General features: G+C 72.4%; 35 protein-coding genes. 22 read left to right on the top strand and 13 right to left on the bottom strand.

Annotated features, from left to right (window positions below):
• The first annotated feature begins 200 nt into the window (after positions 1-200).
• Positions 201-803 (top strand): PadR family transcriptional regulator, encoded by a 603-nt coding sequence (locus tag ABZ822_RS31200; RefSeq protein ID WP_360861574.1) that lies wholly within the window; start codon positions 201-203, stop codon positions 801-803.
• Positions 804-1,013: 210 nt separating this feature from the next.
• Positions 1,014-3,332 (top strand): glycoside hydrolase family 3 N-terminal domain-containing protein, encoded by a 2,319-nt coding sequence (locus tag ABZ822_RS31195; protein ID WP_360861572.1) that lies wholly within the window; start codon positions 1,014-1,016, stop codon positions 3,330-3,332.
• A gap of 179 nt (positions 3,333-3,511) precedes the next feature.
• On the opposite strand, the gene ABZ822_RS31190 is transcribed toward ABZ822_RS31195, so the two are convergent.
• The gene (locus ABZ822_RS31190) at positions 3,512-3,940 is read right to left on the bottom strand and encodes an SRPBCC family protein (protein ID WP_360861570.1); all 429 of its coding nucleotides are present in this window, start codon (positions 3,938-3,940) and stop codon (positions 3,512-3,514) included.
• A 242-nt stretch (positions 3,941-4,182) separates the two neighbouring features.
• Between ABZ822_RS31190 and ABZ822_RS31185 the strand changes: the two genes are divergently transcribed.
• The 3 genes from ABZ822_RS31185 to ABZ822_RS31175 all read left to right on the top strand — a co-directional run bounded on the left by ABZ822_RS31185 (position 4,183) and on the right by ABZ822_RS31175 (position 7,143).
• On the top strand, positions 4,183-4,878 hold the full coding sequence (locus tag ABZ822_RS31185) for a Clp protease N-terminal domain-containing protein (RefSeq protein WP_360861568.1): 696 nt from the start codon (positions 4,183-4,185) through the stop codon (positions 4,876-4,878).
• Positions 4,879-4,946: 68 nt separating this feature from the next.
• Positions 4,947-5,972 carry an EamA family transporter gene (locus tag ABZ822_RS31180; protein ID WP_360861566.1) on the top strand — a complete coding sequence of 342 codons (1,026 nt, stop codon included), beginning with the start codon at positions 4,947-4,949 and terminating at the stop codon, positions 5,970-5,972.
• A 166-nt stretch (positions 5,973-6,138) separates the two neighbouring features.
• A complete protein-coding gene (locus ABZ822_RS31175) occupies positions 6,139-7,143 on the top strand; it encodes an EamA family transporter (protein ID WP_360861564.1) in 1,005 nt (334 codons plus the stop codon).
• Positions 7,144-7,297: 154 nt separating this feature from the next.
• Here the strand turns inward: ABZ822_RS31175 and ABZ822_RS31170 are convergent, their stop codons facing one another.
• Positions 7,298-7,984: a pyridoxamine 5'-phosphate oxidase family protein gene (locus ABZ822_RS31170; protein WP_360861562.1), complete on the bottom strand. Its 687-nt coding sequence runs from the start codon at positions 7,982-7,984 to the stop codon at positions 7,298-7,300.
• 35 nt (positions 7,985-8,019) lie between these two features.
• On the opposite strand from ABZ822_RS31170, the gene ABZ822_RS31165 reads away from it, so the two are divergent.
• The gene (locus ABZ822_RS31165; RefSeq protein WP_360861559.1) at positions 8,020-9,351 is read left to right on the top strand and encodes an aminotransferase class I/II-fold pyridoxal phosphate-dependent enzyme; all 1,332 of its coding nucleotides are present in this window, start codon (positions 8,020-8,022) and stop codon (positions 9,349-9,351) included.
• A gap of 10 nt (positions 9,352-9,361) precedes the next feature.
• Here the strand turns inward: ABZ822_RS31165 and ABZ822_RS31160 are convergent, their stop codons facing one another.
• The gene (locus ABZ822_RS31160; protein WP_360861557.1) at positions 9,362-10,627 is read right to left on the bottom strand and encodes a DMT family transporter; all 1,266 of its coding nucleotides are present in this window, start codon (positions 10,625-10,627) and stop codon (positions 9,362-9,364) included.
• Between the two features lie 73 nt (positions 10,628-10,700).
• Between ABZ822_RS31160 and ABZ822_RS31155 the strand changes: the two genes are divergently transcribed.
• Both ABZ822_RS31155 and ABZ822_RS31150 read left to right on the top strand, forming a co-directional pair.
• The gene (locus ABZ822_RS31155; RefSeq protein WP_360861555.1) at positions 10,701-11,606 is read left to right on the top strand and encodes a LysR family transcriptional regulator; all 906 of its coding nucleotides are present in this window, start codon (positions 10,701-10,703) and stop codon (positions 11,604-11,606) included.
• 77 nt (positions 11,607-11,683) lie between these two features.
• Entirely contained in the window at positions 11,684-12,097 is a 414-nt protein-coding gene (locus tag ABZ822_RS31150; RefSeq protein ID WP_360861553.1) for a cytidine deaminase, read from the top strand.
• 246 nt (positions 12,098-12,343) lie between these two features.
• Here the strand turns inward: ABZ822_RS31150 and ABZ822_RS31145 are convergent, their stop codons facing one another.
• Complete coding sequence (locus ABZ822_RS31145; protein ID WP_360861551.1) at positions 12,344-12,835, bottom strand: pyridoxamine 5'-phosphate oxidase family protein; 492 nt, start codon at positions 12,833-12,835, stop codon at positions 12,344-12,346.
• Positions 12,836-12,992: 157 nt separating this feature from the next.
• On the opposite strand from ABZ822_RS31145, the gene ABZ822_RS31140 reads away from it, so the two are divergent.
• Positions 12,993-13,637: a cysteine hydrolase gene (locus tag ABZ822_RS31140; protein WP_360861547.1), complete on the top strand. Its 645-nt coding sequence runs from the start codon at positions 12,993-12,995 to the stop codon at positions 13,635-13,637.
• A gap of 33 nt (positions 13,638-13,670) precedes the next feature.
• Here ABZ822_RS31140 and ABZ822_RS31135 read toward each other — a convergent pair whose 3' ends face one another.
• Both ABZ822_RS31135 and ABZ822_RS31130 read right to left on the bottom strand, forming a co-directional pair.
• Complete coding sequence (locus ABZ822_RS31135) at positions 13,671-14,135, bottom strand: Rieske (2Fe-2S) protein (protein ID WP_360861545.1); 465 nt, start codon at positions 14,133-14,135, stop codon at positions 13,671-13,673.
• Positions 14,136-14,222: 87 nt separating this feature from the next.
• Positions 14,223-16,334, bottom strand: coding sequence for a prolyl oligopeptidase family serine peptidase (locus ABZ822_RS31130; RefSeq protein WP_360861543.1), 2,112 nt, complete (start codon positions 16,332-16,334; stop codon positions 14,223-14,225).
• A gap of 992 nt (positions 16,335-17,326) precedes the next feature.
• Here ABZ822_RS31130 and ABZ822_RS31125 point away from each other — a divergent pair.
• The 5 genes from ABZ822_RS31125 to ABZ822_RS31105 all read left to right on the top strand — a co-directional run bounded on the left by ABZ822_RS31125 (position 17,327) and on the right by ABZ822_RS31105 (position 23,437).
• On the top strand, positions 17,327-18,529 hold the full coding sequence (locus ABZ822_RS31125) for a helix-turn-helix domain-containing protein (RefSeq protein ID WP_360861541.1): 1,203 nt from the start codon (positions 17,327-17,329) through the stop codon (positions 18,527-18,529).
• Between the two features lie 798 nt (positions 18,530-19,327).
• Complete coding sequence (mtnA, locus tag ABZ822_RS31120) at positions 19,328-21,124, top strand: S-methyl-5-thioribose-1-phosphate isomerase (RefSeq protein WP_360861539.1); 1,797 nt, start codon at positions 19,328-19,330, stop codon at positions 21,122-21,124.
• A complete protein-coding gene (locus tag ABZ822_RS31115; protein ID WP_360861537.1) occupies positions 21,121-21,699 on the top strand; it encodes a cupin domain-containing protein in 579 nt (192 codons plus the stop codon). The genes mtnA and ABZ822_RS31115 overlap by 4 nt, the downstream gene beginning before the upstream one ends.
• On the top strand, positions 21,696-22,508 hold the full coding sequence (gene mtnC / locus ABZ822_RS31110) for an acireductone synthase (RefSeq protein ID WP_360861535.1): 813 nt from the start codon (positions 21,696-21,698) through the stop codon (positions 22,506-22,508). The genes ABZ822_RS31115 and mtnC overlap by 4 nt, the downstream gene beginning before the upstream one ends.
• Positions 22,505-23,437 (top strand): S-methyl-5'-thioadenosine phosphorylase, encoded by a 933-nt coding sequence (locus ABZ822_RS31105; protein WP_360861533.1) that lies wholly within the window; start codon positions 22,505-22,507, stop codon positions 23,435-23,437. The genes mtnC and ABZ822_RS31105 overlap by 4 nt, the downstream gene beginning before the upstream one ends.
• Positions 23,438-23,660: 223 nt before the next feature.
• Here ABZ822_RS31105 and ABZ822_RS31100 read toward each other — a convergent pair whose 3' ends face one another.
• The 7 genes from ABZ822_RS31100 to ABZ822_RS31070 all read right to left on the bottom strand — a co-directional run bounded on the left by ABZ822_RS31100 (position 23,661) and on the right by ABZ822_RS31070 (position 34,078).
• Positions 23,661-24,827: a flavin reductase family protein gene (locus tag ABZ822_RS31100; protein WP_360861531.1), complete on the bottom strand. Its 1,167-nt coding sequence runs from the start codon at positions 24,825-24,827 to the stop codon at positions 23,661-23,663.
• 146 nt (positions 24,828-24,973) lie between these two features.
• Complete coding sequence (locus tag ABZ822_RS31095; RefSeq protein ID WP_360861529.1) at positions 24,974-26,092, bottom strand: acyl-CoA dehydrogenase family protein; 1,119 nt, start codon at positions 26,090-26,092, stop codon at positions 24,974-24,976.
• A gap of 81 nt (positions 26,093-26,173) precedes the next feature.
• Complete coding sequence (locus ABZ822_RS31090; protein WP_360861614.1) at positions 26,174-27,022, bottom strand: alpha/beta hydrolase; 849 nt, start codon at positions 27,020-27,022, stop codon at positions 26,174-26,176.
• A 31-nt stretch (positions 27,023-27,053) separates the two neighbouring features.
• Positions 27,054-28,205 (bottom strand): DUF3419 family protein, encoded by a 1,152-nt coding sequence (locus tag ABZ822_RS31085; protein WP_360861527.1) that lies wholly within the window; start codon positions 28,203-28,205, stop codon positions 27,054-27,056.
• 98 nt (positions 28,206-28,303) lie between these two features.
• A complete protein-coding gene (locus ABZ822_RS31080) occupies positions 28,304-30,922 on the bottom strand; it encodes an aminotransferase class III-fold pyridoxal phosphate-dependent enzyme (protein ID WP_360861525.1) in 2,619 nt (872 codons plus the stop codon).
• Between the two features lie 67 nt (positions 30,923-30,989).
• A complete protein-coding gene (locus tag ABZ822_RS31075; RefSeq protein ID WP_360861523.1) occupies positions 30,990-32,033 on the bottom strand; it encodes a 3-oxoacyl-[acyl-carrier-protein] synthase III C-terminal domain-containing protein in 1,044 nt (347 codons plus the stop codon).
• The gene (locus ABZ822_RS31070; RefSeq protein ID WP_360861520.1) at positions 32,030-34,078 is read right to left on the bottom strand and encodes an AMP-binding protein; all 2,049 of its coding nucleotides are present in this window, start codon (positions 34,076-34,078) and stop codon (positions 32,030-32,032) included. Before ABZ822_RS31070 ends, ABZ822_RS31075 begins: the two co-directional genes overlap by 4 nt.
• 655 nt (positions 34,079-34,733) lie before the next feature.
• Here ABZ822_RS31070 and ABZ822_RS31065 point away from each other — a divergent pair.
• The 8 genes from ABZ822_RS31065 to ABZ822_RS31030 all read left to right on the top strand — a co-directional run bounded on the left by ABZ822_RS31065 (position 34,734) and on the right by ABZ822_RS31030 (position 42,327).
• A complete protein-coding gene (locus tag ABZ822_RS31065) occupies positions 34,734-35,783 on the top strand; it encodes a beta-ketoacyl-ACP synthase III (protein ID WP_360861518.1) in 1,050 nt (349 codons plus the stop codon).
• A 113-nt stretch (positions 35,784-35,896) separates the two neighbouring features.
• On the top strand, positions 35,897-36,139 hold the full coding sequence (locus tag ABZ822_RS31060) for a phosphopantetheine-binding protein (protein ID WP_360861516.1): 243 nt from the start codon (positions 35,897-35,899) through the stop codon (positions 36,137-36,139).
• Positions 36,136-37,359, top strand: a complete 1,224-nt coding sequence (locus tag ABZ822_RS31055; protein WP_360861514.1) for a beta-ketoacyl-ACP synthase II — start codon at positions 36,136-36,138, stop codon at positions 37,357-37,359. Before ABZ822_RS31060 ends, ABZ822_RS31055 begins: the two co-directional genes overlap by 4 nt.
• Positions 37,360-37,593: 234 nt before the next feature.
• Positions 37,594-39,066, top strand: coding sequence for an FAD/NAD(P)-binding protein (locus tag ABZ822_RS31050; protein ID WP_360861512.1), 1,473 nt, complete (start codon positions 37,594-37,596; stop codon positions 39,064-39,066).
• Positions 39,067-39,354: 288 nt separating this feature from the next.
• Positions 39,355-40,179 carry a HipA family kinase gene (locus ABZ822_RS31045; RefSeq protein ID WP_360861510.1) on the top strand — a complete coding sequence of 275 codons (825 nt, stop codon included), beginning with the start codon at positions 39,355-39,357 and terminating at the stop codon, positions 40,177-40,179.
• Positions 40,176-40,571: a DUF3037 domain-containing protein gene (locus ABZ822_RS31040; RefSeq protein ID WP_360861508.1), complete on the top strand. Its 396-nt coding sequence runs from the start codon at positions 40,176-40,178 to the stop codon at positions 40,569-40,571. Before ABZ822_RS31045 ends, ABZ822_RS31040 begins: the two co-directional genes overlap by 4 nt.
• A gap of 218 nt (positions 40,572-40,789) precedes the next feature.
• Complete coding sequence (gene fabG, locus ABZ822_RS31035; protein ID WP_360861506.1) at positions 40,790-41,551, top strand: 3-oxoacyl-ACP reductase FabG; 762 nt, start codon at positions 40,790-40,792, stop codon at positions 41,549-41,551.
• Between the two features lie 17 nt (positions 41,552-41,568).
• A complete protein-coding gene (locus ABZ822_RS31030; RefSeq protein WP_360861504.1) occupies positions 41,569-42,327 on the top strand; it encodes an SDR family oxidoreductase in 759 nt (252 codons plus the stop codon).
• The last annotated feature ends 109 nt before the right edge of the window (positions 42,328-42,436 follow it).

The raw sequence follows: 42,436 nt of genomic DNA, 5'->3' as shown, positions 1-42,436 counted from the left end.
CGTCAGCCGTCAGCCGTCAGCCGTCAGCCGTCAGCCGTCAGCCGTCAGCCGTCAGCCGTCAGCCGTCAGCCGTCAGCCGTCAGCCGTCAGCCGTCAGCCGTCACAGGACGGGCGCCGAGGACATCGGGCACTTGTCGACCGTACAGTTCCGATATATCGTTGAGGCATCGCGACAGATCAACGATGGAAGGAGCGTCATCATGCGTTCCCACGGACACGGACACGGATCACATGGACCCTGCGGCCCCGGGTTCGCGGGCCGAGGTGACTTCGATGCGCGGCGCGGGGCCTTCGGGCCGTTCGGCCCGCCCTTCGGGGGGCCGCCGCCCTGGGGTGGCCGAGGGCGCGGCGGGCCGCGCGGAAGGGCCCGGCGCGGCGATGTGCGCGCGTCGATCCTGGCGTTGCTCAAGGACCGCCCGATGCACGGCTACGAGATGATCCAGGAGATCGCCGAGCGCAGTGGCGGAGCGTGGAAGCCGAGCCCCGGCTCGGTCTACCCGACCCTCCAGCTCCTGGAGGACGAAGGGCTGATCAGCAGCGCGAGCGACGGCGGCAAGAAGCTGTTCGAGCTCACCGACACGGGTCGTACCGAGGCGGACGCCGGGCCCGAGGCCCCCTGGGAGGACGCCGGACGTGGCGTCGACTGGGAGGCCATGAACGAGATCCGGAAGGCCGGCGGCGGGCTCGTCGAGGCGTTCCGTCAGGTGTGGGCCACCGGCACGCCCGAGCAGCGGGACAAGGCTCTCGTGGTCGTCAACAAGGCCCGGAAGGAGCTGTATCTGATCCTCGCCGACGAGGACTGATAGGGGCGATGTATCGCCAAGTCCGAGCGTCATAAGGCGAGTTGACGAGGCGTCCGGACGGCAGGCGGCGGCTCCGTGCGCAGTGCGCGGGGTCGCCGTTTCGTGTGTGCGGCAGTTAATTCAGGGTGTAAGAAAAGTCCGGCGCCTCTCTTGACGGGTTGTCATGGACGGGGAAAGACTCCGCTCGCCGACCACGAAACGGAGTCCTCCATGACGCTGTTGGCCCGCCACCTCCCCGGGCGCGTACGGCCGAGCGCCACCCGCCGGACCCGCCGCCGCAGCGCGGCCGCACTGGTGACCGTCACCGCCTGTGTGGCCACCCTTGCCTCCGCGCACGCCGACGCGAGCACACCCACGTACCGCGACGCCCGCGCGCCCGTCCAGCAGCGCGTAGCGGATCTCCTCGGCCGGATGACGCTCAAGGAGAAGGCCGGGCAGATGGACCAGATCGCCGTGGCCCGGATGCAGGGCGACTGCGAATGGAGCGGGGGTGCGCTCGACGAGACCTGCATGAAGACCGTGCTCGACGACCACGCCACCGGTTCCGTCCTCTCAGGTGGCGGTATGGGCCCCGAGAAGAACACCCCCGCCGACTGGGCGCGCATGGTCAACTCCGTGCAGAAGTACGCCGTCGAGAACTCCCGGCTCCACATCCCCGTGCTCTACGGGGTCGACGCCGTGCACGGCCACAACAACGTCCTCGGCGCCACCGTCTTCCCGCACCAGATCGGGCTCGGTGCCACCTGGGACCCCGGCACCGTACGGGACTCGGGCGCGGCGACCGCCCGTGCCGTCGCCGCCACCGGCATAGACTGGAACTTCTCGCCCGTGGCCGACCTCGCCCGCGACCAGCGCTGGGGCCGCTCCTACGAGACCTACGGCGAGGACCCGCTGCTCGCCGGCACCCTGGCCGCGGCCGCCACCCGCGGCATCGAGCATGCCGGTGGCGCGAAGCGCGTCGCCGCGACCGTGAAGCACTTCGCCGGGTACTCCGAGCCGTCGAACGGGCACGACCGCGTGCCCGCCGATGTGTCGATGCGCTACCTCCAGGACACGCTGCTCGCGCCCTACCGCCGGGCGATCGAATCCGGCGCGGACAGCGTCATGGTCAACTCCGGTGCCGTCAACGGCGTTCCGGCCACCTCCTCGCGCTATCTGCTCACCGAGGTCCTGCGCGAACAGTGGGGCTTCAAGGGGGTCGCCGTCACCGACTGGGAGGACATCCGGGCGCTTCAGACCAAGTACAAGGTCGCCGCCGACTACCCGGAGGCCATCGCCCTCGCCGTCAACGCGGGCATCGACATGGCCATGGAGCCCTACCACGCCAAGGAGTTCACCGAGGGGCTGCTCACCGCCGTCCGCCGCGGTCTGGTGAAGGAGAAGCGGATCGACGAGGCCGTGGCCCGGATCCTGCGGCTCAAGTTCGAACTCGGGCTGTTCGAGGACCCGTACGTCGACCCGGACCGGGCCGATGACGCCGTGCTCGGCGCCGACCGTGCCCTGGCCCGCAAGGCGGCCACCGATTCGCAGGTCCTTCTGCGCAACGAGGACGCGACGCTGCCTGTCCCGCGCGACGCCCGGAAGATCGTGGTGGCCGGGTCGTACGCCGACGACATCGACAACCAGGCGGGGGGCTGGACGATCGGCTGGCAGAGGGTGCCCGAAGGAGTCGAACTCCCCGGCACCACCGTGCTCGAGGGCATCCGGGCGGCCGCCCCGAAGGGCACCGACGTCGTCCACGCCACCACTGAGGACGAGGCGGCCGAACAGGCGGCCACCGCCGATCTCAACGTCGTCGTGGTCGGGGAGAAGGCCGCGGCCGAGGGCGAGGCGGACACACCGCGCCCCGAACTCTCCGCGGACCAGCAGGCGTTGGTGAAGCGGATCGAGGCGAGCGGCAAGCCCGTCGTGGTCGTGGTGATCGCCGGACGCCCGCTCGCGCTCGGCGACGCGGCGGGCACCGACGGGCTGCTGATGGCGTGGCTTCCCGGCACCGAGGGAGGCCATGCCGTGGCCGACGTGCTCTTCGGCCGGGCCGACCCCAGCGGGAGGCTCCCGGTGTCCTGGCCGAAGAAGACCGGCAACGAGCCGATGTACTACCAGCAGTTGCCCGGGACCAACGCCGGGACCGAGTCCGCCTACGACGCGGCCTACGCGTTCGGCGACGGCCTCTCGTACACCCGCTACAGCTTCGACGGCGTCCGCCCGGCCCGGTCGTCCGTCGCTCCCGGAGATCCGGTGCGGCTGAAGGTGACCGTGTCCAACACGGGGCGGCGCAGCGGTGAGCTGGTGGTGCCGGTGTACGTGTCGCGTCCGGTGAGCGAGGTGCTGGCGCCCGCGCGGAAGCTGGCCGCCTTCACCAAGGTGCGCCTCGCGGCAGGGCAGTCGAGGACGGTCGAGTTGACGGTCCCCGCGCGGGTGCTTGCGGTCACGCCCGGCGACATCGACGGGGCGGGCACACCGCGCGTCGAGCGCGGGGCGTACGAGTTCACCGCCGGTGGGAAGACCGCGAAGGTGTCGGTGCGCTGACGGATCGAAGCGCCTCGGCCGGGCCGGACGTCCACGGCGCGTCGGGCGCGATGACTCTCGGGGACCGAGGGCCCCGTGAGAGGGGGACGGTCGAGGGGCGGCCCGTGGGCCGCCCCTCGACCGTGCCAGGTCCGCGTTGCATCGGGGCGGTCGTACCACCGCACCGCTGCCCAGGTGCGCTAGGCGACCAGGCCGCTGAGCTTGCGCAGCGACTCGTTCAGCGCCGCCGTCGCCGAGTCCTTGAGCTTGCCCGCCATCAGGGACACGGCCGCGCCGGTGAACTCGCCCTCGATCCTGACCCGCGTCCCGTCCCCGTCCGGCGTCAGCGCGTACCGCGTCCCGACGTTCACGCCCATCGGCCCCTGGCCCTTGATGTGGAGGACACGGGCCGGCTCGATGGCCGCCACCGTCCAGGTGACCTCGGCCGGGAAGCCCATCAGCCGCATGTTCTCCTCGAACGTGGAGCCCTGCGCCAGGGAGGAGGGGGCACCCTTGGGGAAGCCCGTGTGCGTGGCGTTCCACTGTCCGTACGACGTGAAGTCCGTGAGCTGTTCCCAGACCTTCTCCGGCGGTGCCTCGATCCGTGTCTCGGCGCTGACCTCGGCCATACGACCACCCCTTCTCCGTCCGCTGCGTCGGGCGCTCGCGGACCGTAGCCCCGGGCGCTCGAACATTCAAGACTGACGGACCGTCAGCTGTGTGTGGCCGTGGCCCCAGGGGTCCGGGTGCCCTGAGAGCGCGCTCATCCGCAGGGAGGAGGGGCCGCGCCGCCATGCCCACCCTGCGCGGTAGGGACGGATGCTCCCTTTCGCGGATGTGCCGGACGTCCGGGACTGGTGGGATGAGGAGCGTGCACGACCGTTCGCCTCTGCCCGCCGACCGCGGGCGACCCGCTTCCGAACTCGACGCCTGGCCCGGCGCGGCCCTGGCGCCGGTGGTCAGCGGTGCACGCCGGCGCGCGATCCGGGACGCGGACGGCCAGGTCGACACGGCGCACCTGCTGCACACCCTCCTCGACGTGGACGCGGAGGTCAGGGCGGTCGTCGGCGGCGGGGCCGATGTGGCCCGGCTCCTCAGCTATCTCGTGCAGCGCAGCATCGGCTACGGCCTGCGCTGGCGGGGCTCGGTGGAGGGCTCCCCAGGCGTGCGCGCCGTCCGCGGCGGTTTCGGCATGCCCGGCTGGTCACCGGCAGCGGCGACCGCGATGGAGCGCGCGGACCGGCGGGCGCGCGGCCGGGGAGCGGCGGCCGCCGAAGGGTTCGACCTGCTGGCCGCGCTGACCGCCGACCCCGAGAGCCGCGCGGCGGAGGTGCTGCGCCGCGCGGGCGTCGACCGTGAACGGCTGGCGGCGCGGCTCGACGACGCGCTCCCGGGCGCCCGCGGCGCCGAGCTCGGCGGCGATTCCGAGTCCTCCGGTGGGCGTGCGCCCCGGGCGGAGGTCGTGCGCCCCCGCGCCGCACCGGACCGCCCGATTCCGGACGCCGAGGGCTTCCCGGACGCGGAAGGCTTCCCGGGCACGGAGGGCTTCCCGGACGCGGAGGGCTGAAGAAGGCCGAAGGGGATGTCAGGGGCATCGGAGGTGACGCTCCTGTCGTTCGATGTCATCATGGCCGGATGCACGCGTCTCAGGGGAGGAGCGTCGGCCTCGGCCTCGCCTTGGTCTCGGCGTTCGCATTCGGTGGATCGGGGGTCGCGGCCAAGCCGCTGATCGAGGCGGGCCTCGACCCCCTGCACGTGGTCTGGCTGCGCGCCGCGGGCGCGGCCCTCGTCATGCTCCCCGTCGCCTGGCGCCATCGCGCCCTGGTGCGCCAACGCCCCGCCCTGCTGGCCGGGTTCGGGCTGCTCGCCGTGGCCGGCGTCCAGGCCTGCTACTTCGCGGCGATCTCCCGCATCCCGGTCGGGGTCGCCCTGCTCGTCGAGTACCTGGGCCCGGCGCTGCTGCTGGGATGGGTGCGCTTCGTCCAGCGCCGCCCGGTGAGCCGTGCGGCGGCCGTCGGGGTCGTGCTCGCGGTGGGCGGGCTGGCCTGTGTCGTCGAGGTGTGGTCGGGCCTCGGGTTCGACGCGCTGGGCCTGCTGCTGGCCTTCGGCGCGGCCTGCTGCCAGGTGTCGTACTTCCTCCTCTCCGACCACGGCAGCGGCGGCGAGAACCCGGCCGACCCGATCGGGGTCATCGCGTACGGCCTGCTCATCGGTACGGGGGTGCTCACCGTCGTCGCCCGGCCCTGGACCATGGACTGGGCGCTGCTCGCCGGTCGGGCCGACATGGGCGGCACGGTGGTCCCGGCGTCCCTGCTCCTCGCCTGGGTCGTCCTCGTCGCGACCGTCGTCGCCTACTTCACCGGGGTGCTGTCGGTCCGGAGGCTGTCGCCCCAAGTGGCCGGAGTCGTCGCCTGCCTGGAGGCCGTCGTCGCGACTGTCCTGGCCTGGGTGATGCTCGGCGAGCACCTCTCCGCGCCCCAGGTCGTCGGAGGCGCGGCCGTTCTGGCCGGGGCGTTCATCGCCCAGACCTCGACGCCCAAGGCGGTCTCCGGCGCTCCGGTCGCCGGGTCGGCACCGGACCCGGGCCTGACCGCTGATCAAGGGGAAAGCGGGTCCGATCAGCGAGAAAGCGAGTTGCCCGCCGTGAACCGTGCGACGTAGGGTCCGGATCATGCATTCGACTGCGCTCGTTCTTCCGCCTCCCGCCGCCTGACGGCGGGCGGCTGCTCCACGGAGGTTGTTCGGCCCGGGCCGTGCCCGGGTCTGTCGCTGCTGCCCGCAGACGGAGCGTTCGCGACCCAACCTTTCTTCCGCGGAGAACTCTCACGTGTCGAATGTGTCCTCATCTGCTGTCGGCCTGCCCGTGGGGCGTGGCCTGTGCTATCTCGTCGTCGCCGGTGTCGCCTGGGGCACCGCGGGCGCGGCGGCGGCCATGCTCTACCGCTCCAGCGACCTCGGCCCTGTCGCTTTGTCGTTCTGGCGCTATGTCGGCGGACTCGCCCTGCTGCTGACCGCGCACGCCGCGCGCGGTGTACGGGTCCGGCGCCGGCCGGCCGCCGCCATGACGGCCGCTGCCGCGGTCGCCGTTCCTGAGTCGGCGCGGAGGCGGATCCTGCGGGTCGTCGGTACGGGCGTGGGCCTGACCGTCTTCCAGACCGCCTACTTCGCCGCGGTGCAGGCCACCGGGCTCGCGGTGGCCACCGTCGTGACGCTCGGCGCGGGGCCCGTCCTCATCGCCCTGTGCGCCCGGCTCTTCATGGGTGAACACCTCGGCGGCGGCGGGGTCCTGGCCGTCTCCGGAGCGCTCGGCGGGCTCGCGGTGCTGGTGCTCGGGAGCGGCGGCGGCGCCGTGAAGCCGCTCGGCGTCGTCCTGGCGCTGGTCTCGGCGGCGGGCTACGCGGCGATCACCCTGCTCACCCGCTGGCTCGGGCGCACCGGGGCGGGTGCCGACGCGCGCTCGACCACCGCCTGGGCCTTCGCCGTTGGAGCCGTGTGCCTGCTGCCGTTCGGGCTGGCCCAGGGCTTGCTGCCGCACACCGCCGACCCGGCCCGGGTGCTGGTGCTCCTGGTGTACGTGGCGGCGGTGCCGACGGCGCTCGCGTACGCGCTGTACTTCGCCGGGGCGGCCGTCGTACGGGCCGCGACCGCGTCCGTGATCATGCTCATCGAGCCGGTGAGCGCCGCCGTCATCGCGGTGGCGCTGCTGGGGGAGCGGCTCACGGCGGCGACCGTGCTCGGCACGCTCCTGCTGCTGACGGCCGTGGCCGGACTCGCGGTCGCGGAGGCGCGGTCGGCGGCGGCCGCCCGCAGGACCAGGACCGCGGCGGCCTGAGCGGACGCGCGACGCCTCGCGGGGCGTCACGCGTCATCCGGCCGTTTCCCGCCGCCCGTCCCGCCGCGTCGCGCGGGACGGGCGGTGCCGTCCTCCGGCAAGCCTCAACAAGCCTGCCGCCAGGGGGCGTTCGGGCCCACGCCTGGCGCCGGGGTCAGAGGGCCTTCAGATAGTCCGGCAGCGCGACGCCCGAGTCCAGGTCGTCGGCCGCGACCGGCTCCCCGTAGCCGCGGGTGAGCGGCACGACGCCGCTCCAGTGGGGCAGTGCGAGGTCCTCGGCGTCGTCACCGGGGCCTCCCGTCCGCGCCTTCGCCGAGACCTCTTCCAGGTCGAGCCGGATGACGGCGGTCGCGGCCAGCTCCTTGGCGTTCGCGGGGCGCGAGTCCGCGGCGCGGCCGGGCACGACCTGGTCGACGATCGCGTCCAGAGCCTCGGCGCGCTCAGCGGCATCGGTGACCCGGTGTGCGGTGCCGTGCACCACCACCGAGCGGTAGTTGATCGAGTGGTGGAATGCGGACCGCGCAAGCACCAGAGCGTCGACGTGCGTCACGGTCAGGCACACGGGCATGCCCGGGTCGGCCTGACCGCTCATCCGCAGCGGGCGGGAGCCGGTCGAGCCGTGGACGTAGAGACGCTCGCCCACCCGCGCGTACAGGGTGGGCAGGACGACGGGCGCGCCCTCGCGGACGAAGCCGAGGTGGCAGACGTAGCCCTCGTCGAGTATCGCGTGGACGGTGTCGCGGTCGTAGGCCGCGCGCTGGGCGGCGCGGGTCGGGACCGTGCGGTCGGTGGCGGTGTAGGCGGTGGATGCCGCTTCCGAAGCGGCGGCGGTGTCCGGCATTGCAAACTCCATTGCACTAATGCATAATCTTGTTTGTGCTAGGAGAGTATCGGATCTCGGGTCGTCGCGCAGCAGACATCGCGGCCAGCGTCGAACAGGCCGTCGGAGCAGGGGAGTTGAACCCCGGGCAGCTTCTTCCGCCGTTGCGGGAGCTGGCCCGGCAGCTCGACGTCAATCCGAACACGGTGGCGGCGGCGTATCGCACCCTGCGGGACCGCGGCGTCATCGAGACGGCGGGCAGGCGCGGCAGCCGGGTGCGGGCGCGGCCCGCCAGCACCGCGCGGGAGGCGATCGGTATCCCCTCGCCGCCCGGCGTCGTCGACGTGTCGATGGGTAACCCCGACACCTCGCTCCTGCCTCCGCTCGGTGACGCGCTCGCCGATGCGGCCGCCCGCCACGCAGCCCGTCCGACCCTGTACGGCGATGCCGCGGTCCGTACCGAGCTGGAGGAGACGGCCCGCGCGGCCCTCGACGCGGACGGCGTCCCGGACGGACCGGTCGCGGTCACCTCCGGAGCACTCGACGCCATCGAACGCGTGCTGGCCGCACACCTCAGGCCCGGGGACGCCGTGGCCGTCGAGGATCCCGGCTGGGGCAGCGCACTGGATCTGATCCCGGCGATGGGGCTGCGCGTCGTCCCGGTCGCCGTCGACGACGAAGGGCCGCTGCCGGAGGACGTCGAACGCGCCCTGAGCCGGGGTGCCCGGGCGCTCGTGGTCACGTGCCGGGCGCAGAACCCGACCGGGGCCGCCGTCTCCGCCGGCCGTGCGGCGGACCTCCGCTCCGTCCTCGAGGCCCGGCCGGAGACGCTGCTGATCGAGGACGACCACGGCCACGGCATCGTCGACCTCGCCCTCCACCCGCTGGCCGGACGGACCCGGCACTGGGCGTTCATCCGCTCGACGGCCAAGGCGTACGGCCCCGTCCTGCGCCTCGCCGTGCTGACCGGGGACGCCATCACCGTCGACCGCGTCGGTGGGCGGCAGCGGCTGGGGCCCGGCTGGGTCAGCCATCTCCTGCAGGATGCCGTCGTGCACCTGTGGCGGACGGGCGCGGTGGACACGCGAGCCGTCGCCGCCGCGTACGGCTCACGGCGGGACGCCCTGGTGCGCGCGCTGCGCGAGCGGGGGATCGCCGCGCACGGCCGCAGCGGGATGAACGTCTGGGTACCGGTCCCCGACGAGACGGGCGCGGTCGCCCGGCTGCTGCAGTCGGGCTGGGCCGTCGCGCCCGGGGCACGCTTCCGCGTGGCCTCGCCACCCGCGGTGCGGGTGACCGTGTCGTCCTTGTCCCGCAGCGACATCGAGGCGGTCGCGGACGCCGTGGCATCCGCGACCGTCCCTGCGCCCTCAAGACGCTACGGCTGACTGCCGTGCGCTACTGGCAGGCGCCGGTGGTCACCCGCTCCGCCGGTCGTGCGGCGTCCTGCGGGGTGACGTCCTGATGTGCGGCGTCCTGCGGGGTCATGTCCGTGCGGGCGGTGTCCTGCCGGGCGGGGTTCGTCCCAGGCGTGACCTTCCCGGAGTCCGCCCCGCCCCGCGCGGTGACCGTTCCGCGGCCCGCGGACCGACGGCGACTCTGCGTCAGGGCCGCGCCGACCAGGACGACGAGCGCACCCACCGGCGTATTCCACGTGAGGTGTTCGCCCAGCACCATCACGCCCGCGGCGGTCGCGATGACCGGGATGAAGTACGTCACCAGGGTTGCGGTCGTGGGCCCGACCTCGGCCACCAGGCCGTACTGCAGGAGGAAGGCCAGGCCCGTCCCGAGCGCGCCCAGGGCGAGGACCGACAGCAGCGGCAGGACGGGGAAGGAGGTGGGGAATGTGGTGAACAGCGGTGTGACGACGGCGAGTTGAACGGTGCCGAGCAGCAACTGCGAGCCGGCCATCGCCAGGTTGGAGTTGCCGGTGCCGGCGAGCGTGCGCCGGACGTAGACCCAGCCGACCGCGTAGCTCAGCGAGGCGACCAGCGCCATGGCCGTCCCCGCCGGGTCCTGCCCGGAGAAGCCCTGCCAGGCGCCCAGGACGGTCAGCACCCCGGCGAAGCCGATGCCCAGGCCCGCGACGCGGCGGCGGGTCGGGCGGTCCTCGGACAGGGCGACGATCGACAGGACCATGCCCCACAGCGGAGTGGTGGCGTTGCAGATGCCCGCGAGCGTGGACGGGATGGTCAGCTCCGCGTACGCGAAGAGGGTGAAGGGCAGGGCGTTGAGGAGGAACGCCGCGACGGCGAGGTGGCCCCAGGTGCGGGCGCCGCGCGGCATCCGCTCCCGCCGGACCGCGAGAACCGCGGCCAGGACCGCCGTGCCGAACACCATCCGTCCGAGCGTGACCTGCAGCGGGGCGTACGCCTGTGTGCCGACCTTGATCAGGAGGAAGCTGAAGCCCCAGATCAGCGACAGCACGGCGAACCGGATGCGCCAGTCCACGGCCGGGCGGCGCGCGGCGGGTGCGGACGGCGCGGTGGCGGACGGACCCGGGGGCGTCGGGGGAGGTGTGGTGACGGCCGCGACCTGGGCGGTCGTCCGCGGGGCCGAACGCGAGCCGGAGCGCGGGGCGGACCGCGAGTCGGAGCGCGGGGCGGACTGCGAGGTGGACCGGGAGGCGGATTCGGGAGTGCGGGAGGTCGCGGCGGAGCTCATGCACTCCAGACTCCTGCCCAGGACTTCGTAGGACAAGCGAGATTTCGTAGAGCCTTAGCTTAGTATTGCTTACATGTTGAATCTCGACCGCCTCAGGACCCTGGATGCCGTCGCCCGCCACGGCTCCGTGAGTGCCGCCGCCGAGGGGCTCCACGTCACCACCTCGGCAGTTTCTCAGCAGCTCGCGAAACTGGAGCGCGAGGCGGGGCAGCAGCTGCTCGCCAAGAACGGCCGCGGCGTCCGGCTCACCGACGCCGGCCGGCTGCTCGCCGAGCATGCGGCGCGCATCCTCTCCCAGGTCGAGCTGGCGCACTCGGATCTCGAGGCGCACCGCGGCCAGGCGGTCGGCGAACTGCTCCTGGGTGCGTTCCCCACGTCCGTGCGCGGCCTCTTCCCGGGCGCCATGGCCGTACTCCGCGCCGACCACCCGCAATTGCGCGTCCGGCTGCAGGAGCTCGAACCCGACGCCTCGCTTCCGCGTCTGGTGCGCGGGGACATCGATCTCGCGGTGGTCCTGGACTGGTACAACAAGCCGCTCTCCCTGCCCGACGGGCTGGCCAAGGCGCCGCTGCTGGACGACCCCGCCGACGTCGCCATGCCCGCCGACCACCCGCTCGCGGGCCGCCAGGAGGTGGACCTCGAGGAGTTCGCGGACGACGAGTGGATCTCCTGGCCGAAGGGCGAGTTCTGCCACGACTGGCTGATGTTCACGCTGCGCAGCAAGGGGGTCGAGCCGCGCATCACACACACGGCGGAGGAGCACCACACCCAACTCGCTCTGGTCGGGGCCGGGTTCGGAGTCGCCGTCGCACCGCGGCTGGGTCGCGGTCCGGTGCCCGCCAACGTCACGGTGGTGCCGGTGCGTTCGACGATGCGGCGGCACATCTACGCGGTGTGGCGGGCGGACGCCGACCGCCGGCCCTCGATCCGGGCCGCGGTGGACGCCCTGCGCAAGGCGGCGCAGAGCGTGGAGACCTGACGCATCGTGAAGTGCCGCTTGCGCCCCCTCGTGAACCGGTTCAAGATCGCCTGAGACCCGACGAACGCAGGGAGACGATGAACCCGCGGACCACCCACGTCGACCACGAACTCATCCAGGCCGCGGCGCACGTCGCCCGCACGCGCTGCCGGGGCGACCACCACACGATGGCCGCCGCCGCCCGCGCCCGTGACGGCCGGATCGTCACCGCGGTGAACGCCTACCACTTCACCGGAGGCCCCTGCGCCGAGCTGGTCCTCATCGGCACGGCGGCCGCCCAGGGCGCGTACGACCTGGACACCATCGTCGCCGTGGGTGACCGCGAACGGGGCGTCGTTCCCCCGTGCGGCCGGTGCCGTCAGGTCCTCCTCGACTACTTCCCGACCCTCCAGGTCATCGTCGGCGCAGATGACCGCCTCCGCGCCGTCCCCATCGCCGGCCTGCTGCCCGAAAGCTACGTCTGGGCCGACCACCAGCTCGACGCCGACTGAACCGCGAGCCGCCGTGGCTCTGCGCGTACGGCGTTGTCCTCCGCGTGCGGCGCGGCTCTCGCCGTGCGGCGTGGCTCTGCGCGTGCGGCGCGGCTCTCCCTGTACGGCGTTGTCCTCCGCGTATGGCGTGGCTCTGCGGTACGGCGTTGCCCTCCGCGTACGGCGCGGCTCTTCCTGTACGGCGTTGCCCTCCGCGTACGGCGCGGCTCTCCCTGTGCGGCGTTGCCCTTCGCGTGCGGCGCGGTCCTACGCGTCGGGCGCGGCCATCTTGCGGAAGTCCCACGAGGCCACGGCGTCCGGGGTGAGCCGGAGCCAGGCGTGGCGGCCGTCGTGCGGCAACGTGTCGATGCCGAAGTACTTCACCGCGAACAGCCGCTCCATCGCGTCGAGTTCGGGGCACGGCTCGCCGGTGCGCGGTGCCTCGCCCACGAACACGGCCGTGCCCGACAGCTCGGCGCCCCGCAGCTCCCCGTAGTCATGCCCGTCGTCGACCACGACGGCCAGGCGCGGGTCGCGGCGCAGATCGGCCCAACGGCGGCTGCGGGTGAGGGAGTACAGCCACAGGGACGTGCCGTCCCAGGCGAACCAGAGCGGGCTCACATGCGGTCGGCCGTCCTGGTCCACCGTCGCCACCCGGCAGGTGCGCTGCTCCGCCAGGAAGGCGTCCAGCTCGTGGCCGGTCATCATGATGCGGCGTCCCCGCCGCTGCGTTCCGGCGCCTCGCGGCGTGCCTTCCATCGGCCGTCCGCCCTCCCACTTCTGATGGTGTGTCAGAAAAAGGATGAGGTGCTCTTCCGGGTCCGCGCAAGTCCCGCTACCGTCCCGGCCTGACCGAAGGACCGACGGACGGGCGGCGCTCCGGTGCGGCGTGGCCCCGTGGGAGTGGGGGAGACGTATGGGCTCGCGCGACCTGCCGACCGGGCTGCTCGAACCGGCGACCACGGTACTGCTCACCGTCGAGTGCCAGGAGGGCGTCGTCGGGCCCGGCAGTGCGCTCCCCGAACTCGCCGCGGAGGCCCGGACGTCCGGCGCCCTGCACAATGTCGCCCGCTTGGTCACCGCGGCCCGTGACGCGGGCGTCCAGGTGATGCACGCCGTGGCCGAGCGCCGCCCCGATGGGCGTGGCTCGAACCGGAACGCGCGCCTGTTCCGTGCCGCCGAGCGGCTTCCCGTCCAGCAGCTCACGGGCTCCGCGGCCGTCCGGGTCGCCGAGCCCGTCACGGTCGCCGAGGAGGATCTCGTCGTGCGCCGCCTGCACGGCCTGTCCCCGGTCGCCGGGACCGGCGTGGACGGCCTGCTGCGCAACCTGGGCTGCCGCACCCTCGTCGTCGCCGGGGTCTCCGCGAACGTCGCGGTCCCGGCGGCGGTCTTCGACGCGGTGAACCTCGGCTACACCGCCGTCGTACCGGCCGATGCCATCGCGGGCGTACCCCCCGAGTACACGCCCGCGATGGTCCGGCACACCCTCGCCCTGGTCGCGATGGTCACCGCGACGGACGAGGTGCTGGCCTGCTGGAGCAGGCCGGACCGGTCCGCATGAGGCGGACCGGCGGGACTCGGTCGGGCTCGGTGGTCACCCGAGCTTGATCGAGTCTCCGTCCACGGTGACCTTCTTGCCGGGCAGCGGCTGTGTGGCCGGGCCCTTCTTCACACTGCCGTCCGCGATGGCGAACTTGCTGCCGTGCAGCGGGCAGTTGATGGTGCCGCCCGACACCTCGTTCAGCGGGCTGCCCTGGTGGGTGCAGATCGCCGCGTAGGCCCGGAACTCGCCCTCCGTGGGCTGTGTGACCACCACCTTCTGGTCCTTGAAGATCTTGCCGCCGCCGACGGGGATGTCGGCCGCCGCCGCGAGCGCGGCACCACCCGCGGCGTCCCCGCCGTCACCACCGGAGTCCGGCGCGGAACTGTCCTCCTTCGGCTGCGACGCGTCACCGGAGTCGCCGCACGCGGCGAGCATCGCGGCCAGACAGGTGGCCCCGGCCGCGGCGACCACGGCACGTCGGCTCGTGTTCCGCCCGGTCCCTTCAGTTCCTGTCATGGTGCTTACGTCCCCTTCGCTTGCTGGGCGTCTTCCCTGGCCGGCCCTGACACGGCCGGTCCGGCCCCTCTGTACGGACCGTGGTGCTCAGGTGTTCAGATCGTCTGCGACACCGAGCGCCTCACGGAGGAAAACGATCTGGAGCAGGAGGAGATTCTCGGCCACTTCCTCCGATGCCGCCAGATGCGTGACCCCGGACAGCGGCAGCACCGAGTGCGGACGGCCCGCGGCCAGCAGCGCCGCCGAGAAGCGCAGGCTGTGGGCCACGACCACGTTGTCGTCCGCGGTGCCGTGGACGAGCATCAACGGGCGGGAGAGCCGGGGGGCGTCCGGGAGGAGCGAGGACCGCTCGTAGTGCTCCGGCTCCTTCTCCGGGTGGCCGAGATACCGCTCCTTCCAGTACGTGTCGTAGAGCCGGGGGTCGATCACGGGTGCGCCCGCGACGGCCGCGTGGACGGCGTCGGGCCGGCGCAGCACCGCGCCCGCCGCCAGATATCCGCCGAACGACCAGCCGCGGATCGCCACCCGGTCCAGGTCCATGTCGGGGCAGGTCTCCGCGGCCGCGTGCAGGGCGTCGACCTGGTCCTCCAGGGCGTGCCCCAGGGTGTCGCCGTACACCGATGTCTCCCAGGCCGGCCCGCGGCCAGGGGTGCCGCGTCCGTCCGCGACGAGCACGGCGAACCCCTGCTCGGCGAACCACTGGGAGACGCAGGCGGTCCAGGTGCGGGCGTGGACGACCACCTGCATCGCAGGGCCGCCGTACGGGTCGAGCAGCACCGGCAGCTTCCCGGACCCCGGCTCGTACCAGGACGGAAGGTACAGCGCGGCGCGGATCCGCCGCTCGCCGAGGGTCAGGTGGGTGGGCCGCGGGACGGCCTCGGGCTCGGCGGCCCGCACCGCGACGGTGCCGTCGGGTTCGCCCTCGCGCAGCACGGTGACGCGATGCCCGTCGGGGGTGCGGCTCTCCAGGACGACGGTGCCGCCGCGCAGCGTGGCGGTGTGCAGACCGGGGCCTTCGCTGATCCGGGTGCAGCCGGTCCCGGGCTCGTAGGACCAGACGTGCGTCTCGGTGGGCTCCTGGCTGGCCGTGAACAGCACGCGTTCCCCGTCGGTGGCCGTCACCGCACGCACCTGAAGCCCCGGGGGTGTGCGTCCTTCGGCACCGAAGCGCAGGGCCCGGGTGTCGTCCTCCTCGAACGGGTGGACCAGCGCGCCGGATTCCGTACGGACCGGGGTCCCGGGGATCTGCTCCGCCCAGGGCGCGCCGCGCTGCTCGTGCAGGGTGCGCGTCGCGCCGGTGGCCGGGTCGGCGGCCAGGACGCGTACGGTCCGCTGGTCGCGGCTCTGCACGGTGACCAGCGGACCGTGGGCGTCCCACCGGGCGTCGACGAGGTACTCGAACTCCTCCCGGTCCCAGGCGATCTCGGTCCGGCTCCCGTCGAGGGAGATCCGGTGCAGCGAGACATCGGCGTTCGCGGTCCCGGCCACCGGGTACGGCACCGAGCGCGGCGGCACGTGCGGCTGCGCGGGATCGGAGATGTACCAGCGCTGAACCGGCGAGGTGTCGACACGCGTCACCAGCAGGGCCTCGCCGTCGGGCGCCCACCAGAACGCGCGCAGGCGCCCCATGGACTCGGCGGCCACATGGTCCGGGACTCCGTACGTCACCTCGGGGCCGTCGGGGAGCGCGAGCGGCCGGTCCTCCCCGTCGAGGTCCACGACGTGCAGCCCGCCCGCCGTGACGTACGCGATCCGGCTTCCGTCGGGGGAGAGGTGCGGGTCGCTCACGGGACCGGCCGTGGCCACCGTGTGCGCGACGCCGTCGTCCGGACCCACTACCCGGAGCGTGCCGCCGAGCGCGAACGCGGCCCGGCGCACCTCCGCATCCGTGGAGTACGCGACCACACCCTCCGACTGCTCCCGTGCCCGTTCCCTCCGGATGCGCTCCTGGTCCGGCACCGCACGGGAGGCGTCCGCGTCCCCCGGACCGGCGAGCACCCGCTCGGAGCCGTCAGCCTCCCGAAGCCACAGGCGGCTCACCGGATCGGTGCCGCCGCCGCTGCGGAGGAAGAGGACACGGCGGCCGTCGGGGGTGAGGGTGAACTGCCGGGGGACGCCGAGCGAGAAGCGCCGGGTACGGGCGAACTGGCGGGGGAAGCCGGGGCATGCGGGCGTGGTCGTGTCAGCCGGTGTGGTCATCCCGGGACTCTGGCAGAGTCGTCCGCCGCCGCAAACCGAGTTAATGGGGCGGGGATGCGTTCCGAAATCACCGTCACCCGCTGCGTCATGACCTCCGCGGGAGCGGTCGGCGCCGGACGTGCCGGGCCGACGATCCGGCGCCCGACCTCATGACGTGCACCGACTGACCGCGGGAGCCGCAGGGAACTTCCGCCGGTCCACTCTGCTCGTGCCTCCGCCGGCCGGTCGTGGTCGTCTCCCACGGCCGTCCGGATACGAGACCTTCGAAATCGGCCAGAATGAACCACTCCCCGGCAGAAGGCCTTTGTGTGCTCGGGCCGGATCCCGGGCTTTCCGTTCCCGGCCGGGGAAAGTGGAGAATTGCCCGCTCCTGCAGAGGGTGTTGGGACACGCGGCTGAAAGACGATCGGTTGTCGGCACCGCATTACGAGGGGCTCACGCCGGTCGGGGGCGCGAAGCCGAATGTGAGGACGCGACCCGGCCCTGACCGTGAATGCCCGCATACGGACGCCGGCGGAGAAGCCGGCACGCGGGCCGCGGTCGAAGCGTATGCCTCTAGGCGGCAGTTTTCGGTCTTTTGTTTCCCGTTGCTTCCGGAACCCCCTGTTAGCCTCCCCCTCAACTGGCCGGCCGTGGGCGGCGATTGCCCGCGGACGTCGGCGGCGTACTCGGAACCACGCCCCGCCTGACGATTTCCTCGATCTGAACTCAGGGAGAGTGCTGCACATGCCGGTGGTGGATTACGGCTCCGTCGTTGATGAGCCGGTCCGGAAGAGACCTGGAGTCTCCGGTCGAGGGATCGTCGAATCCCCCCACTGACCCTTCTGTGCCTCCCGCATGATCCCTGCCGATCAGGTGCCGTGCAGGGCAAATTCCGCCGTCGAGCGGAGGCCGCTTGCGGGCACACGCCGGGCATCTCTGCCACGAGCCGGGGCGCCGGCGCAGGACCACATGAGCGCGGACCGTCTGAGAGACCATCGGTGGTGAACCACATGGAAACGTGTACGAGTTCCGTCAGCATCTTCACGGACTGGCTCACGCAGCACCTTGAGGAACTGGTCGACGATCTGCTCTCGGTCATCGGGCGCGACAGCATCGCGGCCAGTCCGCTCTACGGCGACCCGGCGTTGCAGGCCGTGCTCCGGTCGGAGACCACCTTGCTGGTCGCCCGCATCTTCAAGGAGCTGGAATCCGGCCTCCCCAGCACCGTCACCTCGCCCGAGGCGCGCCACATCGCGCGGCTCGCGGCGCTGCACGGCACGCCCCTGGACGATGTCGTGAACGCGCACTGGGAGGCATACGCGGTCGTTCAGGACGCCTACTTCCGGGCCGCGAAGGAGGCGGCCATCCCACCGGACTCGGCGCTGCAGCTCCTGCGATCGGCCTGCCGCCGCCTGCTGGAACACACCTCGGGGCTCATCGACACGGTCACGGACGAGTACATGGAGGCGCTGCGCAACAACGAGACGGACGAGAACGCGCTGCGGCTGCATGCCGTCCAGGCGGTGCTGAACGAGTCGGGCGCGCAGGTCGGACAGGCGCCGTACGACCTGGACGCAGAGCACGTCGCGGTGGTGGCGAGCGGCGCGGCCGCACGGGCGGTGAGCGCGTACGCCCGGGAGCGCGGCCCGTACGCCGTCGCCACGTTCGTGGACGAGGACGTCGTCTGGGCCTGGTTCTCCTCCGTCGGCCCTCGCCAGGTGCGCGACGCGGTGCTGGCCAGAACCCGGTCCGGTGAGATGGGGATCGGTGCCGCGGCCAAGGGTGTCGACGGCTTCCGGCAGTCGCACCGCCAGGCGCAGGCCGCCTACCGGGTGTGTGGGCAGACCGACCAGACAGGCACCTGTTTCGCCGACGTGATCCCCGAGTCGATCGCGCTGGCCGATCTGGACTCGACGCGCGGACTGGTCCAGCGTCAGCTGGGACGGCTGGCGCTGGACGGAACCCGGGAGGCGGTGCTGCGGGAGACGATGGTGGTCTACCTGGAGTCCGGCCAGAACGCCCGTGCGGCCGCTGCCAAGTTGGGACTGACCGAGCGCACGGTCGCCAACCGGCTGCAAGCAGTCCGTACGCTGCTTCCCCCGAGTGCCGAGCCGTCCTCGCTCGAACTCGCCCTGGCCCTGCGGCTGATGCCGCTGGTGAGGCGGAACGGCGGAGCGCGCACACGGAGAGCCGACCCGGTTCCGGCAGGCTGACGCGCAGGGCCTCCGTCCGCTGTCCCGGGCACGCTCGTTGGAGATGGCGTCCCGGGTTTCGCAGAGCGGGAAAGGCCGGGGAACAGGTTTCGTATTGCTGTCATTGTTCTCCGGTACCGGGAAATGACAAGCTGGGTGCATCACGCAATTCCCCTGGTCGAGCGGCACGAAAAAGCGCGCGGCAACGGAAAGCAGGAAAGGTGCCCGGGGCGTCCCTCGCCGTTCTTTCCGGTTGCCGCCGAGCGCGCATGGTGCACATGGCCCCGCGCAGCCACGGACATGGAACGGTGGACATGAACGGTTTTCTCCGTACGGGCCCGAGCTCCCGCTGTCTCCTCTCCCCACCGCCGGATCGGCGGCGGATGCCGGTCGGCGCCGGGCTGTGTCGTGTTCGCCGCGCCGGGCGGCAGCCACTGGCCGATCGAGACTGACGCCGGGTCCGGCCACTCGCCGGATGCGCGTACGTCGATCTCCGCCGAGATGCCGGGCGACACCCGGCCGGACGCGCGGCGCGTCCGCGGTGCGACGTCCAGGGCGCGGGCCGGGTGACGGCAGTGAACGCCCGGGGCGTGTCCGGCTTTCCGGGGCCCGGGAGCCGACCGTCGCGTCCTGGGTGCTGACTCCGCTGCGCTTTCCCGCTCCCTTCTTCACCGCCCACCGAACCCCGTACACGCCGGGGCGCCTCGCCCGCTCAGCGACGCTCCGTGCGCGGGCGGCACGGCGTTCCCGCCACCGTCACAGTCACCGTCCCCGTCCCCGGCGGCCTGCTGCCGTCGGCGCCCCACTCGCAGGAGGGTCATGACCACACGTCCCGTCCACGCCTCGCCGGTTCCGGAGCCGGGTGACGCCCTGTCGACGCCGTCCGCCGTCCCCGCCTCCCTCAGTTGGTCCGACGGCGCTGTCGAACTGATCGACCAGCGTGAACTGCCGTACCGGGAAAGCTGGTTACGGCTCAGCACCGTCGACGAGGTGATCGACGCCATCCGCTCGCTGGCGGTGCGGGGCGCCCCCGCGATCGGGCTGGCCGGTGCACTGGGGGTGGCGCTGTCGGCCCGGCACCACACCTCCGCCGACGGCCGCACGGACCTGGCCGCGGTGCGCGCCGATGCGCAGCGCCTGGCCACCGCCCGGCCCACTGCGGTGAACCTCGGGCACGAGGTGTCCCGGGTGCTCGGGCACATCCCGGAGGGGCCGGAAGCGGTGCTCCGCGCCGCCCTCGCAGCGGTCGAGGAGGACGGCACGACCAACCGGCGCTGCACGATCCACGCCGCCGATCTGGTGGAGGAACTGTTCCCGCACGGCGGGCTCCGGATCCTGACGCACTGCAACACGGGCCGGCTGGCCACCGCCGCAGTCGGTACGGCACTGGGGGCCGTACTGGAACTGGCGAGCCGCGGCCGGGTCGCCGAGGTGCTGGTGAACGAGACTCGGCCGCTGCTCCAGGGCGCCCGGCTGACCGCATGGGAACTCCAGGAGGCCGGGGTGCCCTACCGGCTGTCGCCCGACTCGGCCGCGGCCGCGGCGCTCTCTCGGGGACTGGTGGACTGCGTGCTGGTCGGTGCGGACCGGATCGCGGAGAACGGAGACACCGCCAACAAGATCGGTACGTACGGTCTGGCGGTCGCCGCCGCCCGGCACGGCGTCCCGTTCCTGGTGGTCGCCCCGGAGTCCAGCTGGGACCGGAAGCTCCCGGACGGCTCCGGCATCGTGGTGGAGGAGCGCGGTGCGGAGGAGGTCACCTCGTTCGGCGGCGTACGGGTGGCCCCCGAGGGCGCCAGGGTGTTCAACCCCGCCTTCGATGTGACACCACATCAGCTCATCACGGCACTGGTGTCGGAGGAGAAGGTCGTGCACCCGTCGCTGACGGACGCCACGCCCGGCGGGGCAGCCACGTCGCCATGGGTCGCCGAGGAACTCGCCCGCCACACAAGGGAGTTGTACGCGCGGGGTTGGCTTCCCGGCACCTCGGGCAATCTCTCGATGCGGTTGCCGCGGCCTGCGGGCGCCGCGCTGATCACCGGGAGCGGGCTGGACAAGGGCACGATGTCGGCCGCGGGCACCGTGACCGTCGACGCGGACACGGGACAAGCCACCCACCCCGTCGAGGGCGGGCCGCGTCCCTCGGCGGAGACCGCCATCCACGCCGCCGTCTATCGCACCGTCCCTGAGGCCGGGGCCGTGGTGCACGCCCATGCCCCGTACTCGACCGCGGTGGCCACGCTGGCGGCCGAGCCCGGCGGAGTCGGCGTGCTGCCGGTCCGCGATCTGGAACTCCTCAAGGGACTCGGACCGGCCGACTCCGACGGCACCGCTCTGCCCGTGTTCACCAACTGGGCGGCGGTGGACCGCATCGCCCGCGAGGTGGCGGTCCACCTCGCCGTCACGTCCGACGCACCGCCCGCGCTGCTGATCGCCGGCCACGGCGTCACCGTCTGGGGCCTTGACCTGGATCAAGCCCGTAATCGCCTGGAGTGCGTCGAGTCCTTGTGTCATCTGCTGCTCCTGACGCGTGCCGTCGGGGGCGCACCTTCCGGCCCGCCCACGCCCGCCGCCCTGCCCACCGACGCGTACCCCGAGGAAAGGAATGTGCTGTGACCCTGTTGCGGATCGCGCCCGACGACCGGCCGGACACCGTCCTGCTGCACACCCGCGACGACAGCACCGTCGTCGGTGAACTGGCTCGCCGGGGCGTGCTGTTGCGCCGCTGGACGCTGCGCGGCGGCGATGCCACGGCGCACGGCGACGACGAACTCCTGTGGCTGTACCGGACCGAGGTCGACGAGGTGCGTGAGCGCGAGTCGATGAAGTTGGTCGACGTGGCCCGGCTGCACCCCGATCCCACCGAGGAGTGGAGGGAACGCGCGGCGACGGCTCGCGCCACATTCCTGGAGGAGCACCGCCACGGCGAGAACGAGGTCCGCTTCTTCGCCCACGGCAGGGGCCTGTTCACCCTGCACCTGGACGGAGAGGTGCTCTCGGTCCTCTGCGAGGCCGGGGACCTGCTGTCGGTGCCCGCGGGCACCCCGCACTGGTTCGACATGGGAGAACGGCCGGACTTCGCGGCCATCCGCTTCTTCCAGGAGGACGACGGCTGGGTCGGGGACTTCACGGGCAGCCGCATCGCCGAACGGTTCCCCCGGCTGGACGACCTCACGGAGCCGCGCCCGTGACTCCTCTGCGGACCGGTGCCGTCGTCCTGGACATCGAGGGCACCACCGGATCCCTCACCCATGTGCGCGACGTCCTCTTCCCGTTTGCCCGCGAGCGGCTTCCCGCCTTCTTCGCCCGCAACGCCGGCAGCCCCCGGCTGACCGAGATCGTCGAGGCGGTGCGCCGCGTGGCCGCCCGTCCCGGGCTGGACGAGGCCGCAGTGCTGGACGTGCTGTCCGCGTGGGCCGACCAGGACGCCAAGGCCGCGCCGTTGAAGACGGTGCAGGGATGGATCTGGGCCGAAGGCTACGCCCGCGGCGAGCTGCACGGGCACGTCTACCCGGACGTACCCGAGGCGCTGCGGCGCTGGCGGGCTGACGGCGCCCAGGTGTTCAGCTATTCATCGGGCTCGGTGTCCGCCCAACGCGACTGGTACCGGCACACCGCCCACGGCGATCTCACCCCGCTCTTCCGCCAGATGTTCGATCTGGTGAGCGTGGGCCCCAAGGACTGCCCCGCCTCGTACCGCACGTTGCGCACCCTGCTCGGCCGGCCTTCGGCCCCGCCGGTCTTCCTCAGCGACGTCGCCGCCGAACTGGACGCGGCGGCGACCGCCGGGTGGAGCACCGTGGGGGTCCGCCGGGACGGGGATCCCCGGGGTCCCGAAGTGCCCGGCCACCCCACGGTGCCGTCCCTGGACCGCGTCCTGGTCCGGGGCGGGACGCCACCCGACGGGGCGCGGGAGGCCCCCGTGGGCCACGGCACCCGCCGCACCCCCACCGCCCTGTCCCAGGACGGCGTACGCACCGGAAGAGAGGATCCGCAGTGACGCACACCCCTCCACGTCCCGCACCCGCCGACGACTCCGCACGGGCCGAGATCGGAGTGATCGGTGGCACGGGCTTCTACGCCCTGCTCGACGACGCTCGCGAGGTGCGGGTCGAGACGCCCTACGGCGCACCGGCCGACGCCCTGACACTCGGTACCGTCGCCGGCCGGCAGGTGGCGTTCCTGCCGCGTCACGGTCGCGGGCACAGCACGCCGCCGCATCGCATCAACTACCGGGCGAACCTCTGGGCGTTGCGGTCGGTCGGGGTGCGGCAGGTTCTCGCGCCCTGCGCCGTCGGCTCGCTGTGCCGCGAGCTGGTGCCGGGCACGGTGGTGCTGCCCGACCAGGTGGTGGACCGTACGAGCGGCCGCACCGGAACCTTCTTCGACGACGTCGTGGAGCACGTCTCGTTCGCCGATCCTTACTGTGCCGCGGGACGCGCGGCGGTGCTGAAGGCGGCCGCCGACCGCGGCGAGACGGTCACAGACGGCGCGACGATGGTGGTCGTGCAGGGCCCGCGGTTCTCCAGCAGGGCCGAGTCGCAGTGGTACGCCTCGGCGGGCTGGTCGCTGGTCAACATGACCGGTCTGCCCGAGGCCGCGCTCGCCCGGGAACTGGCGCTGTGCTACACCTCCCTGGCTCTGGTCACCGACCTGGACGCGGGTGTCGCAGTCGGCGACGGGGTCTCGGAGGAGGCGGTCCACCGGGTCTTCGCCACCCATGTGGCACGCTTGCGCGAACTGGTGCTGACGACGGTGGGGGAGCTGCCCGCCGTACGCGACTGTGCCTGCGGCAGCGCGCCGGAGCCGGCCCGGAGCCTCTTCGCCCCGGGCTCGCCGGGCGCGGTCCAGGCCGCGTCGGTCGAGGTTCGCCCGGAGGTGAGGCGCCCTGGTGGGTCTCGCTCGCAGGACGGCCGGAAGCCCTCGTAGGGGTACCGCTCGGGGCTGCGGCCGACGCGGTGCGGGATCCCCTCCCGGCGGTTGCCGGGGTGGGGGTCCCTCTCAGCGGTGGCCGGGGGAGGAAGGGCGGTGAGCGGGGCGGCCCCGGAACGACGCGGTACCAGGCCACCGTCCGCAACGTCCGTGGGCCGAGTGTGCGTCCCACGGACGCTGCGTGCACGGTGCGGCCGGGCGCGGTGCCCGGGCCACCGGGTCACCGCAGGAGGCGCTCGGGGACGGCGGCGGTCCGGTGGAAGCCGCGGCGGTGGTGCACCAGCGGTGAGCCGCCCGAGAGTTCGGCGTGCTCCAGCAGGCCGACCAGGATCCTGTGGTCGCCCCCGGGCAGCACCTGCTGCAGCCGGCAGTGGAACCGCGCGGCCGCGTCCGGCAGGACCGGCGGCTCCTCGCCAACCACGACCAGCCCGGCCTCCGCCTCGGCCCGGTCGTGGTTGGCGAAGGCCCGTGCGACCCCCGCCTGCTGGTCGTTGAGCACATTGATCACGAACCGTTCGGCGGTGGTGAAGTCGTCGTGCACGGAGCTGCTGCGGTTGAGGCACACCAGCACCAGCGGTGGATCCGCGGAGAGGCTGCAGAACGAGCCCGCCGTGAAGGACCGGGGTGCGCCGTCCTGACCGGTCGTGGTGACCACGGCCACGGGGGAGGCGAGATGGGCCATCGCCTCCCGGAAATCCGCCCGGGTCACCGGCCGGCCCGCGTCCGGCCCCGGAACAACGCCCTTCCTCGCAGGCGCCGTTGACGGACGACCGGAGGCCGGGTCGAGGAGCGCGGTGCGCAGGGCGAGTGCGAGGTGCCGCGCCCGGTCGCCGGGGCGCGGCCCGGCCGGCAGCGGCTGATGGACGAACCGGCCACGGGTGAGGCCGCGCCAGTGGGCCTCTCCGCCGGGGAGCCCGGTGGCGTCCGGATGGCTGAGCACGGTGACCGGGCAGTCGAGCCGGGCCCCGGACCGGTCGCCCGCATCGGAGCGGTCGGGCGAGCCGTCGAGGAACTCCGCCGGGACCGCGACGAGAGCCGCCAGTTGCCGGATGTAGCGGGGCGTGGGCCGGGTGAGTGCCGAACCCGCGTAGACCAGGACCTGGCGGGGTGCCGGGTGGCCCGCCGCCGGCAGGGCTGCCGCCAGTCCGACGGCGGAGACCTCGGCGGCGTCGCAGCCGTACACGGCGGAGGGCGCCGACGTCAGCAGGCCGGCCAGATCCTGGTGCACCGTCTCGAAGGTCCCCCCGGACCCTTCGGTCCCGTGGTCCCGTCCGGTGCCGTCCGTGGTGGGCAGCGTGCAGCGCTCGATCTCGGGGCCCAGCACGGCGTCGGGCGGTTGGCAGCCGTGGGCGGCCTGGTCGCGGCAGGGTATGCACAGGAGTCTCATCGCGGTGTCCGATCCGGGAGCGTACGGCTGACCGCCCGGCCCGGGGCGGCCCGGAGCGGCCGCTGTCCGGTGGGGAAGGGGCGGGAAGCGCCGGTGCGCGGCACGCACGGGCGTGCCCGCGCACCGGCGCTTCCGGTGTGGAGCGGTTACGGGATGACCAGCGGTTCGCCGAGCAGGAAGCGGTCCAGCGGCTCCGCCATCACGCTTCGCGCCGGCGGGTGCAGCGCGAGCGCCCGCGCCGCGGTGAAGTACGTGGTGCTGAATCCGCTGATCATGTACGCGGTGCCGCCGAGCAGTTCGGTGGCGTGCGCGGCCACCCGCTCGACGGTGCGTTGCGCGGCATACCGCACATGCAGCGCGCGGGCGACCCCCGCCGGGTCGCCGGCCGTGCCGAGCGCCGTCCGGGCGACGGCCTCCAGGGAGGCCATGGTGGCCTCGAGCGAGCCGGCCAGTTCGACGCGTTCGGCGGCGGAGCCGCGGCGCTGCCGCAGCACCTCCTCGACCAGGCCGCCGGCCACGCCGGTGTAGCTGGCCGAGACCATGAGCTCGAAGACGTGGAAGGCCGTCGCCAGCGCGGTGTTGAGGGCCTGCGGGTCGCCGAAGGACGAGATGTACGCGTCGGGCACGTCCACGTCCGTGAGGACCACCTCGTGCGTCTCCGAGCCGGGCAGGACTCCGGTGTCACCGAGCGGACGCACCTCTATGCCGGGCGCGTCGGCGGGCACGACGGCCAGGGCCATCTCCGTCCGGTCGCTGCCGGGCATGGTCAGCATCACGCTGGCCGTGAGGTAGTCCATCGACTTCGACAGACTGCACGGCCGTTTCGACCCGTTGAGGCGCCAGCCGACTCCGTGCCGCTCGCCGCGCATCATCGGCTTCAGGACGCTGGCGGACGGCCGGCCCTCGCCGAAGCCCGACGCCAGATAGAGGCTGCGGCCGGCCACCTCGGTCAGCAGCTGCTCGGTCGCCGGGCAGGGTGGCATCGCGATGACAGTGCAATGGTGCATGTTCGCGGCCAGCGCGAGCGAGGGCGAGCGGGCTCCGAGGACGCGCTGCACCTGCAGGGACTCGGCAAGGGTGGCGTCCAGGCCGCCGTACGGCTTGGGGACCAGCAGGGCCGGCCCGCCGTGCTCGCGGAACAACCGCAGACCCGGCGAATCCTCGGACTCCAGCACGGCTGTCGGGGTGTCCCGGAGCCTCTGCTCCAGGCCGGGGAACAGCCTCTCGAATGTGGCGCGTTCCTCGGCCATGAAGGTGATGGACATGCTCGACCTCTCGTCTGTTCTGGCTCGCGTGCGGTGAGAGCCGGGCCGTCACCGGTCCTGCCCCGCACTGCACCGGCTCGGTCACGCGGTGTTCGGGGCGGGCTTCTCCAGGAATTCCAGGAGGCGCTCGGCCAGCCATTCGGGCTCGTCCAGGGATACGAACGCCCGCGACTTCTCCGCGATCACCACCGAGGCGCCGGGGAGACGCTCGGCCAGCCGGTAGGCGTGGTCGAGCGGGAAGAGCGGGTCCTTGCGGGACCAGGCGATGAGGACCGGCCCCGGGAAGGTGTGCAGTTCGGCGGCGATGTCCTGGGTGACCTGTGGCCGCAGGTTCCGCAGCAGCCCGCCCAGGTCCCGCTGCACCCCGCGGTCGTACGGCAGTGCACCGAGGAGCCCGGACAGCTCCTGGTCGGGCACCCTGCTGCGGGCGACGAACTTCATCAGCAACCGCTGGACGGCGCGGGCCCTGAGGCCCAGGCAGATGCCCCGGATCACCGGCGGTACGGCGGCCAGCGGGCGCAGCGGGGCGAGCAGCCGGGGCGGGCAGTTTCCGAAGGCGTCCGACGGCAGCAGCACCAGCCGTGAGAACAGTGCGGGTTCGCGCACGGCGGCGATCTGCGCGACCGCGCCGCCCGTGTCGCTGCCGACCAGCACGACCGGTCCAGGCAGGGTGCGGGCGACGGCCCGCACCCGGGAGGCGTGCGCCTCCAGGGAGTGGTCGGCGCCGGCGGGCAGGGCGGTCCGGTGCCCGCCCAGCGGCAGGTCCGGCAGGACCACGTGGAACTGGTCGTGAAGATGTTCCACGAGTGGGTCCCAGACGCGCCCATTGACCATCATCCCGTGGACGAACAGGAGGGTGGGGCCCCGTCCCGCCTTCCGCACCTCGACGGTGTCGCCGTCGATCTCCAACTGCTCGCTCTCGTACCGCATATGGGTCACGTGCTCCTTCTCGCCTCTCGTGTCAGTCGTTGATGGCCAACACCTCGATGTCGTAGACGAAGGCCTTGTCGTCGCGCGTGAGCGAGGAGCTGAGGCCGTCGTCCCTGACCAGAATGTCCGCTGCGGAGGCGGGGACGCGGTGCTTGGCGAGGAAGTTGCGGTAGCAGACCCGTCCGCCCGGTCGTCCGGCACGTGCGGCGTGACGCATGATCACGTCGAAGTCGTCCTGGCCGATGCAACTGGTGACGTCGGAGAGGGAGAACTTGTCCAGCGACCGGTCCGGCAGGGTCGCGATGTGCTGGATCAGGTCGCCGGTGACGATGGTGACCGCGGTGTCGGCGGCGCGGATCGCATCGACGTTCTCCCGCACCAGGTAGTGCGGCAGCGTCTCGCGGTCCGGGTACCGGCCGAGGAAGGTGAAGGCGAGCCAGTGGTTGTCCCGGGCCAGGTGGTGGGTGAACGTGTGGTGGACACGGTCCAGGACGTAGCCGCCGACGGAGTCCACGTCGATGGTGATCCGGTATCCGGGGTCGTTGAGCACGGTCTTCAGCGTCCGCTCCGAGAAGCCGTAGCGGATCAGCCCCCGCCAGAGGGGTCCGTCGACGCGGTCGCGGTAGACCGACCGCTGCTGTTCCAGGGTCGGAGCGGAGAACAGGGCCGGCATGGCGCGTGGGTAGAGCACCTTCATCGCCGGGGCGACGACGCGCCGGTAGAACTTCTCGTGCCGGCCCCCCAGCACCAGACCGCGGCGGACCTCCGTACGGTGGCGTGCGAAGTAGCGGTACGCCTCGGGGCTGATGCGGTCGCGGAGTTCGGTGAACAGCCGCCAGCGGTCCGGGTGCGGATCGATACCGAGGAACGCCAGCAGGGTGTCGTAGGAGAAGTGCCGGATCGCGGCCAGCTTCACTTCCAGCAGGTAGTTCTGGCCGGGTGAGGTGTCCACCGAGGTCACGGAGCGCGGGTCGTTCACGATCAGGCTCAGCGTGCGGCAGCCGCTGCCGGTGACGCTGATGACGTCCTCACCGGGCCCCACCTCCAACGCCCGCATCTCGGAGTCGGAGTCCTCGTCACAGGTGCTGTAGAGGATCCATTTGGCCTTGTCGGGGTTGGCGGCGTGCTGGACATGCGTCGTGCTCTTCGACCGGTGTGCGTCGTTCGGGTTCGTCACAGACATGATCACCGTCTCGGGATGTCGTGGTGGGGAAGCGGAGGCCGCGGGCGAGCCGTCCGTACGGGCGGGAGGCCGGGCCGTACGGACGGCCCGCGCACGGGTCACGTCACGAAGAACCCGTCGGCGGCCATGTCGGCCACGCTCAGGTCGAACGCCTTGCCGACCACGGCGAGGTCGTCATCGGTGTGCGCGGTGCTGAGCAGGAAGCTGTGCAACTCCGGGATGTACACGCCGTGCCGGCGCATGTAGTAGGCCAGCGCGATCGTCGCCTTGAAGTTGCTGCCCGCCATGCGCTCGCGGTAGATCCCGGCCGAGCGGTGGCTGAAGTTGAGCGAGAAGATCGAGCCGCGCGCGCTCACCCGGCAGGGGATGTCCCGCTTGCGGGTGCTCTCGATCAGCTCCGCGCGCAGGAACTCCGTCTTCTCGTCCAGCTCGCCGTACAGATACGGGTGGTCCCGGAGGTGCCGCAGCACGGCCGTGCCCGCCCGGCAGGTGAGCGAGTTGCCGCTGAGCGTGCCACCGGCGAAGGTCCGCTGCTCGTAGTCGAGGAACGGGTCCTCGGTGCTCCGGCACATCCCCACCAGCTCGGCCCGGCCGGCCACCGCGCCGCACGGCAGCCCGCCGCCGATGATCTTGCCGAGCAGGGTGAGGTCGGGCTGGACGCCCGCCAGGCTCTGCGCCCCGCCGTAGGCGACCCGGTACCCGGTGACCACCTCGTCGAAGATCAGCGGTACGCCCCACGCGGTGCAGCGTTCCCGGAGCGCTGCGAGGAACTCGCGGTCCAGGGTCGCCGTCGAGGACGGCAGGGGTTCGACGATGACACAGGCCAGGTCGTCGGCCTGCTCCTGGAGGCGGTCCAGGCCGCCGATGTCGCCGTACTGCAGCACCTTGGTGCCGTTCACCACCGCCCGCTGGGCGCCGAGCGACCCCGCGATCGGCTCGGGCGCATGCTTGTCCCCGGTGAACCGGAACCACGAACTCACCATCCCCTGGTCCGAGAAGCCGTGGTAGTGGCCCTCGAACTTCACGACGGTGTCCCGCCGGCGCCGGGCCCGGCAGAGCCGGATGGCGAGCAGCGCCGCCTCGGTGCCGGAGTTGCACAGCAGTGCGCGCTCCGCGCCCGGCAGCGAGTCGACCAGGAGCTCGGCGAGTTCGACCTCCGGCTCGTTGCCGATGGCATTGACCAGCCCGGCGGTGGCCGCCGTGGTGATCGCCTCGGTGATGACCGGATGGGCGTACCCCAGGATGTGCGGGCCGTAGCCGCCGGAGAGGTCGACGTACTCGTTGCCGTCGAGGTCCGTCACCCGGCCGGCGCGGGCCTCCTTCGCGAACAGCGGATAGGTGCTCGGGAAGAAGTAGCGGTGCATGTGGGTCGGCGCCACCAGGGACTTGTCGGCGCGGTCCCGCATCCGGAGCGAGCTCGGGATCTGCTCGGCGAACTGCTCGTCGAAGCGGTCCCGGATCTCGCGGCTCATGTAGGGGGAGTAGCGGTCGGTGAACTTCCGGGCGTTCGCCCAGATGTCGATGTCCGGGTCGAGCTGGCTGGCGAAGCCCTCGCAGGACAGGAAGACCAGCTCGACCTTGGTGAAGCTGGTGGTGTACCGCGCCCCGTACTTGTGGAGGATGGCGCTGACGTCGCGGAAGTAGCTGATCGTGGACCAGCGGTTGGAGACCGTGTCGAAGTGGTGCTCCAGTACGGCGATGAGTTCGGCGGTGTACTCCTCCTCATGGCTCCGCAGGTGCTCCCGGCCCTCCACGAAGTGGTCGGTGAAGCGCCGGGCCGCGACCGTCCACTCCTTGCGGGTGCAGGCGTAGTAGAAGGACGACAGCCCCCACTTCTCGTCCTCCGAGAGCTCCACGGTGATGCCGTAGTCGAGCAGGATCAGCTCTCCGGACTCGGAAAAGAAGATGTTGCCGGGGTGCGGATCGCCGTGCGAGACGCCGTGCATGTACAGCATCGTGTATATGGTGTCCTGGAGCCGGCGCGCCAGCTGGGCGGGATCCATGCGCACCCGGTGCGCGTCGTTGCCGCGGATCCCGTGCATGTACTCCATGGCCAGCAGGCGGGGGGTGATCAGCTCGGGGATGACCCGCGGCACCCGGACGTACGGGTGACCGGTGAAGTTGCGGTACACCAGCTTCTGCCGGGACGCTTCCTGGATCATGTCCGCCTGGGAGCGGAAGAGCTGCGCCACCTCGGTGAAGCGGCGCACGCCGTCGGAGGCGGCGACCGCCGGGATGAGCCGCTCCGCGAGCCGGACGCCGCGTCCCATCAGCCGCAGGTTCTGGTCGATGTGCTCGGGCACGCCGTCCTTCACCAGCTTGACGGCCACCTCCTGACCGTCGATCAGCCGCGCCCTGTGGACCTGTGCCACCGAGCCGCTGGCCACCGGTGTCAGATCGAACTCACCGAACACGCTGTTGAGCGGGGCACGCAGCTCACGTTCGACGGCGGCCCGGGTGGTGGCGGCGTCCATGTGCGGGCCGTCGTCCTGGAGCGTGCGCAGGGTCTGCACCCACTCTGCCGGCACCAGATCGGACCGGGTGGCCAGCAACTGACCGAGCTTCATGTAGATGGGGCCCGCCTCGACCAGGCAGCTCAGCAGGCGCTGGGCCTCCTCCGCGCGGTGGTCTGCACCGGGTTTGCGCAGGCGCGTGACGCCGTAACCGAGGGCGTTGCCCACGGCGTTGAGGAGCGGTTTCAGGGGAAGGTTGGCCACGGTGGTTCTCTCTTCCAATCTCTGGGTCTGCCGGCTTCTCGCCCGCTCAGGACACGAATTGGCCCGCTCAGTACACGAAGGAGAAGGCGCTGAAGGACATGCCGGCGCTGCCGACCCAGCCCAGCGCGCGGTCGCCCCGCTGCAGCCGGCCCTCGTGTACGGCCGTGGCGATCGCCGTGGGCACCGAGGCCGAGACGATGTTCCCGGTCTCCTGGAAGACGTGGAAGATCTGCTCGCCCAGCCCCACCGAGTCCGCCATCTCCTGCCAGAACCGTTTGGCGGAGGCGTGCGTGAACACGGCCTTGATCTCCTCCCGGGGAGGGTCGAGCCGCTTGAGCACCTCGACTCCCTCGGTGCGGGCGGTCTCGTGCAGGTCGAAGCCGAAGGAGGTGAAGCGGCCCACGCCGTTCCTGGCGACCCGGTCCGACGGCAGGCAGTACCCCTCGTGGCCCTCGATCGGGATGTTGCACAGGTCCGCGAGGTCGGGACGGGAGGAGAACGCGAACGACCACGGCTGCCCGCCGTCGGCGGTGAGGATGGTCGCGGTGGCGGCCTCGCCCACGGTGTAGGCGGGGAAGCTCCAGCTGACGGCGTCCGGGTGGGGGAGTGCGAACACTCCGGGGAACAACGGGCCGCCGGGATGCATGTTGAACTCGGCATTGACGATCATCGCGGTGCGGCAGGCGCCGGAGGCGAAGAGCCCCTCCACCAGCTGGACTCCGCGGGCCCAGCTCATACAGGCATCGATCACGTCGAAGCACTGGGCCCGGCCTGTGCCGAGAGCGGCCGCGGCGTGGTAGGCGCCGCCGGGCTCCAGGAAGCCGCGGCCGATGCCGGTGTAGATGAGCACGTCGATGCTGTCGGGCGACACCCCGGCCTGCTCCATCGCCTCTTCGCCGGCGCGGGTGAGCAGGTCCAGCGGACGTTCGCCCTCGGCGGCCCAACGGCGGACTTCCGAACCGCAGTACGCCAGCGAGAAACGGATCTTCTTCAGCGCCTCGTCGATGTCCCCGTCGAGCGTGGCGGCGCTGTGCTCGCGCACCATCTCCAGGATGTCGGCGTTGCTGACGCGCCGCGAGGGCAGAGCGGCGGTGACGGCGGCCAGTCTCATCGGCCCGTTCCCTTCGGTCCGTGTTGCACCAGGCGGGCCGTGACCTGCCCGGCGAGATCGTCGATCGATTCCGATTCCCACAGAAGTTCGGGCGGCAGCTCGCTGCCGATCCAGTCCTCCAGCAGCGTGTGGAGCTCCATCAGTTGCAGCGAGGCCATGCCGTAGGCTGAGAAGGTCTGCCCGGTGTCCACCGGCGTGCCTGCCGGAACCTGGTCCGCGAGCCAGCCGGTGATCCGGGCGAGGCAGCTCTCGCGCAGGGCGGCTGCCGCGGAGGGGGCTGACCGCGGAGCCGTACCGGTCCGTCCCGCGGTGACGGCGGCGACGGTGGCGGCGTCCGGGCGGGCCAGGGCCGGGAGCCGGCCGGAGATGAAGTCCTCACGGCAGCGCCGCCGTTGGACCTTGCCGCTCGTGGTGATCGGCACCGCACCGGTCTCGGCGACGACCACCGTGGGCGCCAGATCGTGTGCGCGCCACACCGCTTCGCGGATCTCGCGGGCCACGTCGGCGGGCGGTCCGTCGGAGCTCCGGGTGAGCTCCACGACGACCACCAGCGACTCTCCCGTGCCGTCGGCCACCCCGAAGGCGACGGTGCGGCCGCGGCGGACCGCGGGGTGGCAGTCCTCGGCCGTGCGCTCGATGTCCTGCGGGTAGTGGTTGGCGCCGTTGACGATGACCACGTCCTTGCTCCTGCCGCAGATGTGCAGCGCCCCGTCCAGCAGGAACCCCAGGTCCCCGGTGCGCAGATGGGGCCTGCCGCTCTCGCCCTCGATCTCCGCCCGGAAGGTCCTGGCGTTCTCCTCCGGGCGCTCCCAGTAGCCGGGCGAGACGATCGGTCCGGCGACCCAGATCTCCCCGACGTGGCCGTCCGGCAGCCGGCGCCGGGTTTTGGGGTCCACCACGGCGACCTCGGTGTCGCCGACGGCCGAACCCGCGGCGACCAGCGGCCGGACCCGGGTGTCCTCGGTCGGCACCACCGGGGCACCGGGGGAGGCGGTCGCGTAGGTGCCGGCGCGGTACGGTTCCCCGACCGGATGGCTGGTCACGCGCAGGGTGGCCTCGGCCAGCCCGTAGGAGGGACAGAGCACGCCGGGCCGCAGACCGTACGGGGTGAACGCCCGCGCGAAGCGCTCCAGGGTGTCCGCGTGGACGGGCTCGGCGCCGTTCCCGGCGGTCACCAGCGAGCAGAGGTCCAGGTCCGGGGCCGCGCCGGTGCGGACGGCCTCCTCCGCGGCCTCGACGCACAGGTCGTAGGCGAAGTTGGGTGCGCCGGTGTGGGTGCCGCGGTACGCGCTGATCGCGCGCAGCCAGCGCAGCGGGCGGCGGACGAACGTGGCCGGTGCCATCATGACACTCCGGGCGCCGGCGAAGACCGGCAGCATGACGGAGCCGATCTGCCCGTAGTCGTGGAAGTGCGGCAGCCAGGCCACCCAGCAGCTGTCGGCGCCGAACGCCCAGCCGGTCGCCGCTTCGTCGCACTGCCGGACGGCGTTGTGATGGGTGATCACGACGCCCTTGGGGGCGGAGGTGGAGCCCGAGGTGTACTGGAGGTACGCCACGGTCTCCGGGGTGATCTCCTCGGACGGCGGGTCGGCGTCGGGAGTGCCGGGTGCGTCGGTGTCGGTGGTCAGCCACGGGATCGTCGACGGGCCCGCGCCGGCGGTGAACAGCGACCGGCGCCTGGTGTTGCGCGCGGTGGTGAGCACCGCGGCCGCGCGGCAGTCCTCGGCGATCGCTTGGACGGTGGCAACGGTACGGCGCTGCGGGACGTACAGGGGCACGGCGATGACGCGGGCGTAGAGGCAGGCGTAGAACGCCACCACGTAGTCGAGGCCCGCGGGGTGGAGCAGCAGGGCCCGGTCGCCGGGGGAGAGGGTCTCCCGCAACCGCGCGGCGAGGGACGCGGCGCGGCGGTCCAGCTCTCCGTAGGTGAGGGTGTCCGCGACGTTCAACTCGCCTTCCAGGAAAGTGAACGCAGGGCTGTCCGGGGCGGTCCTTGCACGCTGTCGGAGAATGCTGACGAAGTCTTTTTTCAGCGTGGCTTCCACGTTTTCCTACCTCATTCATACGGGCGCATCGGGGATCTGTGAGCAGCACCCTGTACGGCGCCGGAAAGGTACGGGGCCAGCCAGGTGCGGCGCGGGAGGAGTGGCCGTGGTCCAGCGGTGATGGAACTCCGCCCCCGGGCCTGTCCGGTCGACTCCCGTCGTCCCCCGGGGAGTTCCTCCCCGTGTTCGTGCCGATGGAGGAGGGGCGGGGGCGGGGCGTCGCTTCGGTCTCCGAGCCTTCCAGCAGCGCGGGTTCCAATCAATGGCAGCATTCGGAAACCTCTGCGGATGATCTTCGTAGTAGACGAATTCACCGATGGTCGGCAGAAGATGGCGCGAGATGCGGTCCGGAGCGCCGGGGATTGCCGGTGCGTTGACCCGCGGTGCCCTTTCCGGTTCTCGGAAAGCGGTCCGAGCGGGTTTCCGCTTCCTGTTCTTGTTCGGCTCGCGCGGCCGATGGCAGGCTGACGGAGCGTGAACCCGGTGCCATGGCTCGAGCCGTGGCGACACCACCGCGGCCCATCAAGCCCGTGGTGGTCCGCACCGGAAGACGCCCGCGACCGCCCGCGCGGTCCACCCCCAACCGCCGCACCACCCACTCGCCCCTGCTGCGGCACTCCACGCCCAGGCCCCTGACCATGGAGTCACGACTGGCATGAACAACCGACATCCCCGTTCAGCGGTTCTCACCGGAGTCGGCTCCTGGCTGCCGCCGGAGACCGTCACCAACGCCGACCTCGAGGCCGTGCTCGACACCGACGACGCGTGGATCCGCACCCGGACCGGCATCGCGTCGCGCCGCCGCGTCTCGCCCGACATGGCCACCTCCGACCTCGCCGTGGAGGCGGGTCGTCGCGCCCTCGCATCGGCCGGCGGGCCCCCAGCCGACGCGGTGGTACTCGCCACCTCCACCCCGGACCGACTCTGCCCCGCCACCGCACCGGACGTGGCCTCCCGCCTCGGGCTTCCCGACGTGGCGGCCTACGACGTCTCCGCGGTCTGCTCAGGCTTCCTCTACGGGCTGGCCAGCGCGGCAGGGCTGATCGCCACCGGCACCGCCGACCGCGTGCTGCTGATCGCCGCCGAGGCCTTCACCACCTTGATCGACCCCAAGGACCGCACCACCGCCGTGCTGTTCGGCGACGGCGCGGGCGCCGTCGTGCTCCGTGCGGGCCACCCCGACGAGCCCGGCGCGGTCGGCCCCCTCGTCCTGGGCAGTGATGGCAGCGGAAAGGAGCTGCTGAGCGTGCCGGGGGGCGGTTCCCTCCGGCGGGAACCGAGCGACCGGCATCCCCGTCATGTGCTGATGCCGGAGGGGGCGAAGCTCTACCGCCACGCCGTGGCGCGGATGACCGCCGCCTCCCGCACAGCCCTGGAGCGCGCAGGCTGGCAACCGGGGGACGTGGACCGGCTGGTCACACACCAGGCCAACGCCCGGATCAACACGGCGCTCGGCGACGCCCTCGAGGTCCCCGTGGACAGGAGGGCCACCAACATCGAGCGGGTCGGCAACACGGCCGGTGCCTCCATCCCGCTGCTGCTCGACGAAGAGCACCGCTCCGGAGTGCTCACCGCAGGGCAGCGGGTGCTCATCGCCGGCTTCGGCGCCGGGCTCAGCTGGGGCGCCACCACGCTGGTCTGGCCCTCGCTCCGGTCCTCCGCCGCCGAGTCCCCGCTCCCGGCCCCGGTCGCGCACGCCGTGTGACCCCCTTCCCCGTAGCGGAGTTCACCGAGCCGCTCCCGCCCTCGCGAGCCCGCACACCCACCGCACCGCACATCCGTCACACCTCGCACCAACCTCTGACAAGGAGTCAGCGAATGAACGTTTACGAGTCGCTCAAGACCATCCTGATCGACGAACTCAAGATCTCCGCCGAGTTGGTCACGCCCGAAGCCTCCCTGGAGGACATCGAGTGCGACTCCCTGACACTGGTCGAGCTGAGCCTGCTGCTGGAGCGCGACCTCGGCGTCGACATCGAGGACCACGAGCTGAAGGAGGTCCCCGACCTTGCCGCGATGGGACGGCTGCTGGAGGGCCGCCTGGCCGGTGCCGGCGCATGACGCTTCGCACCGACGCAGCCGTGACAGGCCTCGGTCTGGTCACACCGGCCGGCATCGGAGTGGACAGCAACTGGGCGGAGATCTGCGCGGCGCGCGGCACCGCCGCGGCGATCGACGCCGAACTCTCCGGCACCCAGGTCCCGATGTCCTGCCGGGTACCGGACTTCGACGCCGATCGGCTCCTGGGCGCCCGGCCCGCCCGTCAGTTGGATCGTTTCGCGCAGTTCGCGCAGGTCGCGGCAGACGAGGCGCTCGCCGACGCCGGCCTCGACAGCGCCACGTGGGACGGCGCGCGCGTCGGTGTCGTCCTTGGCAACGCCGGAGGCGGCCTCACCGTTTACGAGCAGCAGCACCGGTCGCTGCTGGAGGACGGGCAGCGGGTGTCACCCCTGCTGCTGGCCATGTTCCTGCCGAACATGCTGGCCGGCCAGGTGGCGCGGCGGTTCGCCGCCACCGGCCCGAATCTCGTGACGGCCACCGCCTGCGCGTCCGCGACCACCGCCATCGCCACCGCGTGCGACCTGCTCACCCTCGACCGCTGCGACGTCGTCCTCACCGGCGGCAGTGAGGCGATGGTCACCCCGCTGGCGATGTCCGGCTTCGCCACCATGGGGGCGCTCTCCCGGCGCACCGGTGAACCGCGGCGCGCCTCCCGGCCGTTCGACGCCGGGAGGGACGGCTTCGTCGGCGCCGAGGGCGCCGGACTCCTGGTCCTGGAGCGGGCAGCGGACGCCCGGGCGCGCGGCGCCCGGATCCGCGCCCGTGTCGTGGGCCACGGCTCCAGTGCCGACGCCCACCACATCACCGCCCCACACCCGGAGGGCCGGGGCCTGGAGCAGGCGATACGCGCCGCACTGGACACCGCGGGGGCGGCCCCCGGGGATGTCGGTCACGTCAACGCCCATGGCACCTCGACTCCCCGGAACGACCTGGTGGAGGCGCGCACGCTGCGCCGCGTGCTGCCCGGAGGCCCGTACGTCAGCTCCACCAAGGGTGTCACCGGTCATCTGCTGGGCGCTGCGGGCGCCGCCGAGGCCGCCTACACGGTGCTGGCCGTCGAGCACGGCCTGGTACCGCCGACCGCCAATCTCGAGGACCACGACCCGGAGATCGACATCGAGGTCCCGACCGGCCCGGTGGCGCACGACATCGGACTGGCACTCACCAACTCCATGGGCTTCGGCGGCCAGAACGCCGTACTGGCCGTCGCCCCCGCGTGAGCCGTATTCGCCCGCCCGTCCTGATGCGCCGGGGCGTCCTGATGCGCCGGGCGTGCAGGCATCCGTACGTCAGTGACCCGCGCGGCGGCGACCGGTGCAGCGGCCGTGCGGCAGAGACCCGTTCCGACGGCGCCGGTCCACCCCGGCGCCGGACCCGCTCCGAGAGGCACCCGAACCCCAGATGAACCACGAAGCACAGACCGACCGGCGCGTCCGGCACCCGGAGGTGGCGTGATGGAAGAGCTGGCTGTCATCGGCGGCGGCGCCTACGCCGCGGTGTTCCTCAACATCCTCACGGAGCGTCTTGCCGGGACCGGCATGATGCCCCGTATCACCGTCTTCGATTCCTCCCGGTCCCCTTGGACCGGGGAGGCGTTCGGTGAGGACACCGCTCCCGGCCTGACCAACTCACCCGCGGCCTGGATGTCCGCCTCGGTCGCCGACCCGCTGCACTACGTCCGGTGGCTCCACGAGAACCACGGCACCACCGACGCCGACGGCGAACCTGTGGGCGCCGACACCGTGGTGCCCCGCCCCGTCTACGGGCAGTACCTGCGGGAGGTGATGGCGATGACGGCCGAGCGCGCGGCACGGGAGGGCGGCGCGCTGCTCCGGGTGCAGGAGGGCATCACGGGGGTGTCCGGGGAGGGCGGCGCGCTGCGGCTGCGCGGCGCCGGGGGCGACCACGGTCCGTACGCCCGGGTGCTGGTCTGCGTCGGGCCGGGCGGACGTCTCGACCCGTACGGGCTCTCTGGGACCCCGGGCTATTGCCACCACCCCTACCCTCTGGGCGAGTTGGCCGGACGGACCCCTTCCGGTGCACCCGCGCTGGTCATCGGCACCGGGCTGACCGCGGTCGACGTCGCGTTGTCCCTGCTCGACCGGGCCGGAACGGTCACCCTGGCCTCCAGGACCGGCCTGCTGCCGATGCCGCGGGTCACGCTCGGCGAGGCGCCGCCGCTGGTCCATCTCACCCGGCACCGCATCGACGAGGCGATCCGGGAGAGCCGCGCGGACGGTGCCCTGCTCTCCCGCATCACCGCGCTCGTCGACGCCGAACTCCGGGAGAACGGAACCACGTTGACGACCGTCCTGCCCGACCTGGTGCCGCGCGAGGACGCCGCGACCCGGCTGCGCAAAGCGCTGGCCAACCCGCAAGGACACCCCTGGCAGCCGGCGCTGGTGCACGCTGCGGCCGACCACTTCGCCTACGCCTTCCACCATCTGCCGGACGACGAGAAGCTGTCGGTGGTCACCGGAATGCATCCGTACCTGCGGAACTTCGGCGTGCCGATCCCACGCCGCAGCGCGGAACGGCTGCTCGCCGCACTGGATGCCGGAGCGCTGCGCGTCCTCCCCGGGCTGACGTCGGTCCGCGCCGTTCCCGGCGGTTTCGAGGCGGAGACGGCGGAGGGGACCGTCACGGCACCGGTCGCGGTCAACGCCACCAACAGCCCGGCCGAGAGCTGGCAGGGGGAGGCGGCCGACCTGATCGGGTCACTGGTGGCAGGGGGGTACGCGCAGGTCTCGCCGTACGGCGGGCTGCGGACGGACCTGGACAATCAGCTGCTGGACGCCGGCGGCCGCCCCCGTCCGGACCTGGCGGGACTCGGCCCGGTCACCCGCGGCTCGCACTATCTGATCGACGCCGTCGTGCTCACCCTCCGCCACGCAGTACGGCTGCTGGACCGCTGGTACCCGGCATAACGGCAGGGCGGGCACGCGCGGCGCCTTCGCACGGACAGGCCCGTCGGCGCCGTACCGGGCCGGGCCGGACACCATCCGGCACCGGCCCGGCCCGTGATGCCGCGCAGACGCCTGGGGCAGGCACGTCACGAACGGGCCGTGCGACGCCTCGGGTCCCTCTCCGGGAGCGGCCAGGGAGATCCCGACAGGGGGCAAGGAGATCTCCCGGGGGAACGGTGGCCCCGACCGCCCCGGAGCGGCCGGAAATTCCGCGGTTCGGGAGACGGAGGGGCCGGATAGCCTGGGCGAATGCTTCCCGAAGTCACCGCCACCCGCTATGTCACACCCCTGCGGGAGGGCGGCTCGCTGCCGGGCATCGTCGAGGCCGACGATCTCGGCACCTACGTCATGAAGTTCACCGGCGCGGGCCAGGGCCGCAAGACCCTCGTCGCCGAGGTCGTCTGCGGACAGCTCGGCCGCGCCCTGGGCCTGAGGGTCCCGGATCTCGTACGGATGCAGCTCGACCCGGTCATCGGTCTCGCCGAGCCGGACGAGGAGGTGCAGGACCTGCTGAAGGCCAGCGGCGGCCTCAACCTGGGCATGGACTACCTCCCCGGCTCGCTGGGCTTCGACCCCCTCGCCTTCGAACTCGGCCCCGAAGAGGCGGGACGGGTGGTGTGGTTCGACGCCCTGATCAACAACGTCGACCGGTCCTGGCGCAACCCCAACCTGCTCGTCTGGCACGAGAGGCTCTGGCTCATCGATCATGGGGCCACCATGATCTGGCACCACAACTGGCCCACCGCGTCCGCCTCGGTCGCGCGGCCCTATGACGCGTCCGACCACGTCCTGGCGTCCTTCGCACCCGACCTCGACGCCGCCGCCGCCACACTCGCGCCGCTGGTCACCGAGGAGTTGCTGGCCTCCGTCGTGGCCGACATCCCCGACGAGTGGCTCGCCGACGAGCCCGGGTTCGCCGGGCCCGACGCCGTGCGCGGCGCGTACGCGGAGGCACTGGCCGAGCGGGCCGCGACGGTGCACACCCGCATCACGCTCGCCGCCCCACGCGAGAAGGGGCCGTCACAGGCGCCCGAGTGGCTGCGCGTGTGGGTCGACGGAAAGGCCGCGACGTGACCGGGCTCCATGGCGGACGGGATGTCTTCGAGTACGCGGTGCTCCGCGTGGTGCCGCGCGTCGAGCGCGGTGAGCTGATCAACGCGGGCGTGGTCGTCTACTGCCGCGCGCGGTCGTTCGTGATCGCGCGGACGCACCTCGACGAGGAGCGCCTGCGGGCCCTGGACCCGACCGCGGACGTGGCCGGCGTTCGCGCCGCGCTGCGCGCCGTCGAGGGCGTGTGCCACGGCGGGGACCGTGCGGGCGCGGCCGGCGGGGACGACGCCGGGCGGCGGTTCCGCTGGCTGATCGCGCCGCGCAGTACGGTCGTCCAGCCCGGCCCCGTGCACTCGGGGCTGACGACGGACCCGCAGGCGGAGGCCGAGCGGCTGCTGGACCTGCTGGTGCGCTGACCGTACCGGCGTCGTCGGCCCGCGGTTCTCCCGTGAGGCCGTGCCTCGGGTGCGGCCTTGCGTCCGGTGCCGTACGGGACGGGGCCGCATGTGACATGCGGCTGACATGCGGCGTCGGCGGGTAGGGGCCGTTGACACCGGGTGCCGCTGCTTCTAGCGTTTCGTGCACCGACCTACTAAGCGGTTGCTCACTTCATTCGAGCCGAGGAGATACCCGCATGTCCACCACCGAGCAGCGCGTTGCGATTGTGACGGGCGCAGCCCGAGGCATCGGCGCGGCCACCGCCGTACGCCTGGCCGCGGAAGGCCGCGCCGTCGCCGTACTCGATCTCGACGAGGCGGCCTGCAAGGACACCGTGGAGGCGATCACGGCGGCCGGTGGCAAGGCCGTCGCCGTCGGATGCGACGTCTCCGACGCCGGACAGGTCGAGGCCGCGGTCGCGCGGGTCGTCTCCGAGCTCGGCGCGCCCACCGTCCTGGTCAACAACGCGGGCGTGCTGCGGGACAACCTCCTGTTCAAGATGAGCGAGACGGACTGGGACACCGTCATGGGCGTGCACCTCAAGGGCGCGTTCCTGATGACCCGCGCCTGCCAGAAGCACATGGTGGACGCCGGGTTCGGCCGCGTCGTCAACCTCTCCAGCAGCTCGGCGCTCGGCAACCGCGGCCAGGCCAACTACGCGGCGGCCAAGGCCGGTCTCCAGGGCTTCACCAAGACGCTGGCCAAGGAGCTGGGCAAGTTCGGCGTCACCGCCAACGCGGTCGCCCCCGGCTTCATCGCCACCGACATGACCGCGGCAACCGCGGAGCGCGTGGGCATGGGCTTCGACGACTTCCAGGCCGCGGCCGCCACGCAGATCCCGGTCCAGCGCGTCGGACGCCCCGACGACGTCGCCAACGCCATCGCGTTCTTCGCGGGCGACGCGGCCGGCTTCGTCTCCGGCCAGATCATGTACGTGGCCGGCGGCCCGCTCAACTGAACAGAACGGACACGGACATGACGGAAAAGGTCCCGGCCAGCGGCAAGGTCGCGCTCGTCACGGGCGCCAGCCGCGGCATCGGATACGGCATCGCCGAGGCGCTGGTCGCCCGCGGCGACCGCGTGGCCATCACCGGCCGCAACGAGGACACGCTCAAGGAGGCGGTGGAGCAGCTCGGCGCGGACCGGGTGATCGGCATCGCCGGCAGGGCCCACGACGAGGCGCACCAGGCCGCCGCGGTCGAGCAGACGATGGACGCGTTCGGGCGGGTCGACTACCTCGTCAACAACGCGGGCACCAACCCGGTCTTCGGACCGATCGCCGAACTGGATCTCGCGGTGGCGCGCAAGGTCTTCGAGACCAACGTCATCTCGGCGCTCGGCTTCGCCCAGCAGACGTGGAAGGCGTGGCAGAAGGACAACGGCGGTGCGATCGTCAACATCGCGTCCATCGCCGGGCTTTCGGCGTCGCCGTTCGTCGGCGCGTACGGGGTGAGCAAGGCCGCGATGATCAACCTCACCCTCCAGCTCGCCCACGAGCTGGCCCCGTCCGTACGGGTCAACGCCATCGCCCCCGCGGTGGTGAAGACCAAGTTCGCCCAGGCGCTCTACGAGGGCCGTGAGGAGGAGGCGGCCGCCTCCTATCCGCTGCAGCGGCTCGGCGCGCCCAGCGACGTGGGCGGCGCGGCCGAGTTCCTGCTCTCCGACCGCGCGGCCTGGGTCACCGGGCAGACGCTCCAGGTCGACGGCGGGATCTTCCTCAACGCCGGGGTCTGACTCGATCGCGGGCCCGTGATCCGTGCGGGCCGCGACATACGGGGACCGGGTCCGCGTCCGGCGGAACCGGTCGGCGGGGGGGGGGGCGGGGGGGCGGGGCCCCCCCCGG

Source organism: Streptomyces sp. NPDC047108 (genome assembly GCF_040643575.1).
In the GTDB taxonomy this organism is placed as follows: Bacteria; Actinomycetota; Actinomycetes; order Streptomycetales; family Streptomycetaceae; genus Streptomyces.
This window is presented reverse-complemented; position numbering and strand designations above follow the sequence as displayed.

What these genes read in the sequence shown, in the direction of transcription:
- ABZ822_RS31200 (WP_360861574.1), top strand. Translation starts at nt 201, where the DNA reads ATGCGTTCCCACGGACACGGACACGGATCACATGGACCCTGCGGCCCC.
- ABZ822_RS31195 (WP_360861572.1), top strand. Translation starts at nt 1,014, where the DNA reads ATGACGCTGTTGGCCCGCCACCTCCCCGGGCGCGTACGGCCGAGCGCC.
- ABZ822_RS31190 (WP_360861570.1), bottom strand. Translation starts at nt 3,940, where the DNA reads ATGGCCGAGGTCAGCGCCGAGACACGGATCGAGGCACCGCCGGAGAAG.
- ABZ822_RS31180 (WP_360861566.1), top strand. Translation starts at nt 4,947, where the DNA reads ATGCACGCGTCTCAGGGGAGGAGCGTCGGCCTCGGCCTCGCCTTGGTC.
- ABZ822_RS31170 (WP_360861562.1), bottom strand. Translation starts at nt 7,984, where the DNA reads ATGCCGGACACCGCCGCCGCTTCGGAAGCGGCATCCACCGCCTACACC.
- ABZ822_RS31160 (WP_360861557.1), bottom strand. Translation starts at nt 10,627, where the DNA reads ATGAGCTCCGCCGCGACCTCCCGCACTCCCGAATCCGCCTCCCGGTCC.
- ABZ822_RS31155 (WP_360861555.1), top strand. Translation starts at nt 10,701, where the DNA reads ATGTTGAATCTCGACCGCCTCAGGACCCTGGATGCCGTCGCCCGCCAC.
- ABZ822_RS31150 (WP_360861553.1), top strand. Translation starts at nt 11,684, where the DNA reads ATGAACCCGCGGACCACCCACGTCGACCACGAACTCATCCAGGCCGCG.
- ABZ822_RS31145 (WP_360861551.1), bottom strand. Translation starts at nt 12,835, where the DNA reads ATGGAAGGCACGCCGCGAGGCGCCGGAACGCAGCGGCGGGGACGCCGC.
- ABZ822_RS31140 (WP_360861547.1), top strand. Translation starts at nt 12,993, where the DNA reads ATGGGCTCGCGCGACCTGCCGACCGGGCTGCTCGAACCGGCGACCACG.
- ABZ822_RS31135 (WP_360861545.1), bottom strand. Translation starts at nt 14,135, where the DNA reads ATGACAGGAACTGAAGGGACCGGGCGGAACACGAGCCGACGTGCCGTG.
- ABZ822_RS31130 (WP_360861543.1), bottom strand. Translation starts at nt 16,334, where the DNA reads ATGACCACACCGGCTGACACGACCACGCCCGCATGCCCCGGCTTCCCC.
- ABZ822_RS31125 (WP_360861541.1), top strand. Translation starts at nt 17,327, where the DNA reads ATGGAAACGTGTACGAGTTCCGTCAGCATCTTCACGGACTGGCTCACG.
- mtnA (WP_360861539.1), top strand. Translation starts at nt 19,328, where the DNA reads ATGACCACACGTCCCGTCCACGCCTCGCCGGTTCCGGAGCCGGGTGAC.
- ABZ822_RS31100 (WP_360861531.1), bottom strand. Translation starts at nt 24,827, where the DNA reads ATGAGACTCCTGTGCATACCCTGCCGCGACCAGGCCGCCCACGGCTGC.
- ABZ822_RS31095 (WP_360861529.1), bottom strand. Translation starts at nt 26,092, where the DNA reads ATGTCCATCACCTTCATGGCCGAGGAACGCGCCACATTCGAGAGGCTG.
- ABZ822_RS31090 (WP_360861614.1), bottom strand. Translation starts at nt 27,022, where the DNA reads ATGCGGTACGAGAGCGAGCAGTTGGAGATCGACGGCGACACCGTCGAG.
- ABZ822_RS31085 (WP_360861527.1), bottom strand. Translation starts at nt 28,205, where the DNA reads ATGTCTGTGACGAACCCGAACGACGCACACCGGTCGAAGAGCACGACG.
- ABZ822_RS31075 (WP_360861523.1), bottom strand. Translation starts at nt 32,033, where the DNA reads ATGAGACTGGCCGCCGTCACCGCCGCTCTGCCCTCGCGGCGCGTCAGC.
- ABZ822_RS31065 (WP_360861518.1), top strand. Translation starts at nt 34,734, where the DNA reads ATGAACAACCGACATCCCCGTTCAGCGGTTCTCACCGGAGTCGGCTCC.
- ABZ822_RS31060 (WP_360861516.1), top strand. Translation starts at nt 35,897, where the DNA reads ATGAACGTTTACGAGTCGCTCAAGACCATCCTGATCGACGAACTCAAG.
- ABZ822_RS31055 (WP_360861514.1), top strand. Translation starts at nt 36,136, where the DNA reads ATGACGCTTCGCACCGACGCAGCCGTGACAGGCCTCGGTCTGGTCACA.
- ABZ822_RS31050 (WP_360861512.1), top strand. Translation starts at nt 37,594, where the DNA reads ATGGAAGAGCTGGCTGTCATCGGCGGCGGCGCCTACGCCGCGGTGTTC.
- ABZ822_RS31045 (WP_360861510.1), top strand. Translation starts at nt 39,355, where the DNA reads ATGCTTCCCGAAGTCACCGCCACCCGCTATGTCACACCCCTGCGGGAG.
- fabG (WP_360861506.1), top strand. Translation starts at nt 40,790, where the DNA reads ATGTCCACCACCGAGCAGCGCGTTGCGATTGTGACGGGCGCAGCCCGA.
- ABZ822_RS31030 (WP_360861504.1), top strand. Translation starts at nt 41,569, where the DNA reads ATGACGGAAAAGGTCCCGGCCAGCGGCAAGGTCGCGCTCGTCACGGGC.